Source organism: Leptothoe sp. ISB3NOV94-8A, assembly GCF_043421595.1.
Taxonomy (GTDB): domain Bacteria; phylum Cyanobacteriota; class Cyanobacteriia; order Phormidesmidales; family Phormidesmidaceae; genus Leptothoe; species Leptothoe turfae.
Genome location: NZ_JAXSQW010000001.1, coordinates 5,017,423 through 5,075,093, shown reverse-complemented (window position 1 = coordinate 5,075,093; position 57,671 = coordinate 5,017,423). Strand labels below are relative to the sequence as shown.

General features: G+C 48.9%; 45 protein-coding genes. 18 read left to right on the top strand and 27 right to left on the bottom strand.

The annotated features are described in order from the left end of the window. Positions 1-42: 42 nt before the first annotated feature. Both SPB21_RS21595 and glpX read right to left on the bottom strand, forming a co-directional pair. On the bottom strand, positions 43-1,332 hold the full coding sequence (locus tag SPB21_RS21595; RefSeq protein ID WP_499060613.1) for a glutamyl-tRNA reductase: 1,290 nt from the start codon (positions 1,330-1,332) through the stop codon (positions 43-45). Between the two features lie 311 nt (positions 1,333-1,643). Continuing rightward, positions 1,644-2,681, bottom strand: coding sequence for a class II fructose-bisphosphatase (glpX, locus tag SPB21_RS21590; protein ID WP_163671062.1), 1,038 nt, complete (start codon positions 2,679-2,681; stop codon positions 1,644-1,646). Positions 2,682-3,138: 457 nt separating this feature from the next. Between glpX and SPB21_RS21585 the strand changes: the two genes are divergently transcribed. Further along, the gene (locus tag SPB21_RS21585) at positions 3,139-3,762 is read left to right on the top strand and encodes a precorrin-8X methylmutase (protein ID WP_163671063.1); all 624 of its coding nucleotides are present in this window, start codon (positions 3,139-3,141) and stop codon (positions 3,760-3,762) included. Between the two features lie 53 nt (positions 3,763-3,815). On the opposite strand, the gene SPB21_RS21580 is transcribed toward SPB21_RS21585, so the two are convergent. Then, entirely contained in the window at positions 3,816-4,475 is a 660-nt protein-coding gene (locus SPB21_RS21580; RefSeq protein ID WP_163671064.1) for a class I SAM-dependent methyltransferase, read from the bottom strand. A 124-nt stretch (positions 4,476-4,599) separates the two neighbouring features. Between SPB21_RS21580 and SPB21_RS21575 the strand changes: the two genes are divergently transcribed. From SPB21_RS21575 to SPB21_RS21550, 6 genes are all read left to right on the top strand, one after another. Beyond that, complete coding sequence (locus tag SPB21_RS21575) at positions 4,600-5,571, top strand: calcium/sodium antiporter (protein WP_163671065.1); 972 nt, start codon at positions 4,600-4,602, stop codon at positions 5,569-5,571. A gap of 146 nt (positions 5,572-5,717) precedes the next feature. Next, positions 5,718-8,642 (top strand): UPF0182 family protein, encoded by a 2,925-nt coding sequence (locus SPB21_RS21570; protein ID WP_499867686.1) that lies wholly within the window; start codon positions 5,718-5,720, stop codon positions 8,640-8,642. Positions 8,643-9,007: 365 nt separating this feature from the next. After that, the gene (locus SPB21_RS21565; protein ID WP_499867685.1) at positions 9,008-10,195 is read left to right on the top strand and encodes a sigma-70 family RNA polymerase sigma factor; all 1,188 of its coding nucleotides are present in this window, start codon (positions 9,008-9,010) and stop codon (positions 10,193-10,195) included. 46 nt (positions 10,196-10,241) lie between these two features. Continuing rightward, positions 10,242-11,435, top strand: coding sequence for a DUF1822 family protein (locus SPB21_RS21560; protein WP_499867684.1), 1,194 nt, complete (start codon positions 10,242-10,244; stop codon positions 11,433-11,435). A gap of 21 nt (positions 11,436-11,456) precedes the next feature. Further along, positions 11,457-13,922 carry a CHASE2 domain-containing protein gene (locus SPB21_RS21555; RefSeq protein ID WP_499867683.1) on the top strand — a complete coding sequence of 822 codons (2,466 nt, stop codon included), beginning with the start codon at positions 11,457-11,459 and terminating at the stop codon, positions 13,920-13,922. Between the two features lie 208 nt (positions 13,923-14,130). Next, complete coding sequence (locus SPB21_RS21550) at positions 14,131-14,883, top strand: DUF928 domain-containing protein (protein ID WP_499867682.1); 753 nt, start codon at positions 14,131-14,133, stop codon at positions 14,881-14,883. 118 nt (positions 14,884-15,001) lie between these two features. On the opposite strand, the gene SPB21_RS21545 is transcribed toward SPB21_RS21550, so the two are convergent. The 19 genes from SPB21_RS21545 to SPB21_RS21455 form a co-directional block, all read right to left on the bottom strand. Then, positions 15,002-17,623 carry a CHAT domain-containing protein gene (locus SPB21_RS21545; RefSeq protein WP_499867681.1) on the bottom strand — a complete coding sequence of 874 codons (2,622 nt, stop codon included), beginning with the start codon at positions 17,621-17,623 and terminating at the stop codon, positions 15,002-15,004. 514 nt (positions 17,624-18,137) lie between these two features. Beyond that, positions 18,138-20,918, bottom strand: coding sequence for a two-partner secretion domain-containing protein (locus SPB21_RS21540; RefSeq protein ID WP_499867680.1), 2,781 nt, complete (start codon positions 20,916-20,918; stop codon positions 18,138-18,140). Positions 20,919-21,148: 230 nt separating this feature from the next. Further along, positions 21,149-21,466 (bottom strand): hypothetical protein, encoded by a 318-nt coding sequence (locus SPB21_RS21535; RefSeq protein ID WP_499867679.1) that lies wholly within the window; start codon positions 21,464-21,466, stop codon positions 21,149-21,151. A 1,644-nt stretch (positions 21,467-23,110) separates the two neighbouring features. After that, positions 23,111-23,551: a hypothetical protein gene (locus SPB21_RS21530; RefSeq protein ID WP_499867678.1), complete on the bottom strand. Its 441-nt coding sequence runs from the start codon at positions 23,549-23,551 to the stop codon at positions 23,111-23,113. Positions 23,552-24,154: 603 nt separating this feature from the next. Further along, the gene (locus SPB21_RS21525; protein ID WP_499867677.1) at positions 24,155-24,466 is read right to left on the bottom strand and encodes a hypothetical protein; all 312 of its coding nucleotides are present in this window, start codon (positions 24,464-24,466) and stop codon (positions 24,155-24,157) included. A 1,138-nt stretch (positions 24,467-25,604) separates the two neighbouring features. After that, positions 25,605-26,549, bottom strand: a complete 945-nt coding sequence (locus tag SPB21_RS21520; RefSeq protein WP_499867676.1) for an Rpn family recombination-promoting nuclease/putative transposase — start codon at positions 26,547-26,549, stop codon at positions 25,605-25,607. Between the two features lie 882 nt (positions 26,550-27,431). Then, the gene (locus tag SPB21_RS21515) at positions 27,432-28,127 is read right to left on the bottom strand and encodes a helix-turn-helix transcriptional regulator (protein ID WP_163697117.1); all 696 of its coding nucleotides are present in this window, start codon (positions 28,125-28,127) and stop codon (positions 27,432-27,434) included. 286 nt (positions 28,128-28,413) lie between these two features. Further along, positions 28,414-29,565 (bottom strand): transporter substrate-binding domain-containing protein, encoded by a 1,152-nt coding sequence (locus tag SPB21_RS21510; RefSeq protein ID WP_499867675.1) that lies wholly within the window; start codon positions 29,563-29,565, stop codon positions 28,414-28,416. Positions 29,566-29,635: 70 nt separating this feature from the next. After that, positions 29,636-31,165: a GH3 family acyl-acid amido synthetase gene (locus tag SPB21_RS21505; RefSeq protein WP_499867674.1), complete on the bottom strand. Its 1,530-nt coding sequence runs from the start codon at positions 31,163-31,165 to the stop codon at positions 29,636-29,638. Beyond that, entirely contained in the window at positions 31,149-31,805 is a 657-nt protein-coding gene (locus SPB21_RS21500) for an acyltransferase (RefSeq protein ID WP_499867673.1), read from the bottom strand. The genes SPB21_RS21505 and SPB21_RS21500 overlap by 17 nt, the downstream gene beginning before the upstream one ends. Next, entirely contained in the window at positions 31,789-32,016 is a 228-nt protein-coding gene (locus tag SPB21_RS21495; RefSeq protein ID WP_006516505.1) for a hypothetical protein, read from the bottom strand. The genes SPB21_RS21500 and SPB21_RS21495 overlap by 17 nt, the downstream gene beginning before the upstream one ends. Before the next feature lie 32 nt (positions 32,017-32,048). After that, on the bottom strand, positions 32,049-32,810 hold the full coding sequence (locus SPB21_RS21490) for a sterol desaturase family protein (protein ID WP_499867672.1): 762 nt from the start codon (positions 32,808-32,810) through the stop codon (positions 32,049-32,051). Positions 32,811-32,813: 3 nt separating this feature from the next. Then, a complete protein-coding gene (locus SPB21_RS21485; RefSeq protein WP_499868733.1) occupies positions 32,814-33,830 on the bottom strand; it encodes an aromatic ring-hydroxylating dioxygenase subunit alpha in 1,017 nt (338 codons plus the stop codon). After that, positions 33,820-34,128, bottom strand: coding sequence for a 2Fe-2S iron-sulfur cluster-binding protein (locus SPB21_RS21480; RefSeq protein ID WP_499867671.1), 309 nt, complete (start codon positions 34,126-34,128; stop codon positions 33,820-33,822). The genes SPB21_RS21485 and SPB21_RS21480 overlap by 11 nt, the downstream gene beginning before the upstream one ends. A gap of 4 nt (positions 34,129-34,132) precedes the next feature. Next, positions 34,133-35,287: a Rieske 2Fe-2S domain-containing protein gene (locus SPB21_RS21475; RefSeq protein ID WP_499867670.1), complete on the bottom strand. Its 1,155-nt coding sequence runs from the start codon at positions 35,285-35,287 to the stop codon at positions 34,133-34,135. Between the two features lie 24 nt (positions 35,288-35,311). Next, complete coding sequence (locus SPB21_RS21470; protein ID WP_499867669.1) at positions 35,312-36,625, bottom strand: P-aminobenzoate N-oxygenase AurF; 1,314 nt, start codon at positions 36,623-36,625, stop codon at positions 35,312-35,314. Further along, positions 36,618-37,541 carry a ferritin-like domain-containing protein gene (locus SPB21_RS21465; protein WP_499867668.1) on the bottom strand — a complete coding sequence of 308 codons (924 nt, stop codon included), beginning with the start codon at positions 37,539-37,541 and terminating at the stop codon, positions 36,618-36,620. The genes SPB21_RS21470 and SPB21_RS21465 overlap by 8 nt, the downstream gene beginning before the upstream one ends. After that, positions 37,538-38,599 (bottom strand): aromatic ring-hydroxylating dioxygenase subunit alpha, encoded by a 1,062-nt coding sequence (locus tag SPB21_RS21460; RefSeq protein ID WP_499867667.1) that lies wholly within the window; start codon positions 38,597-38,599, stop codon positions 37,538-37,540. The genes SPB21_RS21465 and SPB21_RS21460 overlap by 4 nt, the downstream gene beginning before the upstream one ends. Positions 38,600-38,620: 21 nt before the next feature. Continuing rightward, positions 38,621-39,337: a hypothetical protein gene (locus SPB21_RS21455; protein ID WP_499060585.1), complete on the bottom strand. Its 717-nt coding sequence runs from the start codon at positions 39,335-39,337 to the stop codon at positions 38,621-38,623. A gap of 371 nt (positions 39,338-39,708) precedes the next feature. Between SPB21_RS21455 and SPB21_RS21450 the strand changes: the two genes are divergently transcribed. Then, positions 39,709-40,161 carry a hypothetical protein gene (locus SPB21_RS21450; protein WP_490793839.1) on the top strand — a complete coding sequence of 151 codons (453 nt, stop codon included), beginning with the start codon at positions 39,709-39,711 and terminating at the stop codon, positions 40,159-40,161. 193 nt (positions 40,162-40,354) lie between these two features. Further along, positions 40,355-40,792 (top strand): hypothetical protein, encoded by a 438-nt coding sequence (locus SPB21_RS21445; RefSeq protein WP_163662921.1) that lies wholly within the window; start codon positions 40,355-40,357, stop codon positions 40,790-40,792. 33 nt (positions 40,793-40,825) lie between these two features. Here SPB21_RS21445 and murJ read toward each other — a convergent pair whose 3' ends face one another. Continuing rightward, complete coding sequence (gene murJ / locus SPB21_RS21440) at positions 40,826-42,430, bottom strand: murein biosynthesis integral membrane protein MurJ (RefSeq protein WP_163662918.1); 1,605 nt, start codon at positions 42,428-42,430, stop codon at positions 40,826-40,828. A gap of 395 nt (positions 42,431-42,825) precedes the next feature. On the opposite strand from murJ, the gene sfsA reads away from it, so the two are divergent. The 3 genes from sfsA (at position 42,826) to SPB21_RS21425 (ending at position 45,333) form a co-directional block, all read left to right on the top strand. Next, entirely contained in the window at positions 42,826-43,542 is a 717-nt protein-coding gene (gene sfsA / locus SPB21_RS21435; RefSeq protein WP_499867666.1) for a DNA/RNA nuclease SfsA, read from the top strand. A gap of 576 nt (positions 43,543-44,118) precedes the next feature. Next, on the top strand, positions 44,119-44,319 hold the full coding sequence (locus tag SPB21_RS21430; RefSeq protein WP_006516492.1) for a DUF2811 domain-containing protein: 201 nt from the start codon (positions 44,119-44,121) through the stop codon (positions 44,317-44,319). A gap of 288 nt (positions 44,320-44,607) precedes the next feature. Next, a complete protein-coding gene (locus SPB21_RS21425) occupies positions 44,608-45,333 on the top strand; it encodes a PHP domain-containing protein (RefSeq protein ID WP_499867665.1) in 726 nt (241 codons plus the stop codon). Positions 45,334-45,350: 17 nt separating this feature from the next. Here SPB21_RS21425 and SPB21_RS21420 read toward each other — a convergent pair whose 3' ends face one another. Then, positions 45,351-46,619, bottom strand: a complete 1,269-nt coding sequence (locus SPB21_RS21420) for an energy transducer TonB (RefSeq protein WP_163662910.1) — start codon at positions 46,617-46,619, stop codon at positions 45,351-45,353. Positions 46,620-46,777: 158 nt separating this feature from the next. Further along, a complete protein-coding gene (locus tag SPB21_RS21415; RefSeq protein ID WP_163662907.1) occupies positions 46,778-48,742 on the bottom strand; it encodes a cation:proton antiporter in 1,965 nt (654 codons plus the stop codon). 690 nt (positions 48,743-49,432) lie between these two features. Between SPB21_RS21415 and SPB21_RS21410 the strand changes: the two genes are divergently transcribed. Beyond that, positions 49,433-49,858 (top strand): hypothetical protein, encoded by a 426-nt coding sequence (locus SPB21_RS21410; protein WP_163662905.1) that lies wholly within the window; start codon positions 49,433-49,435, stop codon positions 49,856-49,858. A 19-nt stretch (positions 49,859-49,877) separates the two neighbouring features. Here SPB21_RS21410 and SPB21_RS21405 read toward each other — a convergent pair whose 3' ends face one another. After that, positions 49,878-50,717, bottom strand: coding sequence for an acyl-CoA desaturase (locus SPB21_RS21405; protein WP_499867664.1), 840 nt, complete (start codon positions 50,715-50,717; stop codon positions 49,878-49,880). A 75-nt stretch (positions 50,718-50,792) separates the two neighbouring features. On the opposite strand from SPB21_RS21405, the gene SPB21_RS21400 reads away from it, so the two are divergent. From SPB21_RS21400 to SPB21_RS21390, 3 genes are all read left to right on the top strand, one after another. Further along, entirely contained in the window at positions 50,793-52,025 is a 1,233-nt protein-coding gene (locus SPB21_RS21400) for a methionine gamma-lyase family protein (protein WP_163662899.1), read from the top strand. 63 nt (positions 52,026-52,088) lie between these two features. Beyond that, positions 52,089-52,733 (top strand): ATP phosphoribosyltransferase, encoded by a 645-nt coding sequence (gene hisG / locus SPB21_RS21395; protein ID WP_499867663.1) that lies wholly within the window; start codon positions 52,089-52,091, stop codon positions 52,731-52,733. A gap of 73 nt (positions 52,734-52,806) precedes the next feature. Continuing rightward, a complete protein-coding gene (locus SPB21_RS21390; protein ID WP_163699846.1) occupies positions 52,807-54,630 on the top strand; it encodes an ABC transporter ATP-binding protein in 1,824 nt (607 codons plus the stop codon). 88 nt (positions 54,631-54,718) lie between these two features. Here SPB21_RS21390 and SPB21_RS21385 read toward each other — a convergent pair whose 3' ends face one another. Beyond that, the gene (locus tag SPB21_RS21385; RefSeq protein ID WP_499867662.1) at positions 54,719-55,939 is read right to left on the bottom strand and encodes a pre-peptidase C-terminal domain-containing protein; all 1,221 of its coding nucleotides are present in this window, start codon (positions 55,937-55,939) and stop codon (positions 54,719-54,721) included. Positions 55,940-56,038: 99 nt separating this feature from the next. Between SPB21_RS21385 and SPB21_RS21380 the strand changes: the two genes are divergently transcribed. Together SPB21_RS21380 and SPB21_RS21375 are read left to right on the top strand one after the other, a co-directional pair. Then, on the top strand, positions 56,039-56,587 hold the full coding sequence (locus tag SPB21_RS21380) for an HD domain-containing protein (RefSeq protein ID WP_499867661.1): 549 nt from the start codon (positions 56,039-56,041) through the stop codon (positions 56,585-56,587). A gap of 93 nt (positions 56,588-56,680) precedes the next feature. Beyond that, entirely contained in the window at positions 56,681-57,625 is a 945-nt protein-coding gene (locus tag SPB21_RS21375; protein ID WP_499867660.1) for an ankyrin repeat domain-containing protein, read from the top strand. Positions 57,626-57,671 lie beyond the last annotated feature (46 nt).

Genomic DNA, 57,671 nt, shown 5'->3' with positions numbered 1-57,671 from the left:
ACATTGTGATGTAATGCCCGTATTAATGGGTATTTGGGTTTTTTAACGCTTCGCCTTCGCCCTTTTCGCTTCCAGGTTAAACAATACTTGCAGCGTTTCCATGGCTTGCTTGCGGGACTCAGCATCTTCCTGCGCCCGTAGTTGGGTCATGGGGTCATGCAGAATCTTGTTGACAATGCCACGGGATAGGGCCTCAACTACACTGCGGTGCTTGTCAGAGAAGTCTGCACCCAGACGAGATAGGGCTTTTTCTAGCTCTTGCTCGCGGATAGCTTCTACCTTAGTGCGTAGACTGCTGATGGTGGAGACAGTATCCAGGGAACCAAACCACTTGATGAATTGTGCTAACTCCTGCTCCAGAATACCTTCAGCTTCCTGGGCCATCTTGCGACGGCTTTCCTGGTTCTTGGCCACGACTTCCTTGAGGTCATCAACGGTGTAAGCCTTCACTGCATCGAGTTCCTCTACGTTCTTATGAACATTACGGGGAACAGAGATGTCAAAAAGGCTTAAAGGACGACCGGCCAAGCAAGGCTTAACGTTGTCATGATGCAGCACAGGCTCTTCTGAGGATGTGCAGGTAAAGACGACATCAGCTTTGGTGACAGCGGCTTCCATGATGTCCATGGTGCCGGTCTTGATGTTCACATGGCTGTATTCAGCGGCTAGATCATCGGCTCGCTTGATGCTGCGGTTAAGCAAGGTGATGTTTATAGCTCGCTTAGAGACTAGGTGTTTCACTAACAGGCGACCCATTTTGCCTGCGCCGATGATGGTGATATGGCAATTGGTAAAGTCAGGCACCTTCATCTGAGCAAGTTCAGCAGCAGCAGAACTGACAGAAACTGCCCCTGTACCAATGCTGGTCTCGGTACGTACGCGCTTACCAGTTTTAATGGCATCTTTAAACAGGCGGCTTAAAATGCGACCTACGCCCTTGTACTTCTGGCTTTCTGCTAGGGCGTGTTTCACCTGAGCTAAAATCTGGCCTTCACCCAGTACCAAGCTATCTAGACCGGAGGAGACGCGTAGCAGATGCATGATGGCATCTTGCTGAACCAAGATGAAGAGGTGGGGACGCAGGTCTTCGATGGATAAATCACCATATTCGGCTAGAAACTGAGTGACTTCGCGAATGCCGTTTTCAGTGTTGCTTAAGACTATGTGGAGTTCTAGACGATTACAGGTGCTGAGGATGGAAACTTCTTTGACGTGAGGATAGCTGGTGAGTCTTGCGATCGCACCTTCAACCTTAGGTGTGGGAATACTGAGCTTTTCCCGAACCTCGACTGGTGCAGTCTTATGGCTAAGGCCAATAACGGCAATATTCATTCTTCCTCCAAAAAAGATCCTTTATTAAATGCCCGACGTGCCGGACGATCGCAGTAAAAGTAAATGTCTTCAACAGTCATGAAATAAGCGCTTTAGCGATACCGTGCTAAATGCGCTACCTATTGAAACTAGAGAAAAACGGACCCCTAACTCAAGGTTTCTCAACAAAAGTCCATCATTTGGTGCTAACCGTTACCAAATGACACATAGACATAAGAACACCCTAGCCATTTGTCAACAGCTAGAGTGTTTTTAAAATATGTAAGGTGCGTGGTAACGCACCCTACCCATGGGTGACTTAAGGCATAAAACTACTTCAGGGAAACGTAGCTGGGGTTTTCAGCCATGTGGATGGTGTCCACGAAGCGAGCAGTCTTGGACTGGTTGGAAATTACCAGGGTCTGAGTCCGAGCACCGCCCTTGAAGAAGCGAACGCCATTCATCAATAAACCAGGCGTAATACCACAGCCAGCAAATAGGACAGTCTCACCGCAGGCGAGCTCTTCAGCGCTGTAAATCTTATCGGGATCAGTGATACCCATTTCATTCAGTCGAGCCAGGTTAGCTTCCTTGCTCTCACCGATGAGGCCGGTCTTAACAATGGCAGGATCGTAGATTAGCTGACCCTGGAAGTGACCGCCCAAGCAGCGCATGGCAGCAGCGGAAATGACACCCTCAGGAGCTGCGCCAATACCCATCAGAGCATGGGTGTTAGTACCGGAGAAACCACAGGAGATAGCAGCAGAGACGTCACCGTCGCTAATGAGGCGAACGCGGGCACCCGCATCACGGATTTCCTTAATCAGGTCGTCGTGGCGTGAACGCTTCATCACCACAACGACAAGCTCGTCGATGGCGCGGTCCAGGCACTCAGACAAAATCTTCAGGTTCTCAGTGGCAGACTTGGTGATGTCTACCTTGCCCTTAGCAGCTGGGGGGGCAGCTAGCTTGTTCATGTAGAAGTCAGGTGCTGCAAACAGACCGCCCTTCTCAGAAATAGCCAATACAGCCATGGAACCGGGCTGACCATAGGCACAAAGGTTAGTACCTTCGCAAGGGTCAACGGCAATGTCGATTTCGATTAGCTCGTCAGGGTTGCAAACCTCGTCAGCATTGGGCTGGGTACAAACACCCACTTCCTCGCCGATGTAAAGCATGGGAGCATCATCACGCTCACCTTCACCAATCACGATCTTGCCGCGCATGTGAATCTTGTTCATGCGCTCACGCATGGCTTCTACAGCCACCTCGTCAGCGATATCCTTTTCACCCTTACCCATCCAGCGAGCAGATGCGATCGCAGCCTGCTCGACAACTTCAATAATTTCTAATCCGAGGGTACTTTCCACTGCGTATTTCCTCCAAACTGCCTGCTGTTATTAAGGCGGCACTGCTGATTGTCGGCGCATCTGTGGCGGGCACTGATAGCCCATCCTCCAGAATCGTTCCTAGAACCACCAGTGGCATTAAGACTATATGAGCGCCTTTAATAGCTTCAGAATATCAGACCGAGGGGGCACCTTTCTTACTGTCTAGGCCACTCCAAACGGTTGATTCAAGCTCCCTGCACGCAATGTGTGGCATACAAAAATGGTCTAAGCATCCCCTATTAAAGAGCCTAAAGCCTTAGCTCATCAGAGGTTGGGAATAAGCATTTGTACTTATGCCTTGCACCATGATTTTGGCTTCACGTCCGAATTCAGCTGTCAAAAAAATATTCATGTGACGTATTAAGTTGCCTTGATACCAGAAAAACAGCTGACGATGCTAGTCTATTGAAACTAGCGGCGAACGCAGGCAGCACTTATGGAATGGCACGTCACGGATGCAAGGAGCTTACGCATAATCGATCAGGAAATTGGTCAGCATACATTTGCTCCAGCCGAATATGAGATAGTGCGTCGAGTGATTTACGCTACAGCAGACTATGAATATAAGGATTTAATTCAATTTTCTGATCAGGCCCTCCCATCTGGAGCTGCTGCGTTGGCAGCGCGTACTACAGTCGTTGTCGATGGTCCCATGGCTCAGGCCGGCATTACCCCCAGGCTGCAAAGTACCTTTTCCAACCCGGTGTACTCCGCTATGGATGCCATTACGCGACCTCAAAAAGATCAGTCTCGGGCCGCCTGGGGCATTGAAACCCTGGCAAAGCGTTATCCAGAGGCAATTTTTGTGATTGGCCATTCTCAACCAGCCCTGGATAGTCTGGTACAGCTGATTGAAACCGATGTGATTCGGCCTGCTTTGGTGATCGCCACACCTGCGGGGTTTTTGGAAGCAGAGGTGACTAAATCTCGGTTAAAAGACAGCTTAATGCCAAGCATCTGTATTAGTGGCCGTAAGGGCAGCACCGTCGTCGCTGTGGCCATTGTGAATGGGCTGATTGATTTGGCTTGGAAGGCCTATGGTGGTAAGCAACGGGGATAATTGGTGCTTGAACGGGCAATGCTGGACGGTGGGCCCTGCCCGCCCTACCTGACCTACTTGACCAAAACCTCCATTCGTTCGGCGATCAAGGCATAAAACGGATCGCTACTGGCCATGCCCATCATTTGCAGAATGGGATTGATGGGGGGACCCTGGTTGGCAATGACTTCAGGTTGACTAAAGCCTTTGACTGACGCGAAGTAGCTTTTGACGAGGGCAATGTGGCGAGCATCGCTGCTGTCGCGCCAGGCTGAGATCGCTTTTTGGTAAAACATCCGATTAGAAAAGCTGACAATGGCGATGCCACCGGGCTTGAGGACGCGATAGATTTCAGCGAAAACAGTTTCAGGCTGTTGCAGATACTGCACGGATACGGTGTTGAGTACGGCGTCAAAGGTGCAATCCTTAAAAGGCAGCGTCTGATTGTCGTTTAAATCCTGGACAAAGTAATGATCGAGTCTGGGATTTTTGGCCAGTTCCTCGGCATTCATACCGTGGCCTTCTACCTGCGCAAATTGCATATCCGATGGCAGATGTGATACCCAACTGCTCATCATGTCTAGAATGCAGCTGTTCGGGGTGAGTCGTTCCTGATATAACTCAGTCAGCTGCTCAATAAACCGTTCGTCCACATGGGTTACAAAACGGGGGTGTTCGTAGAACAAAGTATCGTTAGATTCGTCAAGTTTCTGACGCTGACTAGCGGCAAGCATAAATGTGAAGTCGTATTCGAACAGCAGGCCAAACTACATCCAGTTCTAAACGTTGCTTTGGTGGCAATGATCATAGGGTTCTGGATGTGGTTACATTTATTTTCTAACCTACTTCCGGGTTTCTATGGATTCTTTACCGCTACTGCTGTTGATCTTTGTGCTTGGCCTGGCCACGTTGGTTAAAGCCTCTGATTTTTTTACTGATGCTGCTGAAAAACTAGGTCTTGCCATGGGGTTACCCCCCTTTATTGTGGGCGTGACCATTGTCTCCATGGGGACGTCGCTACCGGAATTATTGTCCTCATTGTTTGGCATCTTTCAAGGGGCAGCGGAAGTCGTGGCGAGTAACGTCATTGGTTCTAACATTGCCAATATTTGCTTGGTGGTTGGTACGGCGGCCATCATGAGTACTAAGATCTTGCGGGTCATGTATAACCTGATCAGCGTCGATCTGCCGTTGTTTGTGGGGTCAGCATTTCTGTTCTCCTTGATGGCCTCATCAGATCAGACGTTTACCCGTGGAGAAGCGCTGATTCTTGTCATTGGCTACATTGTCTATCTGTTTTACATTCTCAAGAGTAGTGATGAAGCCACTGATGATTCTAACCAGGAGGCTGTGGATCCATCTGCCCCGGCCTTTACGACAGCTCAGTTAATGAGGGAGGTGCTGATCCTGGTGCTCAGCGGAATTTTTATATTTCTAGGGGCCAACTATACGATTGACTCGTTGATTCAAATCTCTGATCGTCTCAATATTGGCAGAGATATTATTGCCATTAGTGCTGTTGCCCTGGGAACATCATTGCCTGAGCTGATGGTAACCATTAATGCCGCCCTTAAGGGTAAGGCAGAGTTAGCGGTGGGTAATGTGATTGGGTCCAACATTTTCAACATTTTTGTAGTCGTGGGTATTCCTGGGTTAATTCGGCCACTGCCGGTATCAGATGCGATTCTTACCCATAGTGTGCCAACGTTATTGGCGGCCTCATTGTTGATGTTTTTTATTGTTCAAGACAACAAGATCACCATTTGGGAAGGGTGGTTATTTATCATGTTGTACATCTGGTTTATGGGCACCACATTCCAGGTGATCTAGGCCAGGTGATCTAGGCCAGGTGATCTAGGCCAGGTGATCTAGGCGGTCTCGATAGAGACTGGCGGTTTGGGAGGCCTGGTCGAAGATCTTGTCTAAGATAAAGTAAGACCGCTTCGATCTAACTGCTTCGATCTATCTAATGCACTATGGCGACTCTGCAAGACCGGCCTCTGCAAGGGGCTACCCCACGACAATCTGCGAGAGCCTCTTGGACATGGGGACTGATTGCGATCGCACTTTTCCTCAGCGTTGATATCCTCACCTACTTTGCGGCAGAAGGTCTGTGGTTTCGCTCAGTTAACTATCTGGATGTTTTTTGGCTGAGGCTACGCACCCAGGTGGTGTTGGGCACAATGACGTTTTTAGGCAGCTTGTTATTTGCCGGTCTAAATCTCTGGCGAGCCCGGCAGCTGAGTTTTGATGACTATTGCATTGTTCCCAGTGCTGAAAATCGACGCAGAGGCATTGGTTTAGGGCGGCTACTGCCCCTGGCCATGGGGTTGGCACTTCTGCTTTCAGTTTCTTTGCTGTATCACGGACAGCTAGCCCTGACCCGCTGGCATTCCATTGCGGCTGACCCCCTGCCCACCTTGCCCCTGTGGCTGAATGTGGATACTGGCTGGCGGATTATACAGCAGCTTATGGCTCAACCCTGGCAGTTGGGGCCGTTGATGGTCATTATGTTGGGGGTGATGATTTATCCAGGGGTGGGCAGTGCGATCGCAACTTTGCTCCTCAGCCTTAGCTTTAGTTTGGTCCTGTCCTCTAAGTGGTCACGGGTACTGCCAGCCCTCAATCCCACCAGCTTTGAACAATCTGATCCCCTGTTCAATCACGACATTAGCTTTTACATTTTTCGCCTGCCTGTGCTAGAGCTGGCAGAATTCTGGCTGTCTGGCCTGTTTTTGTTTACGTTAGTGGCGGTTGCCCTGGTTTACTTGCTAGCGGGCAAACGTCTCAGTCAGGGACGATTTCTAGGTTTCTCTGCCCGACAACAGCGGCACCTGTATATCTTGACAGGTCTATTGCTGTTAACCACTAGCATTGACCATTGGCTGAATCGGTATGAGCTGCTTTACTCCCGCCAGGGTGTGACCTACGGCGCTAGCTACACCGATGTCATGGTGGATTTGCCAGTACAGACAGCCCTGAGCATCATTACCCTGAGTTTGGTGGTCATAGCATTTAGTAGATATCTCTTTGGGTTTGCCAAACATCGATCCAGGTTGAGAGTCCCCTCCTTTGCAATTCTGATTGCGACGTATTTAACGGTTGCTCTACTGGGTGAAACCCTGGCTCCCTGGTTAGTGCAACGCTTGGTGGTGCAGCCCAATGAATTTCAGCGAGAGCGTCCCTACATTGAGCGCTCCATTGCGTTTACCCGTGATGCGTTTAACCTTACCGATATTCAAGAAGAGAGTTTTAATCCTCAAAATAATCTCACAGTCGAAAAGCTAAACAATAACGATCTGACGGTGCGCAATATCCGAGTTTGGGATACGCGCCCCCTGCTTGAAAGTAACCGGCAGTTGCAACAGATTCGCCTGTACTATGAATTTTTCGATGCTGATGTAGATCGCTATACCCTGACCAAGAGTGACGGCACCACCGAACGTCGTCAGGTGCTGATCTCTGCCCGTGAACTCAATTATGAGCAATTAGAAGATACGGCTCAAACTTGGGTGAACAGACACCTCAGCTATACCCATGGCTATGGCTTCACCATGAGCCCGGTGAATACGGCAGCCATTGGCGGTCTGCCAGATTACTTTATTAAAGACATTGCCCATGTGCCCAGTAATGAAGATGTTGCCCGCAGCATCCCCATTGGGCAGCCACGAATTTACTTTGGCGAATTAACTAACAACTATGTCATGACTGGTACTCGGGTGCCCGAACTGGACTACCCAGGGGAAAATGACAATGTTTATACCACCTATGCTGGTACCGGTGGCATCTCGCTGGGGGCTTGGTGGCAGCGATTGCTGTATTCCAAGCATCTCAGCGACTGGCAAATGTTGTTTACCAACGATTTTACCGCCGATACAAAACTGTTGTTTCGGCGCAATATTCAAGAGCGTGTCAAAGAAATTGCACCGTTTCTGCAATTTGATGGCGATCCCTACCTGGTGGTGGCCGATGCCAATGCCCAGGCCGCCTCTGATACCTCTAATCCGATCGATCCCGAGGGTAGCTATCTCTATTGGATCATCGATGCCTATACCACGAGCGATCGCTATCCCTATTCAGACCCCGGTGGCCAACCGTTTAACTATATTCGAAACTCTATCAAGGTGGTGGTGGATGCCTTTAATGGCTCAGTCTCGTTTTACGTTGCTGATGCCACTGACCCCATTATTCAAACCTGGGCTGAATTGTTTCCCAAAATGCTTCAGCCTTTAGAATCAATGCCTCCGGCGTTGGTCGCCCACATTCGCTATCCCGAAGACTATTCCCTGGTGCAGTCAAATCAGCTGTTGGTTTATCACATGACCAACCCACGTATTTTTTATAACCGCGAAGATACCTGGCGAGCTCCCAATGAAATCTATGCCAATGAATCTCAGGTGGTAGAACCCTACTATTTGATTATGAAACTGCCCAAGGAAGCGGCAGAGGAATTTGTTCTGCTCCGGCCATTTACCCCATCGCAGCGGAACAACCTGATCGCGTGGCTCGCATCCCGTTCCGACGGCAATCAGTATGGTCGGATGTTGCTCTACCGCTTTCCTAAGCAGGAACTGGTGTACGGCCCTGAGCAAATCGAAGCTCGGATCAATCAAGATCCAGAAATCTCTCAGCGGATCTCCCTATGGAATACCCAAGGCTCACGGGCCAATCAAGGCAATTTGCTGGTCATTCCTATCGAAGAATCATTGCTGTATGTAGAGCCGTTATATCTAGAGGCTGAACAAAACCGATTACCAATTTTGGCCCGTGTGATTGTGGCGTATCAAAATCGTATTGCCATGGCAGAAACCCTGGAGCAATCTTTGCAGGCAATCTTTAATCCTCAGCGTTCAGGGGGCTCGACGATTTTACGAGACTTGAATGCCGAGCTTTTGAACTAGTACCCCGATGGCAGAAATTTAGCAGCCTATGGCATCCCCCATCCACTCTCCACCCATCCTCCCATCGACCCATCCACATTTGATAATGGACAAACGTACGCCATAGAGTCCCCGTGAGCTATCAAATTTCGACCGCGTCAACAATTCAAGTAACCTTTGATAAAATCAATCCAATCAATAGAGGTTGCCTATCGTTTTTGGAGAAATGTGCCTTAACCATTCAGGCTCCTATAAGGAAAGTGCGATATATACAGTTTTGGAGGTTGTCAATCATAGAATGGTAAAGGTGAAAACTATCAATTGTGATTTTGCCGGATGTTGCTCGACCCTCATGTAAGCGTGCTTAAGGCTCCTTTATTTTTGATATGCATTCTCGACAGAGCCTCATCGAAATCTTTTCAACCTTTATTGAATTTCGGTCAGATCGCTTTAATCGTTGGGTAGTAGATCCTAGATTGCGGAGAAATTTTGAGCAGCACCAAGATCAGTTGGCCAATACGGAGCCTTCAGAAGATTTTTGGTCACTTTATTGGCATTCACGTTGGAAAAAGCAGCCAGATGATATTGCGCTTGGGCATCTAGCGGCCTATTTGCAGGAAGCCTGGTACTGGTCTGCTCAGCGGTCAATGCGCATGCTCAGCCGCACCTCGTATCGATTGTCTGACTGTTTTCAGCTGGCCAATATAGATCTAGCGAAAGTTTTAGCAGGGTATGATCCCCGACGCGGTGCCAGCTTAAAGGGGTATGCCAGAATTGTTTATGCTTCTTTGATTAGGGATACGCTACGCCAGCGTCAAGAAGCGGATATTTGTACCGTGTGGACGCTTTTGCGGCGGGTGAGTAAACAGCGCATGGTAGAGGCATTGCGCCATGCCGGATTATCACCTACGGCGATTGCCCAGTATCGGTTGGCCTGGGTTTGCTATAAAACCCTCTATGGTGCTGCCAAAGCCCATAATCGTAAATTGCGAGCACCGGATCGGGAGCAGTGGATTGCGATCGCAACCCTTTACAACGCCGAACGGCTCATGCAGCTATCTGAACCAGGGGCTGTGCTGACACCAGCAGATCTGGAGCAACGGTTGACCCAATGTGCTGCCTGGGTGCGGGAATACATGTACCCGACTGTCCAATCATTAAATGTCCCCAGCCCTAACCGAGAGGTGGGTGAACTCCAGGATGAGCTTTCTGACTCACTGCAATCATCACTTATTAACGCCATTATTGAGCTAGAAGATGGTCAGCAGCGCCAGATGCAGCAGGCTCACATCAACACAGTCCTGATCGCCGCTATCGGTAAATTGACCCCAGATAACCAGGCGATGCTGCATCTGTACTATGGTGACGGCTTGACCCAAGTACAAATTGCCCAGCAGCTAGATATTAAACAATACACAGTGTCCAGGCGTTTGACCCGCACCCGCGAAAACTTACTGCGGGCCTTGATAGCCTGGGCCAAAACCATGCATATTTCGCCTTCGCCAGACCTAATCACCAACATGAGTGTTGCCCTGGAAGAATGGCTGACGGTTCACCACCGCAATCAGTCTTAGATTACTAGATTAATAACCAACCGTTGCCAGCGATGGAGTTGCGCGCATGAGCCTCACATTTGCCCAGCCTACTGAATGGTGGCTAGAAATCCCACCCAATATCCAAACCCAATGTTGGCAAGACAGGGAGACCTTAGTCACGCCTGGTCGTCGTGAGGAATTCTATCTAAATCAGCTTTGTCTGCGGGTGTTTTTACCCTGGTTTCAGCAAGAATATGCCCGAGAGACATCCATCTGGCCCAATGTAGATAGCTTGCCGAATATTTGGGAAATGGTGGGCGGTAGCTGTCTGACCATGGGGGCTAAACGGCTGGTGCTACTCCCTTCAGAGACATTGGATACAGGCGGATTAGACATTCCTCAAGAATGGGTAGATATTCCAGATTGGGCCGCCGATTATTATCTAGCAGTCCAAATTGATTTAGAAAACCACTGGCTCAGGGTGTGGGGCTATACAACCCACCAGCACATTAAAAAAGTGGCTGATTACGATGGGTGCGATCGCACCTATTGTTTGTCAAGCCAGGACCTAAAACGCGATCTCAATGCCTTCTGGAACATCTGTCAATTTTGTCCAGATGCTGACACTCGGGCGGTGATACCGCCGTTACAGCCCTTATCTCCCGCTCAGGTAATTCAAGCCATGCAACAGTTAAGCCAACCCAATACAGTATTTCCTAGACTCATGCTCCCGTTTACCCACTGGGCGTCGCTAATCCAGGGTGAAGACTGGCGTCAGCAGCTATATCAGCGACGCATGGAAAACCAGCAAGCAAAGTTGGTTAAGGCCACTACAAACCTGAGCCAGTGGTTGCACAACCTATTTGGTGAAGACTGGCAACCCCTTGACTCATTTTGGGGCTTGCAGCATCCTGCCTTTGCATACAACATGCGACGGGCCAGAGAGCCTAAAGGATTTTGTGCACCAAGAATTAAATTCGTTACATTAAATGCTGAAGTAGAACCCCAGACGGTAGCATTACTGATGGTGTTAAATTCAGAGTCCGATGGGCGTATGGGTGTGCGGGTACAGGTACATCCAGCCGTTGAGAATAATCATGTGCCGACTGATCTCATTCTCTCTATTTATTCCAAAGATGATGAGATATTGCAGTCTGTTCAAGCCCGTACTCAAGAAGACTACATGCAGCTACCTTATTTCAGGTGTCAGCCGGGTACTCAGTTCCGTCTTCAAATTGACCTTAGCGATGACACCTTTAGCGAAACCTTTTCGGCTTAATAGATTCTCTGAGATGCTTCTATGAATCCACTGGTTGTCTTAAATTTAGGTCCAGGGAATTGTCAAACAGGCTTTAACAGCGTTAATGCCCAGCTCTTATTTCCAGATAGTGAGCTGCCTGTACAATACCGTGGTCGTGGTAGTCTGCCTGCGGCTAAAAATCTCCCTGAGCTCTACGAGCAATGGCGTCGTCTGTACGAAGCCTTGAATAACCGCTTTCGCTCGCGGCTATCGGCAAAAGATCTGATTGAATTTGAACCAGAACCCATTACTAATGTTTCCAGGGTCGACTTGCTAGAGTTGAGTGAGCGTTTAGAGGGGGAAATCAATCAGTGGCTAAATTCTCCTGGCTTTCGTAAGATCGATCAGCAATTACGGGTGAAACTTGATCCTAAAGAGAATGTTAGGGTCATTATCGAAACGGACGATCCTCTACTTCAGAAATTACCCTGGCATCTCTGGCGATTTTTTAAGGATTACACCAAAGCAGAGGTGGCTCTGAGTTCTCCAGAGTATGAGGTTGCCAGCCAGACCACCACGGCCATCAGTCGTCGGATGAGAGTTTTGGTGGTTTTAGGGCATAGTGAGGGGATCGACACTCAAGTCGATCGCCTGATGCTTGAAGATGTTGATGCTGACACTATTTTTTTGTCGAACCCTAACCGAGCTGAATTAGACCGACAGTTATGGGATGACAAGGGCTGGGATATTTTCTTTTTTGCTGGCCACAGCACGAGCCATGCCGTTGATGAGAAGGGCAAATTTAAGGAGCAGCTGTTTCTAAATTCGGATGAAAAGCTCTCTATTGATGAATTGCGGAATGCTCTGAGTGCATCTATTAGCCGTGGTCTCAAACTAGCTATTTTCAACTCCTGTGATGGTTTAGGTTTAGCGCGGGCGTTAGCTGATCTAAATATTCCTCAGCTGATTGTGATGCGAGAGCCGGTGGTTGATCCGGTGGCCCATGCGTTTTTAGAGAACTTTTTACAGACCTTTTCCCATGGAGAGGCGTTCTACACTGCCGCTAGATATGCCCGAGAGAAACTACAGGGGTTAGAGGGAAAATATCCCGGTGCTAGCTGGTTACCTGTGATTTTTCAGAACCCAACGGAAGCGCCGATTGTTTGGACTAAAGGAGCAGCGCCACCTCAATCACAGTCGTTATTGCCCGAACAACGAGAACCAAAGCCCCAGCCAGTTAAACCTAAGACATTATTGGATATTAACTGGCGTCATCTGTTGGTCACCAGCTTAGCTGTTACCCTACCGCTTGTCGGTGTCAGGGCCTTAGGGCTTTTGCAGCCGTTAGAGCTATCCGCCTATGACCATTTAATCCGGTCTCGGCCAGTGAGCTGGGAGCAGCCTGCTGTTGATCAGCGTCTGCTGGTGATAGAAATTGAGCAAGATGATACCGATAAATATGGCTATCCCATTCGAGATGGCGTGTTAGCTGCGGCATTGGACCAACTACAGCAACGCCAGCCTAGGGCCGTAGGCATTGATATGCATCGCTATCAGGTGAATGAACCTGGTCGAGAGGAGCTGCTTGAGCAGTTTGAAAAATCGCCTGATCTGATCACAGTGTGTTCTTTTGATCAGAATGATCGAGAGATTTTGGGTCATCCTCCTGAATTCTCTCGTTATCAAGCTGAACATCAAGTGGGTTTTAGCGATCTCGAAATTGATGATGACTATCAGCGTAACCGTCCGGTTGTACGTCGTCACTTATTGTCTTACGACCCCCACTTAGGTCCTGTTTCGTCGGCTTGTTCCACACCCTATAGTTTGAGTCTCAATCTGGTCCTACGTTTTTTAAGAAAAGAGGGGGTGCAACCTCTGAATGCGAATACACAGCAGAATTGGCACTTAGGCCCTGTTGTGTTTAATCGGTTGGCTGTACGGACGGGTGGTTATCAGCAGTTGGATGGTCAAAGTAGTCAAATTTTGTTGAACTACCGATTTAAGCCTAAGCCTGCGCACCGCATTAGTTTTACGGACCTGCTGGAAGGACGATTTAATGATAATTTAATTCGCGATCGCATTGTGCTCATGGGGGTGACCGATCCCATTGCTAATGATATTCGTGAAACACCTTTTGGCACATTGCCAGGGGTCTGGGTTCATGCCCACGGGGTAAGTCAGCTGCTCGCGGCTGTTTTAGATGAGCGCCCCTTAATTTGGGTATTGCCCCAAGTCGGCCAGTGGCAGTGGGGGGACATGCTCTGGATTTGGGGATGGGCCGTTGTGGGTGGTGTGTTGGTGTGGTGTATTCGCCGCCCAGTGATGGTGTTACTGGTTGTGGGCGGGGCCAGTGTGGGCCTGCGTCAGGTTTGTCTCTTGCTTTTAGTGCAGGGGGGATGGGTACCCCTGGTACCCGCATTATTTGCATTAGGTGGAACTGCTGGAGTTTTGTTAGCGTATAAGCATGGTTATCTGCGCGTTATTACGAGTGCAGTGTCAAAGTTAACAATACGGGTTGGGTCCTGATAAAGAGTGCTACGTCAGCCTTAGCGAAGCAATGCCTTTTAGGCTATTGCCTCCAGGGCGATGGGGTGAAGTGTGGCTCTTCATCCCTTTAGATTCTTTACCAGCTTTGCCTGAAATTTTCAGCTTGACAGACCATTAAACTACGGACTACTAAATCACTGTCGAATCGTTGGACCTGAAAACGTTCTAGATATAGAGGAGTTGAGAAATGCGATCGCAAAACCGTTTAGCCCTCGTCAGTTTTGCATGGGTAGCACTTTTGGGCCCCCTGGGTTTCATGCCCATTGCTTCAGCTATTCCCAATCCGATTGACAATGGTCGTGGTCGGAAAGCTGAGCTACCCGATGCCCCATCAACACCACCACCATCGGGTAACCGCCAACCCGGAGGTAGCCTCAGCGGTGGTCCGGCGGTGTGTCCTCAAAAACCCCAGAAATTAACGGCGATTACCCCGGCCAATGTCCATGGCAAAACCCTGGCGGGATATCCCACAACCTTTTGGTTTTACATGCCCTATACCGTGGATGAGGTGGAAAGTGGAGATTTTTCCATCTTGACTGAGTCTGAAGATGATCGGGTGTATGAAACCTCATTTGAACTGCCTACTCAGCCAGGGTTTGTCAGTATCACGTTGCCAGCTGATATTGCCAATAGCCTGGAAGAAGGTCAGTATTATCACTGGTATTTGAATGTATCCTGTATTGCCAGTGACGAGGCTGTGAGCGACCTGAATATTGATGGCTGGGTACAGCCGGTGGCGTCGGCATCACCCGTGCAGGGCAATGCCCCATCGTCTGATATCTGGTACGACAGGGTTGACCAGGTTGCATCACAGCTGCAAACAGCGTCTCCCAATGATGGGGATATTAGACGTACCTGGGCTGACTTGCTAGAGTCCGTTGACTTGGGCGAGTTTACTCAATACCCGGTGGTCGGTCCAGTAACGTTGACAGATGGTTAGTTGACAGATGGTTAATTGCAAGGGGATTTAATAAATTGCTTTGAAACTGCCTAACCCTTGTGGGGGTGTTGCCTTGTGCACACCTTGCCCTAGGCAGTTGTGGGATCATTTGATTTTGTTAACGCCAATTGCCCACCAACACATAGGTGGCCCAAAGGTGGGGGGCGCGATAACCCCGTTCAATCAGGGCCAGCTGAGCGTTTTGTAATGCTTTTGCTCGGCTAGTGCCTGGCTGTTTTAGTTCCTCATAGAACCGGATCATCAATTCTGTATTGGGGATGTCCTGCGCTTCCCATAGGGTGGAAACGGTGCTGCGTGCCCCTGCTTGTACGGCAATGCCAGCCAGGCCCAGGATGGCTCGATTATCGCCGGTGGCGGTGGAGCAGGCGCTCAGTACCAGCAATTCGATGGGGGTTTCGCCCTGCACACTGGCCGATTGGATCAGATCCCCAAGTTCTTGACCACGGATTAGTTTTTGGTGGGCCACGATAAAGGTTTCTTCTGGATCGGAGCTAAAGACACCATGGGTTTTGATGTGAATGCCTGAGAAACTGCCTGTACTCAGCTGTTGCTGTAGTGCTTCTCGCTGAAAGTTTTCATTGGTTAGGGGTGGCTGCGGGCCAAACAGCTCACTGATTTTGTCTAACTCAGCATCGAGCTTTTCAATGGCAGGAAACTGTCGATTTTCGATTTCCTGGGGGGTGCCCACACCTCCTGTAAATACCCTGAGTTCTTTGGTCAGGGGTCTGGGGGTGAACAGTTCCAGCTCAGGGGCGATTGCGATCGCATACTTCTGCACCAGATATTGCTCCCCATCATTTAAAACCGCCATGGGAATATTCCGCAAAGCACCATCCAACACAAAGACCAGGGTTTTTATGTCAGAGTTCTGTAGCGCTGCCTCAATCGTTTCTGAAAACAGCCATTTATAGATCTCTTTAGCAGCCTTTCTAACTTCAGGTGTGCGGTTGGGGGCATTACTGAGATCCCGCCGCAGCTGTTCTAACTTAGTTTCAGCCGTTTCCTGAGGGATCTCAAAATCAGCAAACATCTTCTGCCCCTGCAGCTGTAGAATCACCGCGATCCGATCTGGCAAAATAATCGGATATAGAATCGCAGCATCAGTATCCGCCTCAAACTGGCTGATGGTGGTGGTGCTGGCTAAGTCACAGCGCAGAAAGTTTTCCAGCTCACTCAGCTGTAGGCTATCAATCTGTTGGATGGCAAGGTTTAATGTTTGGTCACTTAAGCTGGCCTGATCGCCATGGCTCAGCAATAACTCCACAAACTCACGATAAACAGGCTCAACATTATCCCGAAACGAAAATTGCACCTCTGCATCGATAAAGAGCAGATTTTTACGAACCTGTTCTAAGGTTTTGACGGCAGCATCATAGGCCTTAACAGCTTCATCCTGTTTGCCTTGTTTCCTTAACAAACGCCCCTGTTGCCATTCCCAACGATAGCGACCATCTAGAAATTGCGTCTCATTGGTGAGCCACAGGGCCTGCTGGGTCAGCGCTTGAGCTTGAGGCCATTGCTGGAGCATTTCGTATAGCTCACCCCGCTGGCCAATGCCATAGGATTCTGCAATGGTGTCATCCAGGGCCTGGGCCTGTTGGATGGCAGTGACCAAAATTGCGTCAATCTCTTGCCAGCTGGGAGTGCCTGCTTGACTGACCTGACGGTTCTTGGGCTGCACCTCGCTGACCTGCATCAAGGTGGCTAAACTCTTGGCAAAGTTGAGTTGGGCATAAATAGCAGTGCGGCTGGGCGGTAGTTGGGGAATGGTGGATAGCAGATCTGGCCATAGGGCTTGGGCTGCGGACCATTCTTCAAGGTCTATTAAAAAACTGAGCCGGTTCAGATTGGCCTGCACCTGATTGAGTGACGCTGCACCAGTGTTGGCAACTTCTTCATAGGCGGCAAGCGCCGCCGTTTGATGTACCAACGCCTCATCTTTTTTGCCAATGGCGCTGGCACTATCACTAAGGGCGCGTTCAGTATTGCCCAGATCCAGTAACACTGAGGACTGGATCTGGGGGCGGTTAGCTGTCTTGGCGATGGCCAGACTCTGTTGCAGGTTTTCCTGGGATGCCGTTAGTTCGCCAAACTGTCGTTGAGCATTACCTAAATGCCAGAATCCTTTGGCCGTTAATATGGGGTCCAGCGCTCCATTTTGCAAAATTTGAGAGATTTCCTCATTCAAAATGGTTTTAGATTGTACGTGCAGACCTAAGGTTTGCAGGGCTTTTGCCTGGTTGATCAGACTCAGTAAAACACCTCGCTTATGGTCTGCTTGCCGATAAGCCGTTGTTGCCTCACGCCAGCTTAGTAGGGCGGCTTCCATATTGCCCTGGCCCCAATACAGGCGGCCCTGGGTGTTTAGGGCTTTGGCCAGGGTTTCGGAGTAGGCGGCTGAATCGCTTGGGGTTTCTAGTAGGCTGAGACTTTGGGCAATTGTTGCGGTGGCTTGGGGCCATTGCCCCAGGTGTTGGTGGGCCAGGGAGAGATTGCTGAGCAGTAGGGCCTGGGTAAGCGTGTCTGAAGTGGTTTGGTGGTTTTGTAAGGCCTGGCTCCAGCTGGTGATGGCGGCAGCGAATTGCTCTGATTCATATTGCCGGATGCCTGTTTGTAGGAGGGAGCTGGCTGAGGAGGTTTGGGCCGTCTGTTGCTTTGTGTTTTCCTTGAGGAGGCTACCGTGTATACATAGCTCGGCAGGGAGTTCAACATTCTGCATGACCCCCCTTAATCCCCCCTTGGTAAGGGGAGAAACTCCGGTCCTCCCCCTTACCAAGGGGGAGTTAGAGGGGGTTAGACAACCGCAAACGCTAGTATCCAATCCTTGTGTATACACCGTAGCCTTAGTAAGGGGGGAAACTCCGGTCCTCCCCCTTACCAAGGGGGAGTTAGAGGGGGTTAGACAACCGCAAACGCTAGTATCCAATCCTTGTGTATGCACCGTAGCCTTAGTAAGGGGAGAAACTCCGGTCCTCCCCCTTACTAAGGGGGAGTTAGAGGGGGTAGTGCAACTGTGAGTGCTAGTTTGCAGGACTTGTGTGTACTCCGTAGCTTCTAAAGGGAAACTAGATTTTTGCTGGATTGCTGAATAATCTGTAGGCCTCCCTGAATTAGCTGCCATTACCCGATGGCTAAACTTTGGGAAACTGAATGTGACTAGAAAACTGAGGACGGTTAGCAGTACAAAACGTAAGTAGCGGTGTCCTGGGGTTTGACGGAACGGATAGTTCATCTTAAAACGCTCCGTTTAAGGTTACCTGGCAGGAACTATGGGTGTCTGGGGTAGTCGTGAGCAGGACAATGTTGCCTTGTTCGTCTCTGTTCCAGCCTTGGGCTTCGATCAGTGTGTCGGTAGGGTCAGTTTGTTGGGTACTGACGGGCTGAGGGAGGGTTTGGCCTGCTGGGTAAATGTCTTCTTGAATGCCGTCGCTACTGAGGGGTTCGTAAGGGTTTGAGGGCAGTCCGCCCTGGCCTGTGGCGATAAATTGTCCGTTGCTGCCTGCTTGACATCCCTGGCTAATTTCTGGGGCGGCTAGACCGCTGGGTAATGGATCAATGCCTTCGTCTGGATCCACTTGCAGTGTGTCAATGATGACTTCGCCATCAATACCGGCTTCTGAGCTGGCATCAATGTCATTGGTCCTATTGCCCAGTGTGGCTTTGTTTTCTTCGATGCCGAAAAGGGTGTTGGCTTGAATGGCAATGCGGCCACCGTTGCCTTGTCTGGCAATGGCTTGAATGTCGTTACCGTTGGGGCCATCTGGGGATAGGGCGATGATAAAGGGGGTGGTGATATTGACGTTGCCACCGTTGGCAGTATTAAATGCTTCGGCAGAGATGAGACTGTCGCCTCGTAAAATTAAGGCATCTTCTATTTCTAGGTTAATATTGCCGTCTTCCCCTGCTTGTACGGAAGCGAGGAGTTTCCCGTCATTGAGTACGACGGTTTCTGCTACCACATCCAGCATGCCGCTGTTGCCGGTGCCTTCGCCGCTGACTTCTACTTCTGCTCCATTTTGTACTCTAAATTGACCGTTGGTTTGAATGTCGATGTCGCCTGCTGGGCCTGCCCCTGTGGATCGGGTGGATAGGCTGCCGTTGCCGGTGAGGGTAATGCCTTCTGGGGCTAGCGCTACGACTCTGCCGCCGTCGCCACTGCCGCTAGTTGCGGCTGAAATGTTGGCATTGTCTTGGAAGTTGACTGTCACAGCATTGTTGCTATGGTTGGGAGCCAGGGTAATCAGGCCAGCATTGGCAGGGCCTTGGGTTTCTGCCAGGATGCCGGTGGTTTCGCCAGAAAGGTTGATTTGGTCGATATTTAAGGTGACGCTACCTCCCTGGGTCGTGGCGGCGGCGGTGGCAGTGGCGGTGGCGGTAATGCGGGCTCCTGAGTTGGCGGTGAGTTGGTCTGTGTTGAGGGTAATGTTGCCGCCCCTACCTAGGGTGTTTGTTTCTGTTGTAATAAAACCGTTCGAGAGGGTGACTTGATTAGCACCATTGATGACAATATTCCCTGCATCGCCTTCTGTAGTCATGCCATCATCAGTCAAGTTACCGACAGCCGATATGCTGGCAAGATCTTGAATAGTTAACTCTGGTGTACTGATAATGATATTGCTGGCATTTCGTTGGCCCTGAGTTGCGCTGGTGATGCTACTACCATCGTTTGCGAGAGAAACAAATTCCCGCGCATCTATATTAATTAAACCAGCTGCTTCTGTATCAATGGCTGCACCAAATGTTCGCGTTGATATCTTAGAGTCATCGAGCAGAGAAAGTGTGCCAGTTTGAATTTCAATATTACCGGCACTGCCAGCAGGAGCCGGATCTCCAAAAGACTCGGCAGTGACAGCGCTGTTGTTGCTGAGTAAAATACTATTAGTAATTAAAGAAACCACTCCAGCATTTCCTGCCCCATTTGTTCTGACGCTGAAAGTAGCACCATTCTCTAGGGAGAGGGTGTCAGTTGAAATGATCAAGCTACCCCCGTTTCCAGAGCCCCTAGTACTGACACTAATACCTCCACCATCAAAAGTTACAGACTCGTTTGCATAAAGCAAGATATTTCCAGCATTGTCTGGTCCAGATGTGGCGCTATCAATAGCACTACGATTGACGAATGAAATAGAGTTGGCCCTGATAACAAGGCTGCCAGCAGAACGATCAACGCTAGTTAAGCTATTGGAGATATTCAAGCGGCCTCTGTCTAAGATAACATCAGCTAAAGGAACATCATCTGGATAACTTAGACTGATGCTGCCACTATCAATATCTAAACCGACTGTAGCGGTGCCCTTGACGCCACCTAACTCCACCCGGCCACTGGGAGCTGTAATAATACCTCCACTGAAATTAGTGGGGGATGATTTTTCAATAATTACATCACCCCCCACTAACAGTAAGCTATTATTCTCCTGCACACTTAACCCAAAACTAAAAGAAGTTGGATTTAAGGCAGTAGACTGATTAATAATAGGTTGAGGTGCAGATTGGCTAAATAACAACGCAGAGGGATTAACGGTTAGCCTGACCAGATCAGAATTTATCTCAGTAGTACTAAAACTACCTTGATCGCCAAACTGGATCGCATCGGCTGTCGTGGCAACAAATGAGCCGCCCAAGTCTAAACTTCCCTGGGGACCAAACATAATGCCCTGGGGATTTATCAAAAACAGATTGGTGTCACTGGTAACATCGGTGCGAATGGTCCCCTCAATCATAGATAAGGGACCATTCACTACCCGAGCGAGAATATTGACAAGGGCGGGATCATGGTCAAACGTTACTGTGCTTCCAGCAGGCACTGAAAACTCACTAAAGCTATGGAATAAGTTTCTTCCAGTGGAGTCAATGGTGCCCCCTGTGATGGTGCAACTGACGGCGCAGGAACCAGGATCTGGAGTGGCCGTAGTGCCATCGGGTGTAACCTGTGCCCATGCAGCTTGACACGACAGTAAGCTGCAGACAAAAAGTTTGCTTGCAACCCATAGCCCAAAATTGTATTGTTTCACCATCACGATTGAGCTTTAGCCTTCCAGTATTTTCCTCCAATTAGGATACATCTACCCGTCAACCCTGGTGCACCAGAATCTATCTACACCTAAACCGTTATGTGGGTAAAAAAGCCTTTTACCCACATAACGGTAAGGAAAGTGTTCAAAACAGTTATCGGTTTTACAAATTAATAACTGTTTTGAAATTAAGTAGACCGCATTCTCCCTGCGGAATTCTGACTAGAGGAGAGCTATGATACGGTATACGCTACAGTAAGCATGCCTCCCCCATATACAGCAGCTGTAGCTTCACAAGTTCCCGGTCCAGAATTTGAATCACTAACTGCATTGACGAACATTCCTCGACAAGGTTCACCATTTTGATAAACCCTAAGAAACTCTGTTCCACCAATTGTTCCTGAAGCGCCGCTAAAAGTAACAGGGGTATTAGCTTGGGTGATGGTTGCGGTACCAATAAGTTTATTCCCAAAACGAAACTCTAGCGCTGGGCCATTGAAGGGGCCACTACCACCCGTAAATGTAACGTTGTTGAGTGTGAGTGTTGCCATTTGTTTGATTCTCAGTAATAAAAATGGACAGTTTTAGTGACAAAGAGAGGGGCAATCCCTGGCCAATAGCGCAAACTCAGGGGACTTTGCGGCTATAACACATCTCTTAGTGACGACTCTTACTTAATATAATGCTTCGCTTCGCTTCTGTTCGCATTACCCCGGCGGGTACTTTTGATACAGGGCAGATATTCGTGAGTTATTGGTTTGAGCCAGAACGAACCTGTCAATGCCAGTACACTAATAGTTTCAAGCACTACGCAACAGTATTTTGCTGTTTGAATACTGTGTGCCTTAACGCACTGACCCACTCAGTATAAAAGTTCTACTCAGGGTTGAAACCAGATTGTGCGTTATCTGCAATCTGATTTACTTCGCCCAAGTACGATTGTGATTAAGGGCTGCTGATCGGCATAGGTGTTTCCCAAATGGTATGTAGCGGTTCTCATTTGGGATCAAGGCTCAAATCTTGCACCTGGCGATGAAGCGTCAACCCGCCTTGGACTCAAAGTCGCAAGGCTAACTGGAACAAAACCCACTAAAGGGGTTAAGAGAACGGCAAACGCTTATGCATAGAGCTTCACAGCCAATGTTGTCGCTTTAGCGACAGCCCTCGATGAGCGCTCGGTTTTGAACCGGGCGTGGGTGTGAGGCTCGTCTCTTTATGGCTACCGTGTATACACATCTCTAAAGAGAGTTCACAACCCTGCCTTACCCCCTTAATTCCCCTTCGTAAGCTACTGAATATACATAACTGGAAGATGATTGGCATCGAGCATGATAAACGACGGTTCCCCTTACCAAGGGGAACCAACGGAGGGGTCTTCGGTCATTAGCGCAAGTGATCCACACACCTCCCTGACGGTTCCCCTTCCCAAGGCAGGGTTGTTTCGTGTTCACCAGAGAAAATCTATAAGGCTTATGACTTTGTTTATCCTGAATCGAGATATGATCGGAAGGAACCAAAACCGGTTGCTTGGGGTCCCTCCGAGTTCCCCAAACCCCCTGGGCAGGGCCGTGAGGCCGCCCTACAACCCAGCCTACTGAGTTGTCCTCAATTGCATTAAATTAAGGGTTACGGCGGGGGCGATTAATCAGGTTATCGTGTCGTTGTTTGGCACGGTCCATCTCCACGTAGAGCATGCTTTTTCTCAAATGAGCTTTCAATGCCTTCAGATTTTCTATCCATACAATGAAACAGCCCTGCCTTACCAAGGGGAACCATGAGCAGACTGTCTTGAAACACTCCTAAGAAACACAAACTAATCAACCCTAAAATAGACTGATTGTCGACAGAATCACGACAATTGTGTTTCTTGCCGGTTGATCGAACAGCCCTGCTGTTCGTAAAAGGCTCAGCTCTTGCCCCTGGCGATGAAGCGTCAACCCACCTTGGACTCAAAGTCGCAAGGCTAACTGGAACAAAACCCACTAAAGGGGTTAAGAGAACGGCAAACGCTATATGTATAGAGTTTCACAGCCAATGTTGTCGCTTTAGCGACAGCCCTCAATGAGCGCTCGGTTTTGAACCGGGCGTGGGTCTGAGGGATATGCCTTACAGATTTTCTCTGCTGCACACGAAATGCCCCTGCCTCTCAGAAGGCCAAGGCTTGATCGTAAGGATGAGCAGCACACTACTCAACTCTAAGCGATGATGTCATATCTAACATGGACCTCACCAAACGGAGCCTTAATGACTGCATCAGCATCTTTTTGAGGTAGATTGACATCTAATATTGGCTGAGTACACATACTGAAAAAGGCACCATCCCAATACTGCCAGAGATTACCAGGAGTCTCTAGATTAAGGGCAGTATCAGCTGGATAATCAATCCACTTCGAAGTTTGATCGATTAATAAAGGTGAACCTATTTTCTTGTCTATAAAACGAATGTCTAGCTCGGTGTCACTAGGCCAATTGCCGACAAGCATGACCTTGTTCAAAACTATTTTAGATGTTGCAGTACCTGGCCCATGGCCGCTTGCTGATGCCGCAGAGTTTTGATTACCCAAAACAGCTAAAACGCCTGTTCCAACAGCCACAAAACCATATCGAATAAATTGACGCCTGTTCGGATTGGTCATGACACTAAACATGCTCCGTGAGAATAGCTTAATGGGAGAACTACTACACTGATGAACGTTTACGAAGGTTCAGGAACTTTAGCGATATTATGGGTTTAGCACTTTATCTTTAATAAGCTAAAGATACCACGAACTCAAAGTGGCAAGCTGTTATTACAGTTACATCAAACAACCTAGAGTTCCGATGTTTGGGCTCTTGAGGCTGTTTATCTATCGTTTGTAAAAGCGGTTAGCGGTTACATGATTTGTACTACCATGATGACATTGCTAAATAAACTTTAAAGCTATGGGATTAGCTCCCAAGCTACTGCTTTACGCATTACGAATCAAGCAATTAAGGCGAATCCTGGAGAGGTGGGTTATTATTGGTTGAGATCGATGATTCATACTGAAAGTGGCAACTCTAGCAGAAGAGCTAATTGGGACTTCGAAGCTCTGAGACGAGCTTATCGACAGGACAATCAAAACAATCCAACTGCTGCATCTGATGCAACATTACGACAACATTTTTTCCCTCCTGAATCTCGTCGATAATGTCGTGAAGCCTATGAAGTTATCGATTTTCTCGGAAAACATCATTGCTAGAGAAAATCAATTCTCAGCTTATGGCACAATGTCATATCTGACATAAGTATCACGGTTACCAAGTCGAATAATTGCTTCAACATTTATTTGGGTGGGTCTATTATTGAGTGGCTTGCCAGCCATGTTGAAAAAGGAACCATTCACATATAGCCAGAGATTCCCAGCACCAGGAATTTCCAAAGTAGTGTTAGGTGGATAATGAACCCATTGAGAGGTTTGACTGATTGTCACCGGGGCACCTATCGGCGTACCGATAAAACGAATATCGATTTGGTAGCTGCCAGACCAACCACCTTCAAGTTTAACTTTCTTCAGTGTTATCTTTGCCATTGCAATTCATTTCCTTTCATTGAGGGGGCATGCTCACAGAGTCAAGGGTAGAGAACATCTCTGGTTAGTATTGAAAATCCAGGAATTTTGCATCTACAACATATCTCTTAGTGACGATTCTTACTTAATATAATGTTTCGCTTCTGTTCGCAATGCCCCGATGATTGCTTTTGATACATGGCAGATATTCGTGAATTATTGGTTTGAGTCAGAGCCAAAACTGTCAACGCCAGTGGCCCACTAGGGTCAAGCACTACGCAACAATATTTTGCAGCTTGAATACTCTGTGCCTTAACGCACTGACTGCTCAGTATAAAGGGCATACCTAAGATTGACACCAGATTTTGCGATATCTACCATCTGGTTTACTTCGCCCAAGTGTGATTGTGATTAAGGAATGCTGATCGGCATGGGTGTTTCCCAAATGGTTATATAGCGATTCCCAGTGGGGATAACCTCAGCTCTTGCCCCTGGCGATGAAGCGTCAACCCGCCTTGGACTCAAAGTCGCAAGGCTAACTGGAATAAAACCCACTAAAGGGGTTAAGAGAACGGCAAACGCTTATGTATAGAGTTTCACAGCCAATGTTGTCGCTTTAGCGACAGCCCTCGATGAGCGCTCAGTTTTGAACCGGGCGTGGGTTTGAGGCTTGTCTGTACCCTAGGGGTGATTCACTTGTCAAAGCATATTCCTTAATACGACACCTGGGAAAGACGCCATTGGTTATCCAGGCCGCCTTTATGGCTACCGTGTAACGCATCTGAAAGATTATTAACATCGACTATGACGGCAACGGTCCCCCTTGGATAAGCTACGGTGTAAACACATCTCAAAAGGGAGTTCACCATCCTGCATTATCCCCCTTCGTAAGCTACTGTGTAAACACCACTGGAAGATGATTAGCATTGAGCATGATAAACAACGGTTCCCCTTACCAAGGGGAACCAACGGAGGGGTCTTCGGCCATTTTCGCAAGTGATCCAGACCCCTCCCTGACGGTTCCCCTTACCAAGGGGAACCATTAGCAAATTGTCTTGAAACAATTGAATCTTAAGGGGTTTGGACCTCGACGGTGAGGCTTCGACGGTGAGCTCAGCCGCACCGCTCAGCCGAACGGGGCCTAAACAACCTTTGCCCTCTAGCCCGACTCCTCATCCGCCATCAACCACGCCTTAAGATCATCCAAACTAGTCATCTCAAACACCTCATCCCCCAGCGCTTCTAGCCGCACCAGCGATAACCGATCTAGCTGTTCCACAATATCCTGAGGCATCTCCTCCAGCTTTCGAGTTAGCTGTCGTACAATCAGTGACCTCGCCTGTTCTAAACGCCCTTCTTCTAAGCCCTCTAAGCGCCCTTCTTCTCGTGACGTATCCACAACATTATTGAGATCTCGATAATACTTAAGACTATTCTGATAAGAATCTTGCTCAGTGGGTGAAAAATTAGCAATTTCGGCAATTTCAAACAATTGTAGAAAGACCGGATCTTGAAAAGGCTGGGGCCGATCATCTAGCTCAGGCAAATGTCTAAGCAGATATAGCCATTGGTCTTGATGCGAAACCAGTTCTGTCAATGACTTCTGGAATTTAGGTAGTTCAATATAAACAAATTTGAGCTTATCGTAGAACACCTCGCAATGCTGATTCTTAAGTTCTACCGTGTGCAGGTAAGCGTTGTCATGTTTGTGATCATCAAACACAAAGTCCAATACCCCAATGGAATAAACAGGGGCTAAGTGATAGTTCCAATCCCCCTTCAGTGCTTGCTCTTGAATGGGGAAACTGGCATAGAAAACACTGCGGTCTTTGAAATAGTTTTGCTTAGCCTTTTGAATTTCAACAATAAAACGTTCCCCATTCTCTCCCTGGCAATAGAAATCAAAAATGGCTTTGCGGTCAATGGGCGTATTCCCCAACACCTCAGGCATTTGGTAGGCGAGAGTCTGAATATGGTGATAGGGGGGCAGTAATGTATTCAGAAAGTCGATCAGCAGTGGCTTGTTCGGTTCAGAACCAAAGACGCGCCTAAACCCAAAATCAGTGAGAAGATTGATATAGCGTTCTTGCAATGGGAAGGGCATGGCGGCAACCGATGGCCAGGCACTGGCAACTTTGATGGTTGATATGGTCTAGTTTAATTGTAGCTAAGAATTTTGCTAGTACCCCTGCTGTACAACTATCTTTTAGGCAGCAGGGGGCTGGATATTTGATAGTTAATGGGGATCACTAAGGGGAGTGCACATCAATAAAATCCCAATCGCAAAATATAATATGTTGTAGGATGTCCTCACCTTACGAAGGCTACAGTGTATACACAACTGGAAGATTTTGGCATCGAGCATGACGAACACCGGTTCCTCTTACCAAGGGGAACCAACGGAGGGGGCTTCGGTCGTTAGCGCAAGTGATCCACACACCTCCCTGTCGGTTCCCCTTACCAAGGCTACCCTGTATACATAAGTCGGAGAGTCGCTCCAAATATCGAGCCCTCATCCCCCAACCCCTTACTCCCTAAGGGAGAAGGGGGGCCTGACCTCAAAGTCCTTCGCCCCTAGGGAGAAGGATTTAGGATGTAGACGCCAAAGCGGCTTCTCGCAGAGTGGGCCAATTCAAGGTCAGGTCTACTTTTTGGGACATTATCTTCTAGATGTGTATACACCGTAGCCTTACCAAGGGGAACCATTAGCAGACTATCTTGAAACAAGTGAATCTTAAGGAGTTTGACTATTCTCTCCGATTTATGTATACACGATAACCCTTTTATGGACATATTTACATTTACTCAAGCAAGCATACCTAGAGTCTCTCCAATGCTGGGGGGACAAAACTCAAAGCCCCCAGCATTGCGAGTTTGACTTCGACGTGAGGCTTCGACGGTGAACTCAGCCGAACCGCTCAGCCAAACAGAATAAGAAGTCAGGAGTCAAGGAGGATATAGATCCTGACACCCAATAACCAACATCTCACCCAGCCAACATTTTCCGGCTTAAATTGATACCCATTTTATGGACGAAACTCTCTTGGCTGGCAAGAGACTTGGTGTAAGACTCTTCTATTATCATCACCATCTGCTGCTTAGCGTACGTGTTCTTCATGTGTTTTTTGACCGTGTTCAGAGCAATATGCAATTCCGCAGCAATTTCCTGATAGCTATAACCAATGCGATGAAGAATCCAGACATCTACTTCTCGTGGGCTGAGCCCATACCGGATCGCCTCAGTTATCGCTAAAATCTCTTTAGACTGTTTTTGGTTTTCTAAGATTACCAGAATGTAAGGACGATCACCACGGTTAAACCATCGCGCTCGAATGCGCACATGGCAGTGGGATTGTTTAAGTTTTAACTCTGATTCAGTAGCGGTTAAATGGTTAGGGAAACTCTTGCGACTGTCAATCAGAATTTGACAAGTATTCCAGATTTCCTGGGGGACTGAGCTTGTAGAAGGAAAATCTTGGTTGATGCGATCGCACATACATCGTGCCGAGCTATTACTCTCAACACATTGACCATCTTCGGTCAAAATCAAAATGCCATCACCATCATCACCACAATTCTGCACAATAGGCGTGATGATAGTCTCATTTGAAGAAGCCAGTGAATTGGATAAACATGCAGGTTGCAGATTGGCAGGCCGATTCAGGGAGCTTTGAAGTGTCATGGTCATCTCGGGATTGTCAAACTTAAATGCGGGAATTCGAGTGATCCGAGCCCATTAAAGGGTCTAACTGTTGTAGATGCAGATGGCATACCCAATCCGAATTCATGAAACCCGATTCAAAATAGACAATCCTGTAGGGGCATTGCCCTGGGGATGCACTGCGATACCGGGCGCTATCAATCAGGATTTTGTATTACTGATATATAGGTTAAAGTCGCGAAAAATATGCATATTTCCCCTAACTACGCCGTAAAGCGGAACAGTCTACGTATTTTCCACAAGTTCTTTATCTAGCCCTGGACTCCAGCTCCGATGCGTTAAACCACTTCTCGTGTAGTTGTTGCAAAAAGCCCTGCTGCTGATAGTCCAAAATCAGCTGATCGATGGCCTCCAATAGATTGGCATCATTTTCACGCACCGCGATACCGTAGCCCTCATGGGTCAATAACGTACCTGCTAGCTCAAACGAGTCAGGATTGAGATTAATAAAATGACGCAATGCCGGAGCATCCTGCACCAGGCCTTTAATTTTGCCATCTTCTAATGCGGTGACGGCGGCGGCAAAGGATGGATAGGTGACTAATTTGACCGGTTGACTCTGTAAAAATACTTCCCCGGTTGTGCCCTTTAATGCACCCACTGACTCACCACTGAGGGCCGCCAAATCCAGCTGATTTTCACTCAGCTGATGCACCGTCAGAGACGCAATAAAGTCCGCCACAATAAAGAAACTCAGCCCCATCCATAGGGTGGCAATCAAACGCCCAATAAACTTGGTCGGGGTGACATCGCCATAGCCAAAGGTGCCCAACGTGACCACGGCAAACCAGATGCCCTGACTGACACCTCGCAGCGGATTCCCCGAAAAATGGTCATTATGTTTGTGCTCTACCAGCCAGATCAGGCCACCTACAGCGGTGCTACTGGCGAAGATCAGCACAATGGGGCGGAAATTTTGCCAGTTAAACATGCCGCTGGCAAAGGTGATCACCGTCGTCTTGGGTTTGGTGACCATCAGTTGTAGCCCAGATTGATAAAACGGATAGGAAAAGTCAAACCCTGCTGCTTCCCGTTGAGCGGTCACTGAAATACCCGAAATGGCCGCATCAACGTCACCGTTTTTGAGGCCCACCAATAGGTCACTGACAGATTCGTAAGTCACCCATTCGGTCTCTAAGGCCAGATCATCGGCGATGCTTTGCCATAGGTCGGCGCTATAGCCATAGGGCAGGGTGGCAGGCTCCAGGGAAACAAAGGGCGGTAGTTCTTTAGTGCCGACGCGAATAGTTAGCTTGGGTTGGGGTTGGCTGACAGGCAGCGTCTGCCATGCCTGGTCCAACGATTGGTCCCATGTCTGGGTAGATTGGCCCAGGGCAGCTGGTGGTGCTAACCATAGCCCCAGAGCTGTGGCCATCAGTGCGCCAAGGTATCTGAACATGACTCGCGATTTGTGAGCGGTTTTGCAATATGGATAATCTTGTAGGGGAATTCCCTTAGGGTCAACCGCTTTAACGCAACGGGCTGTAATGGGGATTACTTAAAAGGGTCTCCGCTGTTTGTATGGCAGTCGTTAATAGATGCGGGTATTTCACATCACCCAGGCGTTTACCGTGTTGATAGTGGTAATGCATCAGCCGTTGCGGGATATCTGATGAAGCGTAGATCCGTGCAGGCTGTAGTTGCCCCAACAGCCGCGCCTGTCGATAGTGAAAACTCTGGCAAAGTAACTGGTCTAAAACCTGGGCTGTATGGGTTTCGCATCGGCTGATGTGATCAATGAATAGGCTGTAGTGGGGCTGGGGTGATAAACAAGGTACCAGGCATTTAAACGCATTGTCTGGCAGGTCTAGCTGAGTTTCTAACTGAGTTAATGTCTGGCTGACGAAGGTTAAGGTGAGTTTCTCGCCCACCATGTCGCTGGTGCTATGGCTGCGGCCTAAAAAGCGTAGACAGGGGGTGGATTGATAATAGTGGGTGGGTTGGATGCGATCGCCCATGCGATACCGGTAGAGTCCACCTTTCTGGGAAATAATTACGCTGTAGGTGTGCCCTAGCTCCAGTTCATGCAGCAGGTGAATAGCGCCCGCTTCATCTTCAAACTCAAAGAAAACCTCTGTCAGCATAGGCACACAGCCATTTGCGCCCAGCAGCGGTACGGTCATGGGTGCTTCGGTGGCCAGTAACCCTTTGCCCTGGATCAGGGTATGGGGAAAATGGTTTTGCAAGGCACTCACCTGATCGGCTGCCAAAGCACTGTCCCAGCAGGAAATGAGTTTTAGCTTGGGCCACAAGGCTTCCCAGTTGATGGTTTCCTGACTCAGTAGGTGGGAGCGGGCTGGGGAGAGCTGGTGGGTGAGTTGCGATCGCAACGCCACTCGATGAGTGTGAATATAGTCCAGCTGCACCTTTAAAAAGCTAGGGCTCCAGATAGATATCGTCTCTAAATTCTCTGCTAACAACAAGGTTTTACACAGGTTTGCCTGAAACCCCTCAGGGGTTTGGGGTTTATGGGCATCGGGCGGTGACACTAGAAATGGCTTAAGCAACCACCGCAGCCACAGATCCAGGTATTCAGAGTCATCCTGTAACCCCTCTGGCGTTTCTCCAGGGGCCAACAGCTTGGGAGAAATGCACATATACACGTTCCCCGTCTCAAACCCTGGACCATTGACAATCAGGTCATGGGCCCAGACGCAAAATAGAGTGTTAAAAGACTTTCGTAAAGCACGAGTATAGGGAATCTGTTTGGCGGGACCGCTACTGCCCGATGTTTTTTCATAAAAGAGAACAGGATCTGTATTTAGAGAATTGTTTTCTTCGATCCAGGGCTGCAAATCCCCATAGGTGACTATCGGAATCTTGTGCCAGTCGTCAATAGACTTAATTCCTAACGATTTGCCATACTTACTTTGCATTAATTGTTGAAATAATGCGTTTTGCAACGTTTGCTGGGTAGCCTGCGGTTGTGACAACGTTTTATAAAACCGCTTGGCGGTTGGGGCCAGCAGTGAGCCAAATCCCCTAATCAGCCAGCCCATGGGTTTTCTCCTCAGCGCTATGCTCCTCAGCACTATTAACAGTGCTATTGGGATAAATCTCACTACCGGCTTCTAAGTAGCTGCCTACGGTGATCATGGCCCCTGGCCCAATGTAAGAACCTGCACCGATAAAGCTACCATCCCCAATGGTGATGGGTTTTAGATAAAGCATCAGGTTATCCCGTCGCGGCTTAATGATGTGACTGTACAGGCCCACGCGATGGCCAAACACCACACCATCGCCAATGGTCAACAGCCCCCGATCGGCAATTTCTAAGGCCGGTGTCCAGTACACCTGTTTGCCTATGGTTGCCCCCCATAGCCGCAGCCATGCAGAGAATACACCGGGCACCAGTCTCAAAGCGGTTTCTAAGGCCGGAAACGCAATGTAGATCAGTTGAAACTGATGACTGCCCCACCAGGGAGAATAATCGCTGCCCTGGAGGTAGCTGATGCCATTCTCAAGGGGATAAACAGAATGATGGATGCGATAAGACAGTATGGGAAACCCATAGAGAAAAAACAGGCACAGCATTACGCTCCATAGGCTGTGTTCCCAGATGCCGTAGGCTAAAGAGACTGTCGCTAAACTTAATGTTAGGGTGGGGAAAAAAGATAAAAATTTACTTAACAGAGTCATGGTTGATGTCGCGGCGGGGGCCAACCCAGATGGCAGCCCCCGTAACCAGCGGAAGCAGGGCGGAAATCCCCCCAAATAGCAGGGGATAGGTTTTAACGGCGGGAACGGTTAAAACAATGGCAAAAACAAGGCCACAGTATAGTAATGCTGCAAAGGGGATCGCGCAGATGATAATCAACATCAGGCGCTCATTGGATTCTATTGAAGACATGGGGTAAAACAACAAACAAACTGAACAGACGATCAGTCTAGCGAATGTGTCTGCATACATGTTGCTTGCGGAATTTCTCGTGGGTATAGTAGCTGTCGCCATAGGCTTAAATGCAATGTTTGTCCTAGGGCTAACGGCCATTGGTCGGACTGCTGCCAGGTGCCATGGAGACGATCCCACAGCTTAAAATTGGCACCGTAGTTGCAAGCCTGGGCCGCACTCTGGTGATGCCAGCCATGGTCCTGAGGCAATATTAACCAGCCGGATAAACAGTGGTATAACCAGCTGCCTGGCTGGGGACTAAACTGGCTATGCCGCCACAAATCTAAGGCTGCGGTGAGGCTGACGCCTAAAACATAGGCGGTGGGGTCATTCAATAGATAGATAAACAGTCCATGGACCCATAAATAAATAATTAAAAAACTACTCCATAGGGTATTGCGGGATGTGCCTAAAACATCCATGGTGCTGACGGTGTGGTGTACCTGGTGGGCAAACCAGCCCCAGGGACTATGGAGAAAACGATGATTCCAGTAATAGAGATAGTCCACCGCAACAAAGCTAAGAACAAAGGCGATCAGAGGGTGTAACGCTAGACCCTGTTGCCAGTGGGGAAGTAGTTGCTGGTACAACGTTTGTAAACAGGTGAGTTGAACCAGGGGTATAAGAAGTCCCTGTACCCATAAACCGGCACTGTCTAGAATCCAGTCATGCAGGGTTTTCTGGGTAAGTTCTGACCAGCTACACCAGGCGGTGAGGCTGACTAAAAGAACAAAAGTACCAAAAATAATCATGGTCTATACCCAAAAGGTAATGTCAGCGGATTGGTCCGGCAGGGTGCGTGGGTCTTTGCCTGTGGCGATCGCATCTCGAATGGATTCGACAAAAATGTGAATGGTGTCGGCGGGGGTGTGGTGAAAGTGGGTGCCATACTTTGCGATCGCATCCCCCTGCACTCCCAAGACCCCAATGTCCTGGTCAATAATGCGCTGGGCAGTCCATCGCACCAATGGCTTGGCCAGCTTATTCCAAATGCCGTAGTTAAATGTCACATCGGTATACACCAGCGTGGAATTCTCCGTTTCTGGAATCGACTGACTCGTGATAAAACAGCGACGGTGGGGACCCATGGTATATTCCACGCTGGTCACATTGGGCATATGAAACGAGTCTCGATGACAGATTTCATGGCCCTGGGGGTTTAAGAACCAGCGGGACCAGCCCAGGTTATTGGTTTCATTGCGATAGGTGGCGGTGACGCTACCCTGATGTCGTGTGACCGTCATGGCTAGCTGTTGTTGCCGCGCTGTTCGAAAGATTCCAGGATGTACGGAAACTGTATGGGGAATATCGATAAAGTTCTCCGCGCAGTTGGTAACGTTGTTGGCAAAGCGATTGATCACGCGCACCGTTTCCCAGGCTGGTGTTTGAAAGTGGGGCATGGCAAAGGGTTGAGTCTCCAATCCGCCCCGCAGCCGCACATACACATAGCCATCCTGTTCACAGGTATCGTAGGCTTTGGCACAACGATTGGAGTTAGCAGCGAATTGTTCTCCTTCGGCAGGCACCTTGGTGACCTGCCCTGTGGGGGCATATTGCCAGCCATGGTAAGGACATTGCAGCTGTCCTTGATGCACCTTGCCTCCGGAGAGTCTGGTGTTTCTATGCAGGCAGCGGTCTCTGAGGGCAACGGGTTGGCCATTTTCTCCTCGAAAAATAACGAGCCATTCATCTAAGACGGTGCGTTGTAAAACAGTTTTAGGTTTTAGCTGTGTGCTCAGGGCAACGACATACCAAAAATCCTCAAACTGAATTGGGAGGGTTATCGGGACTTCCATAGGGACAAATTTTCAGGTCGTGGGTGATATCAAGCTGACAGGCAAGGCGTGCATTGGGACAATCGGGAGCCAGTACCTCCAGCAGTTCCTGCTCCTCAGGCCTAGGGGGCGGAACATCTCCTGTGACGGTGACTAAACAGGTGCCACAGATACCGGTGCGGCAACCGAAGAGTATGGGAGAGTTTTGGACGGTCAGGGTGTCAGCGAGGGGGGTGTGGGCTGCAATGGTCACGGCGGCGTGATCGGTGTCAGGGAAAGAGATTTTGCAAGACATGCCCTCATCCCCCAGCCCCTTCTCCCCAGGGAGAAGGGGAGAAAGAACCTAAACTATTCTGCCTTGGTAATTTAGAGTTAACCTTCAAAGTCCCTCTCCCCAGGGAGAGGGATTTAGGGTGAGGGCCAAAATCCTGAGAACCAAGATGCTCCTGGGAGAAAGCATTAGGGTGAGGGCTCGACCACCTCGAAGGCACCAACCCATTTATATACCTCACGTAGTGGGCAATGGGCGCATCTACCGGCAATAGCCGTTCAGTGCTAAACCGAATATTGTCATAAATCATGCCATCTTCACCGCGCAGGGCGTAATAGCTCAGCCGTGTTAGCCACAGCAGTAGGTGAGTGACTAGCCAACCGATGATGCCTGGACGTTTTTGGGTGACATAAATCGGCTGAATAAATGTCTCCCCCGACTTTGTAGGTCTATAGGCATAGAGCATATATAACTGGGGGATCCAGCGCACCGCTTTCATCATGGTCAGTAACCCCAGGCAGCCGTGGGCATAGCGCATGGAGTAGGCATAGCGCGGTCCTAAAATGGCTCGACCTAAACGCTCTCGCCAGTTGGTATTGAGAAACTCGCCGCTGAGGGTAAAGTCAATGTGTTCTCCCTCTTGTTCCAGTGAGAGTTCGAGATCCACGGGTAAATGGTGCACGGTTTGCAGGTGCTGCACATCAATGCCGTTGATCATGCAAATGTGATGATGACATTTGCGGGTTAGGGGGCGATCGGCGACAACGGCCAGTTCATGGTGCTTGAGTTCATCAAATTCTGCCACCGCTGTCGGTGCCACACTATCTGGGTAAATCCAAATAAAGCCGTACTTTTCTTCCGTGGCATAGGATTGCAGCGTAGCCCCAGCAGGAATGTGATCCTGGCAAGGAATATCCTGGCATTGACCGTCGCCGTCAAAGGCCCAATGGTGAAAGAAACAGCGTACGTGGTTGCCGTCGACACTGCCAATGCCCAGGTCAGTGCCCATGTGGGGGCAATAGGCATCCAGGGCTCGGATGTTGCCGTCTTGACCCCGAAAAATGGCAATGCGTTGGCCACAGATGTCAAAGGATTTAACGGTTTCTTTGGGGATCTCTTTAGAGGCTGTGACCAGGTACCAGCCCCTGGCAACAATATCCCAGTTGTTAAATATGGTTGTCATGGTTATTTGTTTTCAATACGCTTATCAATCATTCGGGCAATTTTTCGGATAATCGTTTAAGTTGGCGGGCTGAGCGCCGCCAAAGCCCGCCAACACCCGATCCTGAAAAAATCTAAATAATGCTTGCCGCTGTGTGTGCAGATACCCCTCAATCGAAGCGTTTTGCATAATCGCCATGGTGCGATTGCTGGGCCACACATAATCTAAGGGGTCTAGATACGCTTGGTAGGAGGCCATGGCTTCCTGGTGGGTTTTATAACTGCGGTGTAAGCCCTCAGATTCTTCTGTGAAACAAGCCTGCATCATGGCTTTAGCGTCACCATCGTCCATGGAGAAGAGGGGCGATCGCAACAACTGATACACCTTGGGATACAACGCCGGATCATGCCAAAAGATGCCGTTGACGGCGACTGAAAACTGCTGATGGTCCCGCTGACAGCCACGAATGCCAAGGTTGGCCACGAATGCTTCAAATGGTGTGGGCTGCGGTAAACACTGGATCACTTCATGGGAGAGCAGGGTGGAACTATTAAAGTGAAAACTCTCATCCATAAAGTGGTAGAACGAGATCTTGGCTGGAATCGGTGCATTCTCCTGGTCGTCATGGGTTTGGTAGTAGCGACTGAGCTGATGCTGCACCAGTTTGCCATTGAGGGTGCGCAGGCCGCGCACCGTGAAATACTGACAAGCGAGAAAACTGTTGCAGGCAGAGATGAGGCCAAAGGCCTGGAGCTGTAGTTGCTTCCACCAGCGTTTTAGCTGATTAGTATCTGCAAAAATCATGGTTTCGGTAAACGGTCCCCGCATGGGATAGCTAAAGAGCCGCTTACCCAATAGGGCCTGTTCCGTTTGGTCTGCCACGCTGCGAAACGCGCTGATGTGGGCGCGCTCCTGGGAAGATTCCAGGTCTAACATGTCGCAGATGGTGCGAAACCCATCGTGGGCATACAAAGCAGCGGCACTGGTCTGGTTAAAAAAGATGGTGGCAATTTCAGCGGAGATAATTTGAGTATAGTAGGCCACCCAATACAGCTGATTTAATACTGTTCTTTGGTACTCGCTGGCCTGGTGCCATAAAGGAGTGCCATACAGCAGTGAGAAGGTTTCAGGATTCCAATGGCTATCACGGCAAGCGTCATAGCTAAATGCCTGGCCAGCGTCATCTAAAAGCTCAGTATTATCTTGCTTTTGATTACGTTGATAGTTGATTTCTAATCGGCGCTGTAACGGGATGTTCAGTAATATGTTCCTGGGGTCAGATTGACTGTGGCTTCGCTTGTTCTGCTTTTCTAGGTTCTCTTTATTGAGTAGCTGATCGGTATGATAATTTTTATCCATAATTAGCGGCCTCCTCGGCATTGAGGGGGGTGAATAAATCTTGGTCTGCGAGCTGGCTAACGATGCCATGGCTGGTGCTAGCCATGAGATTCTTTAAAAGCTGTAGCCGTTGATGGCTGTGAGTCACAGTGTCTAACTGTTGCAAAATTTGGATACGTTGGGGGCGAGAAAGATGACCTTTTGTGGTTGCGATCGCAGCCACCACCCGCTGGGGACCTATGCGCACCATTTGCAAAAAAGTCGCCAGACAGTCCACAATGGCCGCTTTACTGTTGCCTGATATCTCAGTCTGATTTAGCAAGGTGACTCCGGTGCCATGGTGCCGTGCCTCCGCCTGCAGAAAACTTTGGAATAAGTTTCTCAATGGCTTGTCGGTACAGCCCCTGGCCAAGCTGCGATAGTGGGTCAGCCCCCACCCCTCTAACACGACTTGCAAAACAAATAGAAGAACGGTTTTGTCAGAACTCTCAACGATGTCAGAGAGTAACTGTAAAAACGGATCGTTGAGTTCTGTAGGAGCTATTGCTGATGCAGCATAAGGCTGTAGCTGAGCCAAATGCATGGTTTCATCTGCCGCAAACAGACTATAAAGCATACGCTCTTGGGTGCTGTCAGCCAGCAGCACCATCTTGGCCATATACCCCACACCAGCCTGCTCGATAAATAAAGACTCTTGCAATAATCCCCGATTTAACTGTTGCAAAATGTGGTGTTGTTCGCAGTCAGCAGACTCTTGAAAGATAGATACCCGATCTAAATCAAAATATTGGGGCTGCCAATAGATAGACGAGGCGTTAGACACATTGATGGTCTCTCGTTCTCCTAGGGCAGCGGTCAATATGCGGTTTATCTTGTTATTTGCCGTTAATGTTGGCAGGTCAAAACCAGATACTTTTCTAAGGTTAGGTACGGTCATGTTACGCTCCTCCAATCTCCCCAGCTCAAAGCTTTTTGTCGATTGAGATGTTGGGCAAACTGAACGATTGATTGGTCTGCTTTTAGAGGTGTTTTAAAGTGAAATCGAATGCCCTGAAAGACTTGAATATCTCCGGTGGCAAAGTAGGCGGCGACCTGTCGAGTTATCCATAGAACAACTGGATTCATGAACCTGCCAGCAAAACGCTTAGGGGTAATTAATAGGGTCCAACCCTCGGTTTTTCCGCCTGGGGTAGGCCGTAGGGCAAACATAATGTGAAAGTGAAAAAAGTCTGGCCCGACGGTGACTGTGCCGGTGCTGCCATACCAGTAACACATCTTATAGGTCACTTCATTCTGATACAACGGACGAATGAGTTTAACAAACTTTGAGGCTTCCCCACCGCGGGTTGTGTTGTCTAAACACAGTGCATTGTCATTCAGCGCCTTGGCTTTAAATCGCACTGCTAGGGGCAAATTGTGAACTGAGTTAAAGTGATGGGCATCAATGGCGTTGATCATCAATACATTAGGGTGGCAGTTACGCTCAAAGCGATAGCTTAAAGCCGCATCACAATCCATACCTTCTAACTCAGGCACATACGGCGGTGGATATTTGGGAGTCTTACCGGTCCAAACCCAAATCATGCCGTAGTGTTCAGCCGTAGGCCATGGGCAAATCTTTGCGTTAGCCATGATCGTTTGGTGTTGGCCACAGGCTGGAATCTCAATGCACTGCCCCGTCTGGTCAAATTGCCAACGATGCAGCGGGCAGCGAATAGTCTCACCATGGATCGTTCCCTGGGCCAATGCGGCCCCCATGTGGGGACAATGGCCGTCTAACGCCACCACCTGGCGGGTGTGGGTGCGATATAGCACCAGTTCTCTTCCCATCAGGGTGAGGGACTGTGCCTGCCCTGGTTTTAAGCGATGGCATGGCAACGCCCAATACCAGCCTTCAACAAATCGATCAGAACGATTAAAGACAGGATTTTTCTCTTGCGTTTGCCCAGCGAGCTGATCAGTGTCATGGGCTGTGGTTAACGATTCGATATTCATAACAGCTAGGCCACTAAACAGCTAGGCCACTAATGTGTGATTGCGACTAAACCACATGCGGCGACCAGCAGCCGTCAGGTTTTCAACGCAGATTTCTGCCAGGCACACTAACTCATCCCCTTGACTATGATCTGGATTGGCTTGCTCAAAAAACTGGATATGGGGATCTGAGCACCGTTCTGGTGGCACGGTTCCCAGAATAGGAGAGAGCTTTTGGGGCTGTGTAAACCGTACAATCCCAGATACTGGGTCATAGGTGTTGCCAAATTGTTGTCGAGCGAGATTGTCCATTAACTGCTGCATGGGTTCTGGTGTGGGCTGATCATAGCGAGGATAAAATGTTTTCCAGAATGTGGGTAGGAGGCGGTAGGTGCGAAAGCCGGATGAAATCAGTAACCAAAAAAGACGTTTGTCAGGGTGACGCAGCTGATTGATAGCCTGAATCCAGGCTCGGGGTAAGGTGGCACTACTCCAAGCCGTAGGATCAACAATCGTGTCCCCAGAATAAACAACACTTAAAGGCTCCCCATTTACGATCACATCGTAAAGTCTTAGGGTGGAAAATCCTTTTAATTGCTCCATGGTGTCTTTGATCAATAAAACCCAATTTTTATGGGCCAAATCCGTTGAAAATATGTCTGGTGTCACACCACTAAAATGGTGCTTGAGTAGACGATACATGGCTGCACGGTCGTCCGTCTTTAATTTTTGAATAGAAACCAGTTGGGAATGCATCATGGTTTGGAACTCAGGTGATTGCGTTACTCCCATTGGTGTAGTTAACGGGTGGTCTAGCCAACGGGATTAGCAAAGTTCTGCTGAGTGAAAACTTTGCTGTGTCTGTTTGAATTTAGCCTGATCTATTTGTGAATAGGCAATGAGGCTAATGAATGCATACCGTAGAGTGTGTGGTACTACGTAACGATGCGTAGTGAGGCGAAGTTATAGGCGATGTCACCCACAAGGTTCCTTATTTGGCAAAATTTGTGGTTAATCGGGCAAAAAGAATTATCTGTCATAAAGGTTTAATGAAATCAATCAAAATGCCCCGTACTCTTTCTGAGGGCTCGTTAGCTTAAGAATACTTTTGTCCCCTGTTTAATAATCCTATGTCGTCACAGCCATCTGTTCAGACGGGCCAACCATCGCAGCAACCATCCAAGCCACGTAGTAAGGGCAAAGCGATCGCAAGACTAATTTTGCTTGCACTTTTAGCGACGGGCACATGGGTGACCCTGTTCACTACTGGGGTGGTTACCTTAGGCGGTGTCCCCTACTCGATATTGATAAAAGTGTGGCGAACTCCAGCCACCCGCGCTGCTCTGTTGCGCAGAGATTCGTACGCATTACATGACCTGATGGATAACATGGGCATTGAAGCCGAAATCAAAAGGTACTACAGCAAGCGTATTAAAGATCCGGTGGAGTTAGACCAGCATATTCATCAAATCCTCTACGACCGGACCCGTTACGTGGGGGAGAACTATGTGGTGGTGAGAGGCAAGCTCATACCGAAAAGCTATGACATGGTTGAAGAATTGTATGAATGTCCCGAATGTTAGATTCCAGGGTGAGATTCAGGGATAATTATGCAGCAATCCATATCAAGGTGACTTAATCTGAGGAAAATCCTGGAGGATTAGCCGAAAATTACCTTTTTATAAAAGTTTCATAAATTCACCTACGGATACTTAGTGCTTTTTCGAACGACTCGCTAGGTTAAGTACATTCCACATTACTTTCCTGTTTCCCGTCATGTACTCACTTCGGTCTGTCCAGGCTCGCCAAAAGTCCAATAAAACCATGGGCAAGGTGATTGTTGCGGGAGCCGTCGGTACGCTCATGGCTGTCGGTACATGGGTTGTGTTATTTACAACCGGGGTGGTGACCTTAGGCGGGGTTCCTTACACCATCCTCCTGAAAGTGTGGCAAAATCCAGCGGCACGCTCTGCACTCTTAGGTGGCGAAGAAACCGAACTCCATAATTTAATGGGTAGTTTGGGCATTGAATACGACATCAAAGAGTACTATCGCGATCGCATCCAGGACCCCGTTAAATTAGATCAGCATATTCACCAGATCCTCTTTGACCGCACAGGCTATGTTGGGGAAAACTACACCGTTAGGGGCCGCACCCTGGTCCTAAAAGATCCTAGCAAGCTTGAAGAGTTACGGAATTGCCCTAATTGTTAGTTAGTGAATTGGTTAGCTGGTTAATCTAAGATTTTATCGTCGCAGTAGTTTGGCCTTCAATTGATCAAACAGCAGTTTTGCTTCAGGTATCCCTAGAAGCATAGCGGCAGCAGCAAATATCCCTAAACTGACTGCTCCAGCTACACATAAGACCACTAAATTTACGAGAAAACCTTCAGTACCCAGCCAGGTTTCTAAACCCAAGCGACTTAACCAGGCAGCAGCCCCTGACACACCACTGCTGAGCAGCAGCAAACCTAAGGGCTGAGCCCACTCAAGCCAGGGCAGCCCGTTGATTTTGCGAGATAGCAGTATCAACAGTGCCACCATGGATACTAAGTTGACGCCTACGGTGGCTAACACCAAGCCGGGGGCTCCGTATCGGCTAATTAAAATAAAGTCCAGTAGAGCATTCAGCCCAATGTTGAACAGACTGATGCGAAAGGGTGTATCGCCATCGCCGAGGGCATAGAACACCCGCACCAAAACATCTCGCCCCAGATAGACAAACATGCCGACACCGTAGGCAATGAGTACTGATGTGACCAATTGGGACGCGTTTTTATCAAAAGCCCCCCGCTCATACACCACCCGCACCATGGGTAAGGCTAAGGTGATGAACAGGGCACTTAAGGGCAGCATGGTCAATGCTGTCAGCAATAATCCCTGACGGATGCGTTGTTTTAGTTCATCCCAGTGAATGGGGTCCGCTAACCGGGCAAAAATCGGTAAAAAGGGCACCAAAATAACATTGGAAATAATCCCTAGGGGAGTTTGCACCAGGAGATTGGCGTAGTCTAGCGCCGCAATGGTACCGGGTAAAGCCGCCGCAAAAAACAGATCCACCTGTACATTGATCTGCATCATGCCCGATGAAAAGGTAGCTGGTCCCAGGACATTGAGCACATCTTTAACGGCTGGATCCTGGGTATTAAATCGCAGCCGCAGTCGGCCCAGGCCCTGTTTCCAGAGCACCGGTACCTGGACTAACCACTGGAGCACTGCGCCGACCAGCGTGCCGATGGCCAGGGCCGCACCGCCCACGAGGGCATAGCCAGGTTCCGAAATTTTGTCCCCCAGGGTGAACAAAACAACCCCCAAAGAGACAATCACGGCACTGCTAGAAAACAGGGGACTAATGGACGGTAGCCAATAGTGATCAGCCGCATTCAGGGTGCCAAAACCAATGCCGATGAGTCCGGCAAACATGGCCATGGGGGCCATAATGCGGAGCTGCAAAATGGCAATATCTCGGGTGATGGCACCCGCCTCTACGTTTTCGCTCAGCCGATTCCCCAATATGCCAATAATGGATGGGGCAAAGATAACAATGGCCAGGGTGACAAACAACAGGCCGATCCCGACTAAGGTTGTAATGGTTTCTACCAGCGGAGCGATTTCACTCTTTTTACGATTAGCGACGCCTCGCACAATAGCGCTGTGGAAGGGGCCATTAATGCCCCCCAACAACACCAATAAAAAACCAGGGATAGCGTAGGCTAGACCATAGGCATCGGCCACGGGTCCGACAGCAAATGTGGCAGCAATGGCCTGGGTTCTGACTAAGCCAAAGACTTTGCTAATTAATGTTGCGATCGCAACAATGCCGGCAATACCAGCTAAAGAACGTTTTGTCACTGGACCCTCAACACTGAATACTCAACTATGGCGTGTTGTGGAGCCAAGTACAAATTGATCAGTGACAATAGCTGACCCAATTTTGTGACGACTACGTTTCAAGCCCTGTATAAAAGATAATTAAATCTGTACTAAAGAACAAACCTGTAGTGAAGACAAAAACCACCCTGCCCTTCTGCCAGTTTGCATTCCAAGAATTTCACAGGAATTAGAGATTAACAAGTTTTGCACCACAGTTCAATACGTAATTTTACGGGGGCTGACTGTTGAACATCAGAAATTAGATAGATATTCTGGCGGCCTAAATTTTCGAAAAAGCGACCTGGGCGGTCTTTAGGGTGGTTTACCCCCCTACACTGAACTCATCTATTATTTGTTGTTGAACCTTATTTCTGATGAGTTCCATCCAGGTCCATACCTTTCCCCCCCTATTAGAAGGCAGGCTAATCAAGCGCTATAAGCGGTTTATGGCCGATATTGAACTGGCGTCAGGAGACATTGTGACGGCCCATTGCCCCAACACAGGCCCGATGACGGGGGTTTGTCACGTCAATGGTCGGGTCATGGTGTCCCAGAGTGATAATCCCAAACGCAAGCTTGCTTACACCTGGGAGCTAGCGGAGGTCAATGACAATGGGCCTGTTTGGGCGGGCGTGAATACGGCGTTACCGAATCGTGTGATTCAAACGGCCCTTAACGAACGCATTTTTGACCAACTGGGTGCTTACGACACGGTTAAGCGGGAAGTCCCCTACGGCACCAAAAGTCGAATTGATTTTTTACTCACCACTGACGACCGACCGATATACATCGAAGTCAAAAACTCCACCTGGGCTCAGGGGCAGCTTTGCCTGTTTCCCGACACAGTGACTACCCGAGGGCAAAAACACCTACGAGAACTCACCGCACTATTGCCGGAATCCCGAGCCGTGATGCTGTACTTCATCAACCGAGGCGACTGTGATCAGTTTGCCCCTGGTGATAGTGCAGACCCTGACTATGGTCAGCTGTTGAGGGATGCGATCGCAGCAGGTGTGGAGGTATTACCATGCCGATTTGATATTTCTCCAACCGGTATCGACTACATCGGATTGGCTGAACTAGTGCTATAGCGCAAAACATTTCAAAACATTTAAATATGCCGCAAATGGAATGCATATGAACTTTTTTAGAGATTGTGCGTAGATGTTATGTGCTTTTTGATACGAATTTTCCGTGGCAATGGCTACCTTTTTGCAAAGAAATTGATTCTTATCTTTTGGCAAACTTTTCCCCACGGAATCCACAAGTTTTCCACAGGTAGGCGGGGGTTTTCCACAAGTTTTCCACAGGTTAGAACGAAAGATAAACCTGTAGCTCCAGTTCTGGGGATAGCAACGTGAATCTAACAATTATGAGAAAGAGTCGATTTAAGACAAAGTAATGTTAAGAAAAAAGCTGAAAACCCTATTGACTTCGTTCTTTTAAAAAAAGTGATTGTGAGATGCTCAATCATATTGACGTTGACAATGCCTCTCGCCATTAGCAAAATTATTTGACCACCACCGGGTTATCACGGTCCCAACGACATGCGATTTTGACGTTCACAGTGTTTTCAATGGGATTGATGATTTCTTGCTGCCCTCCTGCAGTTACATTCCGTGCATTCTCAGGACGGACGTGCTGCAACTATTGAGGTTTTCCCATCCATGAAAATTACTGTTAGTATCCTGGCGGAGATTCCTGAAGAACTCCATGAATCCTTAAAGGGCTATTTGGAGAATCATCCTGCATGGGATCAAGATCGGGTATTTTCGGCAGCGCTGTCGTTATTCCTTCTGCAAAACGGTGACAGCGATCGTCGAACGTCCAAAGTTTATCTAGATACTCTGTTCAATTACGCTGCCTAAGAAGGGGTATTTGGGTGAATGGGGCCTACTGATTTAAGAGAGTTGTCTAACTCCAACGATTAACAAACAATAGAGCTATTTTCCTTTGTCAGTGAGGTGTTTTATCGCATTTACCTTCCTGATAAAGGGAAATAGGTTGATCGATGTCAACAACTCGAATTCAGAGGTATTAGACGATCTAGCTGCACTCTTCTGGAATGATAATTCTCGGAGTAGAAGGCTCTTCAGCCCTTATGGCCTAAGAGTTTTGGGTATATTAGTATCATGCAATAGTTTTTAGCTCTATCCATGGCTGAGCCCTCTGCCTACCCCAGTTCGCGTCCTTTGACTAGCCAATCTGCCCAAGAATTACAACAGGTTTTTCAGCAGATTACTCACCACAGTTGTCCCAATCACTACAACTTTCATATGCATACCCATTGCTCCGATGGGAAGCTTAGTCCTGGTGAGCTGATGGAGCAAGCTATTAGTCTTCAACTTAAGGGATTTTCCATTACGGACCACCATACGATTCAAGGCTATAAACAAGCCTGTCAATGGTTGGAAAATTGGCGTTGGAAGCACCCGTCAACTTGGTCGGCCAGTCATCAGGCAAAACTACCCAGGCTTTGGTGTGGTGTTGAAATTACATCTAGCTTGCTGGATGTGGATGTCCATATCCTGGGCTATGCGTTTAATCCAGCACATGCAGCCTTCAAGCATTATTTGCAAGGGGGATCTCCCAGCGGGAATGACCGGGATGCCGCAGTCGTCATCCGGGCAATTCAAGCGGCTGGAGGGGTTGCTGTTTTGGCCCATCCAGTGCGATACCGCCGCCCCCCTGAAGAGCTGATTCCAGCTGCCGCCGCCTTGGGCATTGATGGTGTGGAAACGTATTATGCCTACGACCACCCGCCTGAATGGCGACCGACACCCAAAAAAACAGAACGTGTGCAAGAGCTGGCAGATACCTATGATCTGCTTAGTACCTGTGGCACGGATAGTCATGGGATGACACTGACGCGTCGAGTTTAAGCATCGCGGTTCTATTATTATTCCGTTGCCCCAGGACTCTGCTCGTTACTATCTGGTGGTTCGTTAGGACTATTATCTGGTGCGGTAGAATCTGGTTCGCTGTTTCGTACGATTTCTAAGAGTTCTTCGGCACTTTTGCAAGCCTCAGCGTCGTAGTTGACGATGAGCTCAAAGGGATAGCGAGTGGCTTGTTCCGTAGCCGGAAATTCGCTATTCATCAGGGTGTCTATGGCTACCTGGTTAAGGTAGTCGTAGCCTGTGCTACGTAAGACTTTCGGATTGCTGGGGGTGCCGTCTGGAGCTACTAAAATACCCACTTCGCCATTGGTGGGAGGATTTTGAGCACACAGGTTAAAACTGGCATCAAGGTTTAGTTCTCCGATTTCTGCGGTTTCCACAGCTCCATCCATAGCGCTGTCAGTTTGCGCTTCCCATGCTTCGTAATTGTCTGCTATTTCTTCTGGAGTGGTGCTTTCAGCATCATAATTAAACTTCGCCTGTAGCCGCTCCAGTTGTGTGGGCTCGTCTGTGGCTTCTGGATTAGCCGCTACCTCTGTATTCTCGGTATCCTCAGATGTTGCTTCCTGGTCAGACTGTTCAGGCAGCTCAGGCAGTCCTTCATTGGCTTCAGTTTGCTCCGCTGCGGCCTGTTCAGCTTGCTGTTGTTCCAGTTCGAGTTCTCTCGCTAACGTGTCCTGGTCTGTATCGATCTCGGGCACCACACTGGGCGGTGGTGCTGGAATGGTAATCGTCGTCGTTTTGCGATCGCGACTTTGACCCGATTGTGTAGGCGTATCTCGAATGGAAATATTGGGCCGTGGAATGTAGGGATTCTGGAAAGGGCGGTTGCGCCTCAGGGTATTGGGTGAGCTGAGGGATGGATTCGTTGTGCGATTGCTGCTGGAGCGATTAAAAATATTTGGCCGCGTAAAAATATTAGAACGGTTAAGGGAACTTGCATTGGGCAAGTTATTGATGGAAGGGCGCGAATTAATATCAGGAATGGCCGGTAGTCGTGAACGATTGAAATCAGGCAGTCGGCCCTGCTCCGCCGGAGATAGGGTTACCAGAGGGACAGTGCGAGGTGCATCTGCCACCTCTTCTTCACTAAAGGCGGCGAAGGATGCTGAGGAAAAACGAGGCATAGCCGCAAACAGCACACCATGGAAGCTCAGGGAGGCAATCGCAGCCACACCGTAGGGACTGGTGACGAGTTCCTTGAGTTTACGCAGAGTGGTTTTGACCAAAGATGGGCGCTGGGGAGATAGCTCAGGAGAGTTAGACATGGCACGTTGAGAGCACTATTCCCAAGTGCAATGGGGCACTTGGCTAATCAGTAAGAAAAAGTCAGGAATCTAATAGATCTGCACTGGGTCTGAATACTGGGATCAGCATAGACAATTTAGGGAAAAAGTGTGGCATGGGTGGCCAGTTGCGATCGCTCTTATGGTGTTTGCACGCCGCCTGAAGGTTTATCCTGCGTTTCCCCAGCATCAGCCACGTTGGTGGCACTAGACTGCTGATCTAGAGAAGGCGCAGGTGCTGCAGAGGGGGGCAGGGTATCCGTCACCAAACGTCCGGTACGTTTACCGCCAGATAAGCGTCTCAGGAGTTGGGGCGTCGGATCGTGCATTAGGTAGGTAACCGTATCCCCTGGTTGCCAGGTCCCTTGCCCTAAAACCACATCTAGCTTGCCATTGCGCTGCACGGTAATAGGCAGCAAATCACCACTGGTAATCAATTTGTTCAGTTGCTCGCGCTGTTTTTCAAAATCCTCATTTTGCAGTTGGGTGGTTTTTAATTCAGCGGCGTCATCTTTTAAATATGTATTCCAGGTTTTGATGGCAAGGGGTGTCGGCCTAACCTTACTCCCTTTGCCATTGGCTTTTGGTTCCGTTTCCTTGTCGCTGCGGGGCAATACCGCCAAAACACGGGGGGGCTGAAATTCTTCAGCGGCTCTTTCGGCCACCACCGAATTCACTTCTCCATTGGTCGTTAGGGCTAAAAAGGTACCAATGGAACTGAGCCCTGCTTCATCCAGCAGTTCGGCGTCCAAAGCACTGCTCAAATAAACCCGGAGGCCATCTTGTTTAGCCAGCTCGCACGCCTCTTCATCGGTATCAAACATGACGACTGATTCCCCCTGCTGGTTAAATAATCGCCCGACCAAACGACCCACAGGGTTACACCCTACGATCACCACACCAGTGGCATCGGCTTGGGTAATGCCTAGAAATTTTGCCACACTACGGGCCGTCAGTCCTTGGATAAAGACAGTCATGATGATGGTCAGAAATACCAAGGCTTTAATGGAATCACCACCGTTGATGCCCCGATCGGTGAGCAAAATTGCAAACAAGGAAGCAACTGAAGCCGATACGATGCCGCGGGGGGCAATCCAACTGAGGAAAATCTTTTGCCGCCAGTTGAGATCACTATTGAGGGTACAGGCATAAATATTGAGGGGGCGTACCAACAGCATCAGTGCCAAAACTGTGAATACTGAGCCCACACCTAAAGCAAACACACTGTCAATGGACAGGTCTGCGGCCAGCAAAATAAATAAAACCGAAACAGAAAAGACGGTTAGCTGGCCCTTAAATCTGCGTAATAGCCGTTCATCTGGCACCGATAACGCCCGTAAGACTAGACCAGCGGTGACGGCGGCCATTAATCCAGATTCGCTGCGCACTTCTTGGGCCAGTCCAAACAGACCCCATACGCTAGCCAGCACCACCAGGTTACGCAATTCTTCTGACAAAAAATCGGCGCGTTTGAGAAACTGCCCTAGCAAAGCACCGCCCACACCGCCAATGACAGCACCAATACTGAGCCGCTGGGCCAATCCACCCACAATGAACCCCACATCGGTGTCACCGTTGAGCAAAATATCAAGGACGACGACGGCTAAAATGGCCCCCACCGGATCAATCAGTACGCCCTCGCCTTCTAAGATAGTGGCAACTTTTTTCTCCACCTGCACCTGACGTAGCAAAGGGGTGATTACCGTTGGCCCCGTAACCACCACCAGCGAACCATACAAAAAAGCCAGGGGCCAGGGGAATTCACCAAACCAGTGGGCTGCCATGCCACCCCCCAGCAAGGTAATAAACGTACCGATGGTAATTAAATTACGTAGACTGCCAGATACCTGGCCCAGTTCTTTGAGTTCTAAATTGAGGCCACCCTCAAATAAAATCAGCGCAACACACAGAGAGACAATAACTTCTAACCCTGACCCCAGCACCTTAGGGTCAATGATCTGCAATGTGTCAGGCCCTAAAAGCACCCCGAAACTGAGTAGAAAAATAATGCTCGGTAACCGCAAATATTCAGCGACAACCTGGGCGGTGATACCAGCTAGGACCGCTAATACAATTTGCAGAGTGATATCAAACGGGGTTGCCATTGGCTAGATTTAAAAGGGGGGCCCCATGGATGGGGCCTAAATAATAAAATGTCACTATGGGCAGGCTGATGGAATAACGGTGATAGCTTGTATCAGCCCAGAAAAGCATTCAAATCCTTAATCTAACATCTAACGTGTGAGGGAAACGGTCAGAATATAGCTGACCTCCCAGTGTATAAGCGTTACTGGCCAAAAAAAAGGGTGGACCAAGGCCACCCAAATCACAGGAGTTATAAGGAGATACGACAATCCGACCGCCGGTAACATACCAAGGTCGAATGCCATGTTGGGTAGCAACTTTTAGCATACGAAAACTGTAGACAATCTACGGGAATTCGTTGCTAAAAATTGCTACCCACGCATATATCTTAATGGGAGTTTTTTGAAAACGGTAAGTTTATGGAGAAAGCTGTAAGATTTTTTTTTCAATAGATAGTATTGATCGTAAATAAAATTACAACCTGTATCAACTCTAAAATCGATCTTAACAATCAGTCGCATTCCTGAAAGTAGTGGCTATTTTGGGAATAGGAAGAATGTAGTCGACCGCTGCAATGCCTAAGGTTCTTGAGCTGGTTAGAATGAAGCTCACAAGGCTTGGCTTAGGTGCCACAAGGCTTGGCTTAGGTGCATTTATAGACAAAGGTCTCGCATTAACTCCAGTTCTTAACGCCCCTTCTTTTCACACTAGTGTTGCGCTATCGCCAGTTTTTTAAGGATCGAGCCCTGCGCTCCCAAAAGCTAGTTCAAAAGATAGATTTGAGCGAGGTCTACCCCTGCCCGACCTGCCGTCATCGAGGCACGATTAAGGAGATCACTCTGACTGAAGCGTTTGGTTGCGATCGCTGTCAGCAAATCTATGTGATTCGAGATGGTGGCTTCGGTCTAGAACAGCTATCAGGAGCCCATCCATATCGTCGCCTATGGCGTTGGACAGGTCATCAATGGAAGCAATATAGCCAGTTACCTGCATCTAGTTGGCTAGGGTTGCTGGTAATCATAGCTATATTGCTGGCTATCTCAGGATTTTGGCTGCTCCTGTCCACATCATTTAGGATTTTGGCTGTATTACTAGCCGGTTTAGCGGGCGGCGCTATTTTGACATCGCGCCGTTGATGGTGGCCGGTTGCCTAAGCTAACTCAATAAAGCCGCCTGTACATCTTCTTGCTTGGGTATTTTGACCTTGGTGGCCAGCCCCAACTTAGAGAGCAGTTGAATCGTCATCCAGGTGACATCAATTTCCCACCACTTAAGGCCATGGCGAGCTGAGAACTGGAAAGCATGATGGTTATTGTGCCAGCCTTCTCCGTAGGTGACGACAGCCACCCACCAGCAGTTGGTGGAGTAGTCGTTGGATTCGAAGGTTTTATAGCCAAACTTGTGGGTGGCGCTGTTGACAAACCAGGTGCAGTGGTAAACCGCAACGAGACGTACAAAAATGCCCCACAGGACAAAAGACCAACCACCGATGACATACAGCAGCAAACCCAAAGCAATCTGCATTAGCAAAAAGTAATTTTCGCAGAACAGATAGAACGGATCCCTAGCAATATCTTTAGTCAGCCGGGGAACGTCACCATCAGCGGGCACTTCATAGAAAATCCAGCCCATGTGGCTCCACCAGAAGCCCTTGGTAGAGCTATGGTGGTCAACCGGCTGGTCAGAATGGGCATGGTGATGCCGATGCAGGCCAATCCACTCAATGGGACCATGCTGACAAGCTAGACTGCCGCAGAAGACAAAAAAATACTCCAGCCACTTAGGTACCGTAAAACTACGGTGGGCCACCAGACGATGCCACCCTAAGGTAATTCCTAAACAACCTGTCACCCAATGTAAAAAGAGCGCTACCGCTATAGCGCTCCAACTAAAGTTTGAAGGTAAGAATGCCAATAGGGCAATGCTGTGTACAGCGACCATAAAGATCGCTGTAGGCCAATTAATAGGAGGTTTTGGAACGTTTGCAACAGTCATGTAAAAATCTCAGCGTTAACGTAGGGGCCAACTTGCGTCACAATTAGAGCCCGCGTCATTAGCCCAGGAAAGCGAGTGAATAGCCTGAAGACACTGCAGCCGACAGAACAAGCACTATTTTCGATTTTTTATGCAATTGACTCCCAGGTCAAGAAAAATGTTGCTCGAATCTTGGCAGCGTTTCGACAACATAAGGTGGGAACGCACCATTTTTCAGGGGTTTCAGGGTATGGTCATGATGATTTGGGACGGCAAACTCTAGATCAAGTGTTTGCTACTGTGGTTGAGGCGGAAGCCGCAGCTGTCAGGGTGCAGTTTGTCTCCGGAACCCATGCCATTACCTGTGCCCTTTTTGGGGTGCTGCGACCTGGTGATGAACTCCTGGCGGTTACTGGCGCTCCCTATGACACCTTGGAAGAAGTCATCGGTGTGCGAGGCAATGGCCAGGGGTCACTCAAGGATTTTGGTATTAGCTACCGGCAGATGCCCCTCACCTCTGAGGGAGGTATTGATTGGTCTGGTTTGGCCACAGCGATTCGTCCCAATACCAAAATGGTGTTGATTCAGCGGTCGTGCGGCTATAGCTGGCGCAGCAGCCTGACTGTCGACGAAATTGGTCAAATTGTCCGGGCGGTCAAAGCCCAAAACCCTGACACCGTTTGTTTGGTCGATAACTGCTATGGCGAGTTTGTAGAGACCTGTGAACCCACGGCAGTGGGGGCAGATCTGATGGCGGGTTCGCTGATCAAAAACCCCGGCGGTACAATTGTGACCACAGGGGGATATGTAGCTGGACGCGCTGACCTGGTGGAAGCCGCCACCTGTCGGCTCACTTCGCCAGGCATTGGTAGCTCTGGTGGGTCTACGCTGAATCAAAATCGATTGCTTTTCCAGGGGCTTTTTCTAGCACCGCAAATGGTGGGTGAGGCCTTAAAGGGCAATTACCTATTGGCCCACACATTTAGTCAGCTAGGCTATGCCGTGAATCCAGCGGTCGATGCGCCTCAGCGGGATGTGATTCAAGCGATACGTTTGGAAGACCCCGATAAATTGGTGGCTTTTTGCAGAGCAATTCAGCAGCATTCCCCCGTGGAAGCCTATGTGGAGCCGGTACCTGCTGGCATGCCGGGATATGACAGTCAGTTAGTGATGGCCGGTGGTACCTTCATTGATGGCAGTACTTCGGAGCTTTCAGCCGATGGACCTTTGCGCGAACCCTATGTGGTTTATTGCCAGGGAGGCACCCATTGGACCCATGTTGCGATCGCCGCCGAAGCCGCCGCCGCCGCCATTGGTCCTGCCACTTAACCTGCCAATTCAATTGTTACAATAGCTACACATAGTTACCCATCAGTACTCACCAGCGCCCCCATGATTACCGTTGCACTACCGAAGGGCTCATTGCTCAAAGACACTATCCGGATGCTGCAAGGGGCCGGGTTAGACTTCAGTGGATTTTTAGACAGCAGCAACCGCCAGTTACAAATTCTTGAAAGCAGCGGTCGCGCCAAAGGCCTATTGGTAAGAGCTCAGGATGTCCCAGTCTATGTCGAATACGGTCAGGCTCAGCTCGGTATCGTTGGCTATGACGTGCTCTACGAAAAAGAGCCCAATGTAGCTCAGCTCGCTGATTTAGGCTTTGGCGGCTGTCGTTTTTCTGTGGCGGTTAAGCAAGATGGTCCCTATCGTTCTGCCCTGGACCTGCCCCCCCACTGCCGCGTTGCCTCCAAATTTGTCAATAGCGCCCGTCGCTACTTCCAAAGCATTGACTTGCCCGTTGAAATTATCCCTCTGTATGGTTCCGTAGAATTAGGCCCCATCACCGGCATGTCCGAAGCAATTGTGGACTTGGTTTCCACAGGACGTACGCTAAAAGAGAACAACCTGATGGAGTTGGAAGTGCTGTTTGAAAGCACGGCTCGGTTGGTGGCCCATCCTTTGAGCTATCGTCTGAATGTGGATAATTTGAGCGAGTATGTTGATTTGATTCGACAGCAATTGACGGTGGTGGCTTAAGTGCTGCTGTTTTTTGACCGTTGTTTGTAGGGGCGCACCGATGTGTGCCCTTCTTCCCTTCTTTCTCACCCCAATGGTTTCTCCTTCCGTCACAACTCCCCGCAAGGGTTCAACTTACGATTGGCAGCTTTTCCAGCGCCTTCTCCCCTATATTCTTCGGGAGAAAAGGCACCTGGTGTTACCCCTGCTTTTACTGGTTCCACTGGCCTTTGCCCAGGCATTTCAGCCAGTACTAATTGGTCAAGCGATTTCGCTCGTTGGCCAAGAATCTGGAGCCTGGAGCTTTTTAACAGAGCGGTCTCTGCAAGAAGGGTTAAATATCCTGATTGTGCTGTTGCTGTTATGCATAGGCACCCGACTAGCCCTGGATGGCTGGCAGAGTTTTTTGGTGCAAAAGGTGGGGCAGGACATCACCCGCAATATTCGTAATGACATGTTTCACCATGTCATGGCCCTATCGATGCGATTTTTTGATCGCACGCCTGTGGGTCGGCTGATCACCCGTTTGACTAGCGATGTCAATGCCTTGGGAGATGTGTTTTCCACCGGGGCAATCGGCATCTTTAGCGACATGTTTTCGATCGTGGTGTCGGTGGTGCTCATGTTGCTGATCGACTGGCGCTTGGGCTTGATGCTGATGTTGTTGCTGGTGCCTGTGACAGCCATTATTATTTATTTTCAGCAACAGTATCGCAAAGCCAATTATCAGGCCCGTGAGGAGCTGTCGGCACTGAATTCAAATTTACAGGAGAATATTGCCGGCATTGAAGTAGTTCAGCTATTCCGGCGTGAGAGTTTTAATGCCAATCTGTTTCGAACTACCAATGAACGTTACATGCTGGCGGTGGATCGCACCATCTTTTACGATTCGGCGGTATCAGCCACATTGGAATGGATCGCGTTGGTTGCGATCGCCAGTGTTCTTGGTTTTGGTGGCTGGCTAGTGCTGGGCGAGAACATGGAAATCGGCACCCTAACCACGTTTATCCTGTTTGCTCAGCGGTTATTCGAACCACTGCGCCAGTTTGCCGATAAATTCACCGCCATTCAAGCTGGATTTACTGCGGTTGAGCGTTTGAACGATTTGTTAGATGAACCGATCGACATTAAAGATAGTGATGATCCGGCAGTGTTGCCCGAACCCACTGACGAGAACGATAATGTCTTACCAGGTGAGATTCGCTTTAACCATGTGAACTTTGGTTATAAAGCCGATGAATATGTTTTACGTGATTTAGATTTCACCATTCGCCCCGGTGAGAAAGTGGCATTAGTCGGGCCAACAGGAGCCGGAAAAAGTTCAATTATTCGCTTGCTTTGTCGCCTGTATGAAGTCAACGATGGCCAAATTTTGCTCGATGGCGTTGATATTCGTGACCTGGCCCAGAGCGATTTGCGCCAGCGCATGGCCATCATTTTGCAAGATGGATTTATCTTCTCTGGAGACGTAAGTAGCAATATCACCTTGGGTGAAGAATACACCCCGGCGCAGATTCGCCATGCCGCCGAATCCACCAATGTGGCCAGCTTTATCGAACAGTTACCCCAAGGCTATGACACCCTGTTACGAGAGCGAGGCACTAATCTTTCCGGTGGTGAAAAACAGCTATTAGCCTTTGCCCGTGCAGCGATCCGGAACCCTGGCATTCTGGTGTTGGATGAGGCAACCGCAAACCTGGATGTGGGCACAGAGGCGAAGATTCAGTCGGCCTTAAATACGCTATTGGAGAACCGAACAGCAATTATTATTGCCCACCGCCTATCGACAATTCGCAATGTGGATCGCATTTTAGTGTTGAAACAAGGACATCTGGCAGAACAGGGTAGCCACGATGAACTATTAGCCGCAGATGGTCTCTATGCAAGTTTGTATAAGTTACAAATGTTGGGCCAATAAGTGCCCTGGTATTGCAAGGCATCCATCTCCCTTGCCCAGTTTACTCCTCGCAACTGTCGACGATTGCCGTTAGCGAATACTTTCCAGTTTACTCCTCGCAACTGTCGACGACTGCCGTTAGCGAATACTCTCCACCCCAATAACCATAGGTGCCGATATACCAAAGGCCACTGCTCAATGCTGGCCGAGTTTGACTGTTCACGGTAATCGTTTCGTCGCTACCATTTAACCAGGGACGAAAGTCATATCTACCCAGGGTGGGTTTGTCGTCTTTCCTCACATACAGGTCCACATCACCCGCTGCTGCTTCAGTGCCGAGCATTTGCAACTCCAGTTGAGCGGTCCCATCAGGTACATCAATATAATAATGTTGCCATTCGTCGTTGCTAACTCTGCCTGTGATTGGTTGGCAGCTCATCAGTGGAGGTGCAATACCGGTCTCTTCAGCAATCAAAAAGTCTCTAATAACAGCCATATGTTGCATGTTGCGAGCACCGCTGTCGTTGCGACGAACAGGTGCGACATCTGATAGGGGAGAATAAACACGGCTGTCAAAAACTAGGCCATTAGAAAATGTATTCTCTCCAATGGTGACGGGCACTTCATATTCTTGCAAATCAACATCGGCAAAAACCCAATCATAGGGACGACGACGGCTTGAATTAGTATCGCCATCCCCATTTTGATCCACGGGATAGGGAGGGCGAGTATTGACCACCGTTCCTAGAGTTCGCAATGCGGTTTCTGTGATATTACGAGTATTTAGATCTCCACCAATGACCAATAAGTCTTCGTTAGGCACATTATCTTCAACAAACTCGATTAAAGCATTGGCTTGAATATTACGTGTATTTGCACTGCGAGTGAGAAAGTGAACACTGATGGCCCATAGATCTTGGTCCCCCGGCAGATCAATTTTGGCCCAGGCAAAGTCACGGTTGCTGACGGCGGGGTCATCCCATTCCCCCGAGTCAAGGATGGGATAGCGGCTGATGACACCGTTGGGGATTTGGGCATCGTCTTCTCTGTAATAAGAGAACTCGTCTCCAAAGGTGCTTTTAACCCAGGCTGTAATGTCGCTATCAGAGTTATTGCCAATGTTAAATTCTTGGATTAAAACAATGTCGGGTGTTAATCCTTGAAAGATGCGAGTACCTTCGCCTGGATCGTACGATTGGCGATTGCCACTGCTCGTGTTGGCAGCCATAATGCGCAGGGTGGTTTGGGAGACCGCTGGTTTTGCCATCAGCATAGCCAGGACCAGGGCGAGTAATGATACAGGAGATACACGCTGAGTTATGGGGGGCACTATGGTAGTTTCCTCAATGGAGAATACTTGTGTTGTAACTAGTCTGTAGGTAGTGTGCCCCGAACCTATCAACTTTATTTGCATTGTGGGTGTTTCGTAATGACCCTATGGACTCCGGATATGTATACCAAGGCGTGGAATTTTGCGGCGGATGCCCATAGGAGGCAGCGGGTGCCGGGAACGGAACGACCGTACATTAACCATTTGGGAAATGTGGCCATGGAGGTGATGCGGGCCATTGCGGCGACACCGACGGTGCAGCAGCCGGATTTAGCGGTGCAGTGTGCACTGTTACACGACACGATTGAGGATACGGCGGTGACCCATGAGGTGCTTGTGTCCGAGTTTGGGCCAGAGGTGGCGGCTGGGGTGTTGGCCTTGAGTAAGGATGTTGCGCTGCCGAAGGAGGCGCAGATGGCAGATAGTTTGCAGCGGATTCGGCAGCAACCTGAGGCGGTATGGATGGTGAAACTGGCGGATCGCATTAGTAATTTGCAGAAACCGCCGAAGCATTGGGGAGTGGAAAAGATTCGGCAGTATGGAGTTGAGGCAGAGATGATTTTGGAGGCGTTGGGGGAGGCGAATGCGTGGTTGGCGCAACGGTTGGCAGAGAAGATTGTTGCCTATGGGGTGTATGGTGCGATGTGAAGGAAAATGCTACCCGTGGGTGCTAAGTTTATAACCAGGCTTGTATAAGCTGTTGCTTAGCTGTAGTTCTAAATTGATTTTAGGCTTCATGATATGCCAGTATCTCAAGCTACTAGAAGACGGATTGTCTTTCTGGTCTTCATTGCCCTAGTCCTCGGATTTTATCGGTTTCGCTGGGGAATACTTGGCCTCGTCAATATTGGGCCACTCTCCCAGGCGTGTGAAAACATAGAAGTGCTCAATACCTATTTGAGCACTGGTGGAAGTCCCTCAGCTTATCTAGGTCGTACACCGTTAATTATGTGTGCGACAGAAAAGGAAAACTATGAAGTCGTGTCTAAGCTGATTGACTTAGGCGTTAATGTCGATGCTGGCAAAAAACGTCCATATGTACCGATTATTATGGATTCGAGTACTGGAACAACAGCCTTGGATGTGTCAGTCAGAGCGGGAAATTTTGAAATCACAAAGTTGTTGTTTGAGAATGGAGCAAATGTGAACTGGGCAGACAATGTATCTGCTTCACCTCTCAATCTTACAATCGTATACAATCGACCCGAGTTTTTAACATTGTTTTTGGAGAATGAAAATACTATCTATGAGTTTGATGGAAGTCGAATTGTTGGCGCAGCCCTTGACGGAGATCTGGCGATATTCAGGGTTCTATTTGAAAAAGGCGTTCATCTGGAAAGGATCTATGAGTCTGCATTAGCAGGTGCGGCATCTAAAAATCATATACAACTCGTCAACTTTCTATATGAGCAAGGCATTTCTGTTGATGCAAAAAATAGTCGAACAGGACAAACTGCACTTCACCTCCCTGCTAAATTAAATCACGTCAAGATGGTTGAGTTCCTGATCGATGTTAAAGCCGATATTAATGTCAGAGATAATAGAGGAAATACACCACTGCATTATGCAGCTATGTCAAATCATGATGAGGTTGCAAAAATATTAGTTGACAATGGTGCAGACACAAATCTTGAAAACAAAAAGGGCAAAACGCCTCTTGAAGTCTCAATCGAGAATGATAGTTGAGCCTGCGAAACCCAACACCCCGCCAATTGTTCTCGCGATCGTTAAC

Bases quoted from the DNA above. Each gene is read 5' to 3' on its own strand.
- SPB21_RS21595 (WP_499060613.1), bottom strand. From the start codon at position 1,332: ATGAATATTGCCGTTATTGGCCTTAGCCATAAGACTGCACCAGTCGAG.
- SPB21_RS21585 (WP_163671063.1), top strand. From the start codon at position 3,139: ATGGAATGGCACGTCACGGATGCAAGGAGCTTACGCATAATCGATCAG.
- SPB21_RS21580 (WP_163671064.1), bottom strand. From the start codon at position 4,475: ATGCTTGCCGCTAGTCAGCGTCAGAAACTTGACGAATCTAACGATACT.
- SPB21_RS21575 (WP_163671065.1), top strand. From the start codon at position 4,600: ATGGATTCTTTACCGCTACTGCTGTTGATCTTTGTGCTTGGCCTGGCC.
- SPB21_RS21570 (WP_499867686.1), top strand. From the start codon at position 5,718: ATGGCGACTCTGCAAGACCGGCCTCTGCAAGGGGCTACCCCACGACAA.
- SPB21_RS21565 (WP_499867685.1), top strand. From the start codon at position 9,008: ATGCATTCTCGACAGAGCCTCATCGAAATCTTTTCAACCTTTATTGAA.
- SPB21_RS21560 (WP_499867684.1), top strand. From the start codon at position 10,242: ATGAGCCTCACATTTGCCCAGCCTACTGAATGGTGGCTAGAAATCCCA.
- SPB21_RS21555 (WP_499867683.1), top strand. From the start codon at position 11,457: ATGAATCCACTGGTTGTCTTAAATTTAGGTCCAGGGAATTGTCAAACA.
- SPB21_RS21550 (WP_499867682.1), top strand. From the start codon at position 14,131: ATGCGATCGCAAAACCGTTTAGCCCTCGTCAGTTTTGCATGGGTAGCA.
- SPB21_RS21545 (WP_499867681.1), bottom strand. From the start codon at position 17,623: ATGCAGAATGTTGAACTCCCTGCCGAGCTATGTATACACGGTAGCCTC.
- SPB21_RS21540 (WP_499867680.1), bottom strand. From the start codon at position 20,918: ATGGTGAAACAATACAATTTTGGGCTATGGGTTGCAAGCAAACTTTTT.
- SPB21_RS21535 (WP_499867679.1), bottom strand. From the start codon at position 21,466: ATGGCAACACTCACACTCAACAACGTTACATTTACGGGTGGTAGTGGC.
- SPB21_RS21530 (WP_499867678.1), bottom strand. From the start codon at position 23,551: ATGACCAATCCGAACAGGCGTCAATTTATTCGATATGGTTTTGTGGCT.
- SPB21_RS21525 (WP_499867677.1), bottom strand. From the start codon at position 24,466: ATGGCAAAGATAACACTGAAGAAAGTTAAACTTGAAGGTGGTTGGTCT.
- SPB21_RS21520 (WP_499867676.1), bottom strand. From the start codon at position 26,549: ATGCCCTTCCCATTGCAAGAACGCTATATCAATCTTCTCACTGATTTT.
- SPB21_RS21515 (WP_163697117.1), bottom strand. From the start codon at position 28,127: ATGACACTTCAAAGCTCCCTGAATCGGCCTGCCAATCTGCAACCTGCA.
- SPB21_RS21510 (WP_499867675.1), bottom strand. From the start codon at position 29,565: ATGTTCAGATACCTTGGCGCACTGATGGCCACAGCTCTGGGGCTATGG.
- SPB21_RS21505 (WP_499867674.1), bottom strand. From the start codon at position 31,165: ATGGGCTGGCTGATTAGGGGATTTGGCTCACTGCTGGCCCCAACCGCC.
- SPB21_RS21500 (WP_499867673.1), bottom strand. From the start codon at position 31,805: ATGACTCTGTTAAGTAAATTTTTATCTTTTTTCCCCACCCTAACATTA.
- SPB21_RS21495 (WP_006516505.1), bottom strand. From the start codon at position 32,016: ATGTCTTCAATAGAATCCAATGAGCGCCTGATGTTGATTATCATCTGC.
- SPB21_RS21490 (WP_499867672.1), bottom strand. From the start codon at position 32,810: ATGATTATTTTTGGTACTTTTGTTCTTTTAGTCAGCCTCACCGCCTGG.
- SPB21_RS21480 (WP_499867671.1), bottom strand. From the start codon at position 34,128: ATGTCTTGCAAAATCTCTTTCCCTGACACCGATCACGCCGCCGTGACC.
- SPB21_RS21475 (WP_499867670.1), bottom strand. From the start codon at position 35,287: ATGACAACCATATTTAACAACTGGGATATTGTTGCCAGGGGCTGGTAC.
- SPB21_RS21470 (WP_499867669.1), bottom strand. From the start codon at position 36,625: ATGGATAAAAATTATCATACCGATCAGCTACTCAATAAAGAGAACCTA.
- SPB21_RS21465 (WP_499867668.1), bottom strand. From the start codon at position 37,541: ATGACCGTACCTAACCTTAGAAAAGTATCTGGTTTTGACCTGCCAACA.
- SPB21_RS21460 (WP_499867667.1), bottom strand. From the start codon at position 38,599: ATGAATATCGAATCGTTAACCACAGCCCATGACACTGATCAGCTCGCT.
- SPB21_RS21455 (WP_499060585.1), bottom strand. From the start codon at position 39,337: ATGATGCATTCCCAACTGGTTTCTATTCAAAAATTAAAGACGGACGAC.
- SPB21_RS21450 (WP_490793839.1), top strand. From the start codon at position 39,709: ATGTCGTCACAGCCATCTGTTCAGACGGGCCAACCATCGCAGCAACCA.
- SPB21_RS21445 (WP_163662921.1), top strand. From the start codon at position 40,355: ATGTACTCACTTCGGTCTGTCCAGGCTCGCCAAAAGTCCAATAAAACC.
- sfsA (WP_499867666.1), top strand. From the start codon at position 42,826: ATGAGTTCCATCCAGGTCCATACCTTTCCCCCCCTATTAGAAGGCAGG.
- SPB21_RS21430 (WP_006516492.1), top strand. From the start codon at position 44,119: ATGAAAATTACTGTTAGTATCCTGGCGGAGATTCCTGAAGAACTCCAT.
- SPB21_RS21425 (WP_499867665.1), top strand. From the start codon at position 44,608: ATGGCTGAGCCCTCTGCCTACCCCAGTTCGCGTCCTTTGACTAGCCAA.
- SPB21_RS21420 (WP_163662910.1), bottom strand. From the start codon at position 46,619: ATGTCTAACTCTCCTGAGCTATCTCCCCAGCGCCCATCTTTGGTCAAA.
- SPB21_RS21415 (WP_163662907.1), bottom strand. From the start codon at position 48,742: ATGGCAACCCCGTTTGATATCACTCTGCAAATTGTATTAGCGGTCCTA.
- SPB21_RS21405 (WP_499867664.1), bottom strand. From the start codon at position 50,717: ATGACTGTTGCAAACGTTCCAAAACCTCCTATTAATTGGCCTACAGCG.
- hisG (WP_499867663.1), top strand. From the start codon at position 52,089: ATGATTACCGTTGCACTACCGAAGGGCTCATTGCTCAAAGACACTATC.
- SPB21_RS21390 (WP_163699846.1), top strand. From the start codon at position 52,807: ATGGTTTCTCCTTCCGTCACAACTCCCCGCAAGGGTTCAACTTACGAT.
- SPB21_RS21380 (WP_499867661.1), top strand. From the start codon at position 56,039: ATGACCCTATGGACTCCGGATATGTATACCAAGGCGTGGAATTTTGCG.
- SPB21_RS21375 (WP_499867660.1), top strand. From the start codon at position 56,681: ATGCCAGTATCTCAAGCTACTAGAAGACGGATTGTCTTTCTGGTCTTC.